Here is a 57,671-nt window from a genome sequence, read left to right on the forward strand (position 1 = left end):
GCCGGGTGTGTAAGCGCAGCGATGCGTTGAGCTAACCGGTACTAATGACCCGTGAGGCTTAACCTTACAACGCCGGAAGCGTTTTGGGAATTGAGAATTTTCAGTGTTGTTGACGGATACGCGTGCGTGGCCCTGCGGGCGGCGTGCGGAAACAGAATTTGCCTGGCGGCGAGAGCGCGGTGGTCCCACCTGACCCCATGCCGAACTCAGAAGTGAAACGCCGCAGCGCCGATGGTAGTGTGGGGCCTCCCCATGCGAGAGTAGGGAACTGCCAGGCATCAGATAACGACGGAGCCTCAGCGAAAGCTGAGGCTTTTTCGCGTCTGGCGATCTCTTATTACCTACTGTTGTACCTCACCCATCCCTTCTGCGTTATAACCATTTTTTCTTTTTCCCTGTGCCTTCATAGCTTTTTTAATTTCCTGAATGAAACATTTTCAATTACTGGCTGAAGTCTCGACATTCTGGCTCTGGCAGGCTATCTTCGGGCATCTGGATGTCTAAACGTATAAACGTATATAGTGAGGAAGAAAGGCTATGCCAATTCGGGTACCTGATGAATTACCAGCCGTAAACTGTTTACGCCAGGAGAATGTCTTTGTTATGACACATTCTCGCGCCAGCGTTCAGGAAATCCGACCGCTTAAAGTGCTGGTACTGAATCTGATGCCAAAAAAGATCGAGACGGAAAATCAGTTTTTACGTCTGCTCTCGAACTCCCCGCTACAAATAGATATTCAGCTGTTACGTATCGATAGTCGTGAATCCCGTAACACGCCGATGGAGCATCTCAATAATTTTTACTGCAATTTTGAAGACATTGAGCATGATAACTACGATGGTTTGATTGTTACCGGTGCGCCGCTGGGGCTGGTCGATTTTCAGGATGTGGCTTACTGGCCGCAAATAGAGCGCGTATTGCACTGGGCGAAAGAGCATGTCACTTCTACCTTGTTTGTCTGTTGGGCGGTACAGGCGGCGCTTAATATTCTGTATGGCCTGCCAAAACAAACCCGCGCTACCAAACTGTCAGGCGTTTATGAACATCAAACGTTGCATCCGCATGCCTTATTAACGCGTGGTTTTGACGATACTTTCCTTGCGCCGCACTCCCGCTATGCGGACTTTCCCGCTCAGCTAATTCGTGACTATACCGATCTGGAGATCTTCGCAGAATCTGAGCAGGCTGGCCCCTATCTGCTGGGCAGTAAAGATAAGCGGCTGGCCTTTGTTACCGGCCACCCTGAATATGATGCGCTAACGCTGGCAGGAGAATTTCAACGCGATAGCGAAGCGGGATTAAACCCGGTGATCCCTTATAACTATTTTCCGCACAACGACCCGACGCAGAAGCCACGCGCCAGCTGGCGCAGCCATGGAAACCTGCTGTTTTCCAACTGGCTCAACTATTACGTTTATCAAATAACACCTTACGACTTACGCCATATGAACCCTACCCTGGAGTAATGGATATCAACTGCCGTTGCATCAATTAAGAACGCGGCTGATCTGAATCCTGCTCCAGAGGCAGCTTTGAGTCGTACAAAAATTATGCCAGACTGTGCCGCAGACGGTACTAAAAATAACCAAAACAGGTGAAGCAAGAGTGACAGACAGAATCGACGCGCTGCATCGGCAGCTGGCACAGCGCATCATGGTGCTGGACGGCGGAATGGGCACCATGATCCAGAGCTACCGTCTGGAAGAGCAGGATTACCGGGGCGAGCGCTTCGCAGAGTGGCGTAGCGACCTGAAAGGCAACAACGATCTGTTGGTGCTGACGCAGCCGGAGATTATCCGCGCCATCCACAATGCCTACCTTGAAGCGGGCGCTGACATTCTGGAAACCAACACCTTTAACGCCACCACTATTGCGATGGCGGATTACCATATGGAAGCGCTCTCGACAGAAATCAACTATAAAGCAGCCAAACTGGCTCGCGCCTGCGCCGATGAATGGAGTGCAAAAACGCCGGAGCGACCACGCTATGTTGCCGGCGTGTTGGGCCCGACCAACCGTACCTGCTCAATCTCTCCTGATGTAAACGATCCTGCGTTCCGTAATGTCACTTTCAATGAACTGGTTATTGCCTACCGCGAATCAACACGCGCGCTGATTGAAGGTGGCGTAGATATCATCATGATCGAAACCATTTTCGACACGTTGAACGCAAAAGCCGCCGTATTTGCTATCCAGAGCGAGTTTGACGCGCTGGGTGTTTCATTGCCGCTGATGATCTCCGGCACCATCACTGATGCCTCAGGCCGTACCCTTTCCGGACAGACAACCGAAGCGTTTTATAACTCGCTGCGCCATGCCGAACCGCTCTCTTTTGGGCTGAACTGCGCGTTGGGGCCGGACGAACTGCGTCAGTACGTAGCCGAAATGTCGCGTCTTGCCGAATGTTACGTCACCGCCCATCCGAATGCCGGTCTGCCTAACGCTTTTGGTGAATACGATCTGGATGCTGCGGTGATGGCGGAGCAGATTGCCGAGTGGGCGCATGCCGGTTTTTTAAATATCGTCGGCGGCTGCTGTGGAACCACGCCAGCGCATATCGCCGCGATGGCACAGGCGATCGAAGGCGTGACGCCGCGCAAGCTGCCGACGTTGCCGGTTGCCTGTCGCCTGTCCGGTCTGGAACCGCTGAACATTGGTGCCGATTCGCTGTTTGTTAACGTGGGTGAACGTACTAACGTTACCGGATCAGCAAAATTCAAGCGGTTAATTAAAGAAGAGAAATACAACGAGGCGCTGGATGTTGCACGTCAGCAGGTAGAGAGCGGTGCGCAAATCATCGATATCAATATGGATGAGGGAATGCTCGACGCTGAAGCGGCGATGGTGCGTTTCCTTAATCTGATTGCCGGTGAACCCGACATTGCGCGCGTGCCGATCATGATCGACTCCTCAAAATGGGATGTGATCGAAAAAGGGCTGCAATGCATCCAGGGCAAAGGCATCGTTAACTCTATTTCGATGAAAGAGGGTGAGGAAGCCTTTATCCATTATGCGCGACTGGTACGCCGTTACGGTGCGGCGGTGGTGGTAATGGCATTTGATGAGGTCGGGCAGGCGGATACGCGGGCGCGTAAGATCGAAATCTGTCGACGCGCTTATCGCATTCTGACGGAAGAGGTTGGCTTCCCGCCGGAAGATATCATCTTCGACCCAAATATTTTTGCCGTTGCGACCGGGATTGATGAACACAATAACTACGCGATGGACTTTATCGGTGCCTGTGAGGATATCAAACGGGAGTTGCCACATGCGCTAATCTCCGGCGGCGTCTCTAACGTTTCCTTCTCGTTTCGCGGCAACGATCCGGTACGTGAGGCGATTCACGCCGTATTCCTTTATTACGCTATCCGCAACGGCATGGATATGGGGATTGTTAACGCCGGCCAGCTGGCGATTTATGACGATCTGCCCGCCGAACTACGCGATGCGGTAGAAGATGTCGTTCTAAACCGCCGCGATGACGGTACCGAACGCCTGCTGGAGCTGGCGGAAAAATATCGCGGCAGCAAAGCGGCAGATGACAGCACCAAACCGCAGGCGGAATGGCGCAGCTGGGATGTGGCGAAGCGGCTGGAATATTCGCTGGTGAAGGGCATCACTGAATTTATCGAAGAGGATACCGAAGAGGCGCGTCTGCAGGCGGATCGTCCCATTGAGGTAATTGAAGGGCCGCTGATGGCCGGTATGAATGTGGTTGGCGATCTGTTTGGCGAAGGGAAGATGTTCCTGCCGCAGGTGGTGAAGTCGGCACGCGTTATGAAGCAGGCGGTGGCCTGGCTGGAACCCTATATTCAGGCCAGTAAGGCGGTCGGCAGCACCAACGGCAAAATTGTGTTGGCCACGGTAAAAGGCGATGTGCATGACATCGGTAAGAATATTGTTGGCGTAGTGCTGCAGTGCAATAACTACGAAATTATCGATCTTGGCGTCATGGTGCCGACGGAGAAAATCCTTAAAACCGCGCGTGAAGAACGGGCGGATATTATTGGCCTGTCAGGGCTGATTACTCCGTCGCTGGATGAGATGGTCAACGTGGCAAAAGAGATGGAGCGTCAGGGCTTTACCCTGCCGCTGTTGATTGGCGGAGCCACCACCTCTAAAGCGCATACCGCAGTAAAAATCGAACAGAACTACAGCGGCCCGACGGTTTACGTGCAGAACGCCTCGCGTACCGTTGGCGTGGTTTCTGCGCTGCTGTCGCCTGAGCAGTACGAGGGTTTTGTGGCCCGTACGCGTAAAGAGTATGAAACGGTGCGTATTCAGCACGGGCGTAAAAAGCCGCGCACGCCGCCGGTTACCTTACAGGCCGCGCGCGAAAATGATTTCGCCTTTGACTGGGAGCAGTACACGCCGCCCGGCGCACACCGGTTGGGCGTCAGCGAGGTGCAAGCGTCAATTGAGACTCTGCGCCACTATATCGACTGGACGCCATTCTTTATGACCTGGTCGCTGGCGGGAAAATACCCGCGCATCCTTGAAGATGAGGTGGTTGGCGAAGAGGCTCAGCGCCTGTTTGCCGATGCGAATGCCATGCTCGATCGGCTGAGTGCTGACGGTAGCCTCACGCCACGGGGCGTGGTGGGGATTTTTCCGGCGAACCGCGTTGGCGACGACATTGAAATTTATCAGGATGAGTCGCGATCGCATGTGATTGCCGTCAGCCACCATTTACGCCAGCAAACGGAGAAGGTGGGTTTCGCGAACTATTGTCTGGCAGATTTTGTTGCGCCGAAGGCGAGCGGAAAAGCGGACTACCTGGGAGCGTTTGCCGTGACCGGTGGGCTGGAAGAGGATGCGCTGGCGGAAGCCTGGGATCGCAAACATGACGACTACAACAAGATAATGGTTAAAGCGCTGTCCGATCGTCTGGCCGAGGCCTTTGCTGAATATCTGCACGAACGGGTACGTAAGGTGATCTGGGGTTATGCCGCCAATGAAAACCTTAGCAATGAAGAGCTGATTCGTGAAAACTATCAGGGGATTCGACCTGCGCCTGGTTATCCGGCCTGCCCCGAGCATACCGAGAAAGCCACCATCTGGCAGCTGCTGGATGTGGAGCGTCATACCGGCATGAAGCTGACCGAGTCCTTCGCCATGTGGCCTGGTGCTTCCGTTTCCGGCTGGTACTTTAGCCATCCTGACAGTCGTTACTTTGCCGTGGCGCAGCTGCAGCGCGATCAGATTGAAGATTACGCTGCACGTAAAGGCATGACAATAAGCGAAGTAGAGCGCTGGCTGGCACCCCATCTTGGTTACGACGCCGACTGATAAACAGATCGCCGGCCCTGCTCTGGGCCGGCAACTTCTGCAACGTTGCCCAGCCAGGGCGTATACCCCTGCATAACGCCCATTAACTTTCCCCCGTGCCAGCCCCGTCTGGTCTACATTTAATAGATTAATCCCCGCGTGTGCCGCCTGAAAAATACCCTAAAAACAGGATCCTGCGGAGCGTGTAAGGAGAATTCTTTCATTTACTGCATTCCCGCCGGGCGGGCTGTAAATGCTGTTGTAGCCCGGCATAAAGGAGTCAGATAGCCGTGTTAACCCTGCTTAATTTACTTTCTGCGGTGGCGCTGCTGGTATGGGGAACCCATATTGTGCGCACCGGCATTATGCGCGTTTACGGTGCCGATCTGCGGCGCGTGCTCAGCCGCAGCGTAGAAAAGAAACCCATGGCCTTTGTTGCCGGGATTGGCGTGACGGCGCTGGTGCAGAGCAGCAATGCCACCACGCTGCTGGTGACATCATTTGTGGCGCAAAACCTGGTCGGCCTGACGCCGGCACTGGTGATTATTCTTGGTGCTGATGTGGGTACGGCGATCATGGCGCGCGTGCTGACCTTTGATCTCTCCTGGCTGTCGCCGCTGTTTATCTTTTTTGGCGTGGTTTTCTTTCTTGGTCGTAAGCAAACGCGCGCAGGCCAACTGGGGCGAGCCAGTATCGGTCTTGGCTTGATTTTGCTGGCGCTGCAACTGGTGGTGGAGGCGGCCCGGCCAATCACGCAGGCTTCCGGCGTTAAGGTACTGTTCTCGTCGCTGACCGGCGATATTATGTTGGATGCGCTGATCGGCGCGGTGTTCGCTATTATCAGCTACTCCAGTCTGGCAGCGGTTCTGCTAACAGCAACGCTAACGGCGACCGGCGTTATCTCATTTCAGGTGGCTCTTTGCCTGGTGATCGGCGCTAACCTCGGCAGCGGGCTGTTGGCGATGCTGAATAACAGCGGCTCCAACGCAGCCGGTAAGCGGGTGGCGCTCGGCAGTCTGCTGTTTAAGGGCATTGGTTGTGTTTTAGTGCTGCCTTTTGTCCATGTGCTGTCGCCGTGGCTGGATAAATTGCCGGTGCCCGATGAAGAGCTGGTGATCTTCTTCCATGTTTTTTACAACCTGATCCGCTGTCTGGTTATGGTGCCTTTTGCCGATCCCATGGCGCGGCTCTGTAAGCGGCTGATCCGCGACGATCAGGAAAACGATGCGCGTCTGAAACCAAAACATCTCGATCGCAGCGCGCTGGATACGCCAGCGCTGGCGCTGGCTAACGCCGCGCGTGAAACCCTGCGCATGGGCGATGTGCTGGAAATGATGATGGATAATTTCTATAAGGTTATGCACGGCGAGCCGCGCCAGGAGCGTGAAATCCGGCGACTCGATGATGATGTGGATGTGCTTTATACCGCCATCAAACTCTATCTGGCACGCATGCCGAAAGAGGATCTGCCAGAGGAAGATTCACGCCGCTGGGCCGAAATTATCGAAACGGCGCTGAACCTGGAGCAGGCGGGCGATATTATCGAACGCATGAGCGGCGACGTGGCTGATAAGTCGCTGGCCGCGCGCCGCGCTTTCTCGCCGGAAGGGTTAAGAGAGCTGGAGCAACTGCATGAACAGCTGCTGAATAATCTGCGGCTGGCGCTCTCGGTATTTCTGTCGCGTGATATCGCCAGCGCGAAGCGTCTGCGCCGGGCTAAACACCGTTTTCGCATTATGAACCGCCGCTTTTCACATGAGCATGTTGATCGCCTGCATCAGAAAAATGTGCAGAGCATTGAAACCAGCTCGCTGCATCTGGGATTGCTGGGTGATATGAAGCGGCTTAACTCGCTGTTTTGCGCGATAGCCTATAGCGTGCTGGAACAGCCGGACGACGAACGGGATAAAGAGTGAAGCTTTGCCAGCCTTTCAGGCTGGCAAATCTCCCGGGCTTATTTTTTATTAACCGGTTTGCCAGACCAGTAACCCGCCAGCAGTGAACCGGAAAGGTTATGCCAGACGGAAAACAGCGCGCCGGGCAGGGCTGCCAGCGGCGAGAAATAAAGTTTGCCCAGTGTGGCCGCCAGTCCGGAGTTTTGCATTCCCACCTCCAGTGCCAGCGTACGGCAGGTTGACTCATCAAAGCCAAACAGCTTGCCGCCCCAGTAGCCGCCTAACAGCCCGATGGCATTGTGCAGAATCACTGCCGCAATCACTACCAGGCCCACCGAACCGATAAAGCCCTGGCTACCGGCCACTACCGCGCTGATGATCAACAAAATGCATACCATGGAAAACGCGGGCAACCAGGGTTCCACGCGCTTTACCACGCGATTCATGGTGTGATGAACCATCAGACCGAGGCCGATAGGGATCACCACGATTTTGATAATGCTCAACAGCATGCCGACCACATCCACTTCAATATGCGTGTCTACATAAAAACGCGTCAGCAAGGGTGTGGCAAACACGCCTACCAGCGCCGAAACGGAAGAGATAGTTACCGATAGCGCTACATCGCCTTTCGCCAGATAGATCATAACGTTAGATGCTGTGCCGCTGGCTACGCTGCCCACCAGAATCATGCCTGCGGCCAGATCGGGCGGCATCTGAAACAGCCTGGCCAGCAGCCAGGCAGCCAGCGGCATCACCAGATAATGCAAAAAGGTACCGGCGATAACCGGAGCCGGGCGCACCAGCACACGCTTAAAATCATCGATATGCAAGGTAACGCCCATCCCGAACATAATCAGCATCAGCAAATAAGAAACCCAGGGGCCGATGCCGGTAAAGGTGCCGGGGGAAAAATAGGCGGCCACTGAAAGCAAAATCGCCCACAGCGGAAACAGCCGGGTTATCCTGGTAAGCATAGCCAGATATCCTTATAAAAATGGCAGGCGTTTGCTGTCAGGTTACGTTTATTTTACATCCGCGCCGCTGACAGCGTTAAACATTAGCTCTTAAATAGATTGCGATGCAGGGTGCGCACTATCTGCTCGGCATCGTTGCCTGGCACCAGGAAACAGAGGTTATAGCTGCTGGCGCCATAGCAGATCATGCGCAGGTTAAAAGGCTCCAGTACGCCGAAGACCTCTTTGCCAACGCCGCATGCCTGCGACAGCTTGTTGCCGATCAGGGCGATCAGCGCCAGATTCTCTTCTACCTCTACGCGACAGAGCGAGGAGAGCTCGGTCAGCAGCGCCTGGGTTAACAGACTGTCGCCGGTAGAGGTTGAGCCAGTGGTATCCAGCGTCAGCGCCACGCTCACTTCGGAGGTGGTAATCAGATCAACAGAAATATGATGGCGCGCCAGAATAGCAAACACCTCCGCCAGGAAGCCGCGCGCATGTAGCATATTCAGGCTATGCAACGTCAGCAGCGTTTGCTTGCGACGCAACGCCAGCGCACGGAATAAAGGCGGGTTTTCGGTCTCATTGCAGACCAGCGTGCCGCCAGCGGCAGGATCTTTACTGGAGCCGACAAAAACCGGGATATCGTTGCGCACTGCAGGCATCAGCGTTGCCGGGTGCAGTACTTTAGCGCCGAAGGTGGCCATTTCGGCCGCCTCTTCAAAGGTGATTTTATCGATGCGCTGCGCCGTCGGAACGATGCGCGGATCGGTGGTATAGATGCCGGGAACATCGGTCCAGATATCGATGCGCTGCGCCTGCAATGCCTCGCCCAGCAGCGCAGCAGTATAATCGCTGCCGCCCCGGCCCAGCGTGGTAGTGCGACCTTTCGCTTCGCTGCCGATAAAGCCCTGGGTAATCACCAGCGCCTGTTCCAGCCTTGGGCGCAACAGCTGGTGGCTTAATTCGGCCAGCATACTGACATCCGGCTCGGCGCGGCCAAAGCGATCGTCGGTGCGCATGATCTTACGCACGTCGAACCATTCGGCATCCACTTCGCGCTCCCGCAGGATTTCCACAAACAGCAGAGTGGAGATCAGCTCGCCGTGGCTCACCAGCTCATCGGTCAGCGCCGCCGAAGAGGCAAGCGCCGCCGCATCGGCCAGCATGGCAATATTCTCCAGCATGCGGTCGATCTCCTCGCGGATCACTTCCGGCTGCTGCAGCCGATCGACAATAGCGTATTGAATACGGCGAAGTTCATCCAGCAGCGCATAGCGCTGTGTGGGTTCATGGCCTTCGGCCAGGGCCACCAGCAGGTTGGTAACGCCGGCGGAAGCGGACAGCACCACCAGGCGCACATTAGCATCGCCCAGCACCACATCGGCGCTGCGGTTCATGGCGGTAAAATCCGCTACGCTGGTGCCGCCAAACTTGGCAACGATTAATTCAGATTGCAACATAGATACCCCGTGTCAGGTTCAATTCCATCAGCCTTGGCACAAGGGAAGAGCAGAAACGGGGCAGACGTAGAGGGGGAACAACTACGATCACCCAGAAGCGCCCCACCTTGCGGCGCGTCCGACTGTCGCACGCGCCTGGTGACAACCCAGAGGATTCAGCCTCTGCAGTCGACAACATCTCTGCCGTGGAGATATTGCCTCGGCGTCGCTCCCCCTGATGTGTCTTCACCGGATACGGCTCCTCTGACACACTGCCTGGGCGACGCGCCTCTTCTGGCTTGCGCATCGCTGCGCAACTAACCGTTTACAAATATCGGGTTCTGTCGCTGCTGTCAATCACTGCCATTTGAAGAATTCTCAACTTGTACCAGCGCAATCAGCGTACAGGGCACTTCCGGCGGCGCAGCGTTGCTCATAATCACCAGCTGTCTGTTCTCTTGTAGCGCAAAGAGTGGGATCGCGCCCCGATGCGTTGCCAGGTAATCCTGCCAGCCGAAATTTTCCGTTAGCTGGGTTGCTTTGATGGTTGCGCCTTTCGCCAACAGTGCGCTGAGATGACTCCAGGTTTGCTCTGCGCCGAAAAGCGTCTCATGCCGACGGAAGCGCGGACTTTCAGTATCACCACGACCTGTCAGCGACGATCCGGAGCGAACCGAAGCCACCTTCGCTGCGCCGAAGATATGGCTAAAATGATAAACCGCCAGCGCGTTTTGATGCCGGTTGGGTGACAGCGCCAGTACCTGAGCAATATCACTAAGATCGAGGTAGTTTTCCGCATGTTCTGACCAGGCATTACCGTAATAGGCAGGGATGCCTTCCATTCTGGCCTGACGATAAGATTCCCAGCTGCTGTCGGTAAGCATCACCGGGATATCCAGCCGCTGAAGCGCCAGCGCTAACGCCCGCGCGACGGCGTTAGCGCCGATAATCAACACGCCGCGCGGACGCTGCTGCTGAACGCGCAGCCAGCGAGCAAGCGGGGCGCTGGTCAGGCTTTGCAAAACGACGGTGCCGATAATCACCGCAAACACCACTGTTACCAGCCGGTCGGCCTGCGCATACCCGCTGCGCGCCAGCGTCAGGGCAAAAAGCGCGCTGACCGCCGCTGCCACAATGCCGCGCGGCGCGATCCAGCTCAGCAGCACGCGATCGCGCCAGTGCAGGGAGGATCCCCAGGTAGAGAGCGCGATACAGAGCGGTCGGGCGATAAACTGCACCACCAGCAGCACCGCTACCAGCGGCCAGCCCAGCGTCAGCAGCGCGCCAATATCCAGCCGGGCGGCAAGAATAATAAACAGGCCGGAAATCAGCAGCGCCGACAGTTCCTCTTTAAAGGCGATGATGTCACGCAGATCCACATCCCGCATATTGGCCAGCCAGATGCCCATTACGGTCACGGTTAGCAGGCCCGACTCATCGGCCAGCGCGTTGGATACGCCGAAGGCGGTTAACACAATCGCCAGTACGCCAAAGTTTTGCAGATAACCGGGTAGCCAGACGCGTTTCAGGGCGATACCCAGTAACCAGCCGGCCAGCGCGCCGATGCTCAGACCCACCGCTGCGGTAACGCCCAGCGTCCAGAACAGATGCGATAACGATTCAGCATGCTGACGCAGCACAATGAATTCAAAGACCAGCAGAGTAAAAATAGCGCCTACCGGATCGATAACGATGCCTTCCCAGCGCAGCACCTGATTGATCGCAGTATTGGGACGCACCACGCGCATCAGCGGCGCAATCACCGTTGGGCCGGTCACCACCGTGACCGCGCCGACCAGCGCCGCCAGTTCAGGTGGGAAGTTCAGCAGCAGCCAGCAGGCGAGGCTAATAACGGTAAACGTAACCGGCATACCGATGACAATCAGGTTACGCACTACGCCGCCGAGGCCGCGAATTTCATCGACGCGCAGCGTAAGCGCGCCTTCAAACAGAATGATGGCGACCGACAGTGAAACCAGCGGAAACAGCAGATCGCCAAACAGCGCATCAGGCTGCAAGACATGCGTTATCGGACCGAGTACGATTCCGAAAACCAACAGCGGTAAAATCGCTGGAAGCCGCAGTAACCAGGCGATCCACTGGGCCATCAGTGAACTGAAGCCAATGATCACCAGCAGTAATGGAGCAGAGAGCGGCATAAAAATTTTTCCTTTCAACGGTAAGAATCGTCATACTGAAATACCTTGCGGCTACGGTCACCGCAGCCTGAATTATAATGAGTCCCGGGCAAAGGGTGAGAAAAAGCTAGCGCGTGCTCACCGCTACAATAGTCGTAACCTGTTGCAGGAAAAGGAAAGTGAGTCACGGTCAACAGGTAAGATGACGTCCGGTCAGAATTACGGTTGTTAAAACATAAGAGTGTTGCCATGAAAAATATCAATCCGACGCAAACCGCTGCCTGGCAGGCCCTGCAGCAGCATTACCAACAGATGAAAGACGTACGTATTGCCGACCTGTTTGCCCAGGACAGCGATCGTTTTGCGAAATTCTCCGCTTCCTTTGATGACCAGATGCTGGTGGATTTCTCAAAAAACCGTATCACTACGGAAACCCTGGAAAAATTACAGGCGCTGGCAAAAGAGACCGATCTGGCAGGTGCAATTAAGTCGATGTTCTCGGGTGAGAAGATCAACCGCACTGAAGATCGCGCTGTGCTGCACGTTGCGCTACGCAACCGCAGCAAGACGCCGATCCTGGTAGATGGCAAAGATGTCATGCCAGAAGTGAATGCGGTGCTGGAGAAGATGAAATCTTTTTCTGAGCGCATCATCAGCGGCGAATGGAAAGGTTATACCGGCAAGCCTATCACCGATGTGGTTAACATCGGTATCGGCGGCTCCGATCTTGGTCCCTATATGGTGACCGAGGCGCTGCGCCCTTATAAAAATCATCTGAACATGCACTTTGTTTCCAACGTGGACGGCACGCACATCGCTGAAACGCTGAAAAAAGTGAGCCCGGAAACCACGCTGTTCCTGGTCGCGTCAAAAACCTTTACCACGCAGGAAACCATGACCAACGCCCACAGTGCGCGTGACTGGTTCCTGAACGCAGCGGGCGACGAGCAGCAGGTAGCGAAACACTTTGCCGCGCTCTCCACCAATGCCAAAGAAGTCGCTAAGTTCGGTATCGATACCGCCAATATGTTTGAGTTCTGGGACTGGGTTGGCGGCCGTTACTCTCTGTGGTCAGCAATTGGTCTCTCTATCATCCTGTCTGTGGGCTTCGATAATTTCGAGCAGCTGCTGAGCGGCGCCCATGCGATGGATAAGCACTTTGCGGAAACCCCGGCGGAGCAGAACCTGCCGGTACTGCTGGCGCTGATCGGCATCTGGTACAACAATTTCTTCGGCGCTGAAACCGAAGCTATCCTGCCGTATGACCAGTATATGCATCGCTTTGCGGCTTACTTCCAGCAGGGCAATATGGAGTCCAACGGTAAGTATGTCGATCGCAACGGTAATCCGGTCTCTTATCAGACAGGCCCAATTATCTGGGGCGAACCGGGCACCAACGGACAGCACGCGTTCTATCAGCTGATCCATCAGGGCACCAAGCTGGTTCCTTGCGACTTTATCGCACCGGCTATTACCCATAATCCGCTGGGCGACCATCACGCAAAACTGCTTTCTAACTTCTTTGCTCAGACCGAAGCGTTAGCCTTTGGTAAGTCACGCGAAGTGGTGGAAAAAGAGTTTGCCGATGCGGGCAAAGATGCGAAATCCGTGGAGCATGTCGCGCCGTTTAAAGTGTTTGAGGGCAACCGTCCGACAAACTCTATTTTGCTGCGTGAGATTACGCCGTACAGCCTGGGCGCGTTGATTGCGCTCTATGAGCATAAAATCTTTACCCAGGGCGTTATCTTGAATATCTTCACTTTCGATCAGTGGGGCGTTGAGCTGGGCAAACAGCTGGCTAACCGTATTCTGCCTGAGCTGGAAAATGGCGAGGAAGTAACCAGCCATGACAGCTCTACCAATGGCCTGATCAATCTGTATAAAGCCTGGCGTTAATCGCTGGCCTGAATCGCAAAGGCGCCCTGTACGGCGCCTTTTTTATTCCTCCGCATGATTTCAGGCGTGAAAAAATGCATTTTTGCGATCGATATTTCATTTCCTGACAGCAAAGATGGCGAAATTGGCTTTTTTGCTCTAAGCATTTTCTTAAAATATCGATTAGAGCCGAAAATTAACGCAGGATTAGTCCTAAACCTCTCTGGTTAAAAGTGGCGCTAAACAGGCGCTGATATTTTTTTAATATTTTGAAATATAAAGATTAATGTATAAAAGTTCATTAAAAAATAAATGATTTTGATTAATTTTTAATCAAAACAAGGCCTTTATTTAAATATTCTGAAATTTTGTTTTTAATTGGTTTTAACTGCTAAGTTTTATTCATTTTACCAATGAAAAATATGAGACATGCCTTTTGTTCTGGATTTTAATGCTATCTCATCTTGCTGTTCTTCTCACCCCGCCACGCCCTAATTTCTGGTAATTTGTTGCCCTATACTGGAGCCGCCTGGAACCATCCAGGCAAATCATCCATTCATTTCATGAAGGGAAATTCAGTATGAAAAAAATAGTATGTGCCACGGCGGTTGCGCTGTATCTGGCATCCGGTTCGGCTGCCTTTGCCGCTCCGGTTGAAGCCGGTGCGGCAGCAGGCGCTGAAGCGGGAGCCATTTCCGCAGGCAGCACCACTGCAGTAGGTATTGGTGCCCTGGGCGCGCTGGTAGGCGTTGGCCTGGCGGCATCCGGCGGTGGGGATGGAACCAATACCGGAACCACCACCACAACCACGACCAGCACGACCCGCTAACGCGGTTTTTAATCATAACCACACGCCCGTGTGGTTATTTTCTGACTTTGCCGAACTCACACAGGGATAGACAGGTGCGCCATATTCCATTGCTGTTTCTTTGTCTGTTGTTACAAGCGTGTACACAAACGCAACAGGGGCTGGTTGATACCGCGAAGCTGGCGGTAATGGGCCCGGACGATGTCACCGTATCGGATGAAAAAATAGAATCACTGCCTTACGCCAGCATGTATTTGCGTATCAACGGCGGTCAGCGCATCTTCCTGGTGCTGGGCTATGCCGAACAAGGCCAACAGAAATGGGTAACGCAGGATCGGGCGATGCTGGTCACGCAGCAGGGCCGTCTGGTAAAAACCCTGGGCCTGAGCGACAACCTGCTGGAAGTGGATAATTTACAGCAGGATCCCTTAGCGCATTCACTGCAGATTCGTGAGGGTGAAAGCTGGACGCGCATCATGAGCTGGACCGAGAACGGCCAGCTGCGCGCGAGTAGCGCGACTTCACGTTTTATCCGCGGTCATGACGAAGTACTGACGCTGGCGGGTCAAAAGATCCCCTGCCGGGTCTGGCATGAAGAGGTGACCATCGCCGCGAACGGTACGGAATGGCAAAACACTTTCTGGATTGATGCCATCAGCGGCGAGGTGCGTCAGAGCGCACAGCAGGTGGGAGCGGATACGCTGCCGGTCGAGATCACCATTCTGAAGCCCGCAAAATCATGAAAAACATTCTTGCCTTAGCCAGCCTGCTTGGCGGCCTCGCATTTAACGCGCTGGCGGATAGCCAGGTGACAATTTATTACCCCAACGCATCGCAAACCGCCGTGGTCAGTGATGCACAAACGCTCTCTCAGCTACTTGCCAGTCCGGCGGTGAAGGATCGAAGCTGGTGGCCCGGTACGGTCATTGCGGAGTCGCTGGCAACGGCAGCGGCGCAGCAGCATTACCACCAGACGCTGGCAAAATTACAACGCTGGGCGGCAAGCGCAGAGGGCGCGCGCGCTGCGGCGATCAATGCTGTGTTGCAACAACTAAAAACGGTGCGGGTAACCGGCAGACAATTCACCTCGCTCGATCCTGACTGGATACGGCTACGTCCGGAGGCCAATCGGCGTCTGGAAGGAGAGTACAGCCTCTACACCCTGCAACGCCCCACCAGCATTACGCTGGCCGGCGCCATTGCCGACAGCGGTAAAGTGGTCTGGCAGCCGGGGCGCGATACGCGTGATTACCTTGTCGGTCATGCGCGCCTGAGTGGCGCAGAGCGCAATGTGGCAACGGTTATTGCGCCAGACGGCGCTATCCGGGAAGTGCCGGTAGCCTACTGGAATCATCGTCATGTGGAAGTCGCGCCGGGCAGCATCATCTATCTCGGCTTCTCTTCCTGGGCGCTGCCGGACGAATACCACGACCTTAACCAGCAAATCATCTCTGTTTTGACGCACCGGATCCCTGACTGATGAAAACAAACATGCTTCTCAGCCTGCTCGCTGTTTGCGTAGCGGCTGCCTGCCAGGCGCAGGCGGCAACGTGGGGCGAACCCATTGGCCCGTCACAGTCAGATTTCGGCGGGGTTGGCCTGATGCAGGTGCCAACGGCGCGAATGGCTAAAGAGGGCGAATTCAGCCTTAACTATCGGAATAACAATCAGTATCGATTCTATTCCGCTTCGCTGATGCTGTTTCCCTGGCTGGAAACCACCGTACGCTACACCGATGTGCGCACGCGGCTTTACAGTCGGGTGGACGGTTTTAGCGGCGATCAAAGTTATAAAGATAAGGCTTTTGATATCAAGCTGCGGCTATGGCAGGAAGGTTACTGGCTGCCTGAAGTGGCGCTGGGCATACGCGATTTAGGCGGCACCGGACTGTTCGACAGCGAATATCTGGTGGCGACCAAAGCCTGGGGACCGCTCGACTTTACTCTGGGCATTGGCTGGGGCTATCTCGGCAACAGCGGCAATATCAAAAACCCCTTCTGTTCCTATGACGATAAATTCTGCCGTCGCCGTGGAGGCTTTGGCTCAGCAGGCTCGGTCAACGGTGACGAACTGTTTAAGGGACCGGCATCGATCTTCGGCGGCATTGAATATCAGACGCCATGGCAGCCGCTGCGTCTGAAGCTGGAGTATGAAGGCAACGACTATCAGGGCGACTACGCCGGTCGGCTGGAGCAGCGCAGCAAAGTCAACGTCGGCGCTGTCTATCGCCTGACGGACTGGGCCGATATCAACGCCAGCTATGAGCGCGGCAACACCTTCACCTTTGGTTTTACCCTGCGCAGCAATTTCAACGCGTTAAGCACGCGCCATCTCGACAGCAGCAAGCCGGGCTATCGTCCGCAACCGCAGCCGGAAATCCTCCAGCATACGGCAGTAGCTAATCAGCTGACGCAGCTGAAATATAACGCCGGACTGGATGCGCCGAATCTGCAGGTGAAAGAGCGTACCCTCTATGTTACAGGCGAGCAGGTAAAATATCGGGATACGCAGCAGGGCGTCGATCGTGCCAACATTATTCTGATGAATAATTTGCCGGAAAATATCGATACGCTGCGCGTAACCCAAACGCGTTATAACCTGCCGCAGGTCACCACGGAAACCAACGTCAGTAGCCTGCGTCAGCAGCTGGAAGGCTACCCGCTGGGGCACGAGCAGCCGCTGGCGCAGCATCGTGTAGATCCGGTCGATCCGGGTAAAACCGAACAAGGGTACTATATTGAGAAAGGGCGTTTGAGCTACGGCCTTTCCCCGGTACTGAATCAGTCGGTTGGCGGCCCCGAGAGCTTTTATATGTATCAGGCGGGCATTAATGCCAACGCCGATTACTGGCTGACGCAGCATCTGCTGGTAGGCGGCGGCCTCTTTGCCAACCTCGCCAACAACTACGACAAGTTCAACTACGATGGTCGGCCGATCGACTCCTCACTGCCGCGCGTGCGTACCCATATTCGCGATTATGTAAAAAATAACGTTTACGTTAACAATTTGCAGGCGAACTGGTTCCAGCACTTTGGCAACGGTTTTTATGGCCAGGTGTACGGCGGCTATCTGGAAACCATGTATGGCGGCGTAGGGGCAGAAGTGCTCTATCGTCCGCTCGATGCCAGCTGGGCTGTTGGCATAGATGCAAACTATGTTAAACAGCGCGACTGGGACAACATGATGAAATTCACTAACTACACGGCGCCGACCGGCCATCTCACCGCCTACTGGCAGCCGTGGTTTATGAATAACGTGCTGGTGAAAATGAGCGTGGGCGAATATCTGGCGAAAGATAAGGGCGGCACGATTGACGTCTCAAAACGCTTCGACAGCGGCGTGACGGTGGGCGCTTACGCTACCTTAACCAACGTCTCCGGTAACGAATATGGCGAGGGCAATTTCACCAAAGGGTTCTATATTTCCGTGCCGATGGATCTGTTTACCGTTACCCACAACCGTGGCCGCGCTCAGGTTAACTGGACGCCGCTGACGCGCGATGGCGGACAGATGCTGGGCCGTAAATATCAGCTGTATGATATGACCAGCGACCGTGATATTCACTTCCGCTGATTAGCACTGCCGTTCAGCAACACTGGAAACGCTCTGCCTTCGGTCAGGGCGTTTTTTTATGCGTAACATAATGTGATGTTGGTCACATTCTGTCATGATGTCAGCTCGGCAGATGCCGGTTACCACGTACGTAAAAGGGCATAACAATGAGTAGTGAAAAAATGATAGCCACCGTCCTGCAATGGATATTAAACATCGGCCTGCTGTTTCTGGGCCTTATTCTGATCGTCTTTCTGGGCAAAGAGACTATCCACCTGGCAAACGTCCTGCTGAATACTGGCGAAGCCGCCTCGGCTTATTTGCTGATCGAAGGCATTGTCATCTGGTTTCTTTATTTCGAGTTTATTGCGCTTATCGTTAAATACTTCCAGTCGGGTTACCATTTCCCGTTGCGCTATTTTATTTATATCGGCATCACGGCCATCATCCGGCTGATTGTGGTCGACCATAAAGATCCTTTCGACACGCTCTGCTATTCTGCCGCTATCTTGATTCTGGTTGTTACGCTGTGGCTGGCCAATAGCAACCGACTCAGGCGCGAATAAAAAAAAGGCGGCCAACAGGCCGCCTGAATATACACAGGACACAACTTAGCAGTGGCAATAACAACAAAGGCAACAATGGCAATAAAAATCATTAACCCTTCACGCCGCCAGCGGTTAAACCGCTAACCAGCCAGCGCTGCGCCAGCAGAAACACCAGCGTAATCGGCAGCGCAGATAACACCGCCGCCGCGGCAAAATCTCCCCACAGATAGTTCTGCGGATTCAGATACTGCTGCATACCCACCGCCAGCGTATAACTGTTAACATCACGCAACAGCAGCGAGGCGACGGGCACTTCCGTCACGGCAGCAATAAAAGACAAAATAAACACCACGGCAAGAATAGGCACAGAAAGCGGCAGTAAAATTAAGCGGAAAGCCTGCCATGGCGTTGCGCCGTCCAGCGCCGCTGCTTCTTCCAGCGAACCATCAATGGTTTCAAAATAGCCTTTAATCGTCCAGACGTGTAAGGCGATACCGCCGAGGTAGGCAAAAATTAGCCCGGCATGGGTATTCAGGCCGATAAAGGGAATGTACTGTCCCAAACGGTCGAACAGAGCATAAAGCGCTACCAGCGAAAGTACAGCGGGAAACATCTGAAATATAAGCATTCCTTTCAGCAGCGTCGTCTTACCGCGGAATCGCATACGGGCAAAAGCATAGGCGCAGGTTGTGGAAAGCGCAACAATCCCAACGGCAGTTATCGCGGCCACTTTTACTGAATTCCACAGCCACAACAGCACCGGAAAAGGGGGCGGGGTAACGCTGCCGTTTTCGTGCGTGACGGTGAAACCCAGCGCCAGCTTCCAGTGGTCCCAGGAGATATGCTCCGGCAGCAGACTGCCGATCGCATAGTTGCCGGGACGCAGAGAAATCGCCAGCACCATCATCAGCGGATACATAATCAGCACAATAAAGCCGAGCAGCAACAGATGCGTCAGCGCCAGCCGCAGCTTCTGTGATTTGGGTTGAACCATCGCCATCTCTCGCTCCTTAATCTGTCTTAATACGGGTGAACCGCAGGTTAAACAGCGCCAGCGCGCCGACCAGCAGGAAAATCAGCGTAGCGATAGCGGCTGCCAGGCCGAAATCCTGACCGCCGCCGCCTTCAAAGGCGATGCGCCAGGTGTAGCTCACCAGCAGGTCGGTATAGCCTGCTGGCGTGGTCGTGCCGAGCCGGTCAGGGCCGCCGTCGGTAAGCAACAAAATCAGCACGAAGTTATTAAAGTTAAAGGCGAAGCTGGCAATCATCAGCGGCGTAAGCGGCTTAACCAGCAGCGGCAGCGTAATGCGGAAAAAGTTTTGCATCGGCGTGGCGCCGTCCAGCGCTGAGGCTTCATACAGGTCGTCGGGAATCGCTTTGAGCAGCCCCATACACAGAATCATCATGTAGGGATAGCCAAGCCAGGTATTCACAATTACCAGCATGGTACGCGCCATAGCCGGATCGCTGAACCAGGCAGGTTTGATGCCGAACAGACCGTCAAGCATCATATTGATCTCGCCAAAGCTCTGGTTAAACAGCCCTTTGAAGATCAGAATAGAGATAAAGGCCGGAACCGCATAGGGCAGGATCAGCAGCAGGCGATACACCGCACGTCCTTTTAGCGCTTCCCACTGCATCAGGCAGGCCAGCACCATGCCTACCGCCACGGTCAGCAATACCGTGAGCGCGGCGAAAATGACCGTCCAGATAAAAATAGCGATAAAAGGCTGCTGAATTCCCTTATCGGTCAATACGCGCAGGAAGTTATCCCAGCCCACCGCCACCGTATAACCAGGGCTGAGTTTTTCACTGGTCCACTGCTGGTTGGCATCTTTGGTCTGCCAGAAGCCGGTTTCGTCATTGGCATACCAGACTTTGCCGGTCTGTTTGTCGGTCAGCGAGTTATCTTCGCCGAGGCGGTAGAGCGGCTGAGTGCCAGAGAACTGACGCAGCGAACTCATGCGCAGTTGCGTACCGTCCGGTAGACGTGCCGTTAGCTGTGAAAGCGCCTGACGATTTTGAGTGATATCACGCAGCATGGCGCGCTCACCTGCCGGTTCTTGCTGGGTTTCTGTAAGAGTAAGTGTTTGCTCACCTTTGCCAGCGAGGGAAAAGGGCGGGGTAATAAACTGTTTGTTTTCCGGGCTTTTCAGCAGCAGGCGCCACTCTTTATCCGCCGTTGACCAGAGGGAAAATGCGTAGCTGTCACCCGCCTGAAATTGACGATCCAGCAGTACCTGACGCGCCCGCTCAAAAGAGAGCTGGTTAGTGCTGCTGTAGTTGGTAAACGCGATAGCGATGGTACAGGCCAGCGGAAACAGCACAAACAGCACCATGCCTGCCAGTCCGGGCCAAACGTAGCGCCACGCCTGAGCCCGGCGGCGGAAGAAAATAATCAGGCCGCTGCTGAGCAGAATCAACGTGACAATAGCGAACAGGTATTCGCCCTGGGCATACATCAGAACAACCAGATAGCCGGTTATCATGACACACAGGGCAAGAACCAGCCACTTCAGGGCGTCACGCTGCCACCACAATGCGGATTTTGCCATTTCAGGTTCCTTCTGCAACTGATGAAAAGAGGGGCGAGCCGCAGCATCGGGCCACCTGACGAACAGAGCCGCAGGTGGCCGGGAGCAAAGCGATAGCAAGCCCTTACTTGGTTAAGCGGTTTTCCGCATCTTTCAGCGCGGCTTCCACCGTCTGACGACCATTGATCGCATTCAGCACCGCGTTACGCTCGGCGTACCAGAAGGCGGACATTTGCGGCACGTTCGGCATGATCTCGCCTTTCTGCGAGTTCTCCATGGTGGCGGCAATCTTTTCATCCTTCGCCAGCTTCTCCTGATACGATTTCAGCGCCACGGCACCCAGCGGCTTGTCCGCATTCATTTTCGCCAGGCCGTCATCGGTCAGCAGATAGTTTTCCAGAAACTCCTTCGCCAGCTCTTTGTTGGGGCTGGCGGCGTTAATGCCCGCGCTCAGGACGCCAACGAATGGCTTCGACGGCTGACCTTTAAAGGTGGGAAGCAGGGTGACGCCATAATTGATTTTGGCGCTTTCGATATTATTCCATGCCCAGGGACCGTTAATGGTCATCGCGGTTTCGCCTTTATTAAAGGCCGCTTCAGCAATGGCGTAGTCGGTATCCGCATTCAGGTGTTTGTTTTTAATCAGGTCGATCAGGAATTGCAGACCCTGCTGTGAGCCCTGATTATTAACGCCAACCTTTTTCACGTTATAGCTGCCGTTCTCTTTCTCAAAGGCGTAACCGCCGTTTGCAGCAATAAGCGGCCAGGTGAAATAGGGTTCCTGCAGGTTAAACATCAGAGCGCTTTTGCCTTTGGGGCGCAGCGCTTTGTCCAGAGCCGGGATCTCTTCCCAGCTTTTAGGCGGGTTGGACAGCAGATCTTTGTTATAAATCAAAGACAGCGACTCCACCGCCACCGGATAACCGATCAGCTTGCCGTTAAAACGCACCGCGTCCCAGGTAAAGGGATAGATTTTGTCCTGCAGCGCTTTGTCTGGTGACACTTCTGCCAGCAGGCCCGATTGCGCATAGCCGCCAAAGCGATCGTGCGCCCAGAAAATAATGTCCGGGCCATCGCCAGTGGCCGCAACCTGCGGATATTTCTCTTCCAGCTTATCAGGATGCTCAACGGTGACTTTAATGCCGGTATCCTGCTCAAACTTTTTGCCGACTTCCGCCAGGCCGTTGTAGCCCTTATCGCCATTAATCCAGATCACCAGCTTGCCTTCTTCGATCTTCGCCAGCGCGGCGCCCGGTAACAGCGCGGCGCTCATGGCGCATAACAACAGCGTTTTGCTATTAAGTTTGAACTTTGACATTTCCCTTACCTCTAAACGTGAGTGGTTGTCGTTAGGCAGGAGTCTGCTGATAAGCGACGGCTGACTCATCCTCCCTGTTTCTACGCCCCACCGGCCAGAAGTGTGATCCCTATAGCTTTTTTGTCCCTTTCTGCGTGCCAGCACACAAAAAACAGCCCCTTTTCCTGCCGTTTCGATCACGAAAAAGCGTGACGGGTCAGTGAGATCCCCCTTTCCGCTACAAACTCATCCTCCTGCCTCCTCCCCCGTAAAAAAGCGGATGGTGGAGGATTTTTCCTCCCCCGCCTTCACGCACACTTCCTGCCATTCAAAGGAAGTCGTGGAGATGGGAGAGGCCAATGACGAATGTGGTGCTGAAAGATGTCACCAAATCCTGGGGCGATGTGGTGGTATCAAAAGATATCAACCTGTGCATTGCCGAGGGGGAGTTCGTGGTGTTTGTCGGGCCATCAGGCTGCGGCAAGTCAACGCTGCTGCGCATGATTGCCGGACTGGAAGAGATCACTTCCGGCGAACTGACTATTGGCGGTAAACGCATGAACGAAGTGCCGCCAGCCGAGCGCGGCGTGGGAATGGTCTTTCAGTCTTATGCGCTTTATCCCCATCTGACGGTGGCGGATAACATGTCATTCGGCCTCAAATTGGCCGGTACCCATAAAAAAGAGATCCAACAGCGCGTTTCGCAGGTAGCGGAAGTGCTGCAGCTGGCGCATCTGCTGGATCGCCAGCCGAAGGCGCTCTCCGGCGGGCAGCGCCAGCGCGTGGCGATTGGCCGTACGCTGGTGGCGGAACCGCAGGTCTTCCTGCTGGATGAACCGCTCTCTAACCTGGATGCCGCACTGCGCGTGCAGATGCGCATTGAGATTTCCCGTCTGCATAAGCGCCTGAAGCGCACCATGATTTACGTCACTCATGACCAGGTTGAAGCGATGACGCTGGCAGACAAGATTGTGGTGCTGGAAGGTGGACGCATCGCCCAGGTCGGTAAACCGCTGGAGCTGTATCACTATCCCGCTAACCGTTTTGTCGCCGGTTTTATCGGCTCGCCCAAAATGAACTTCCTGCCGGTAAAAGTTACCGCGACCGCCATCGATCAGGTGCAGGTAGAGCTGCCTAATCGCCAGCAAATCTGGCTGCCGGTAGACAGCACCGATGTACCGGTCGGCGCCAATATGTCGCTGGGCATTCGCCCCGAACACTTGCTGCCCAGCGAGGTGGCTGACGTCACGCTGCAGGGCACCGTGCAGGTTGTCGAGCAGCTTGGCCAGGAAACGCAAATCCATATCCAAATCCCTGCGCTGCGTCAGAACCTGGTTTACCGCCAGAGCGACGTGGTGCTGGTTGAAGAAGGTGCCCAATACGCCATCGGACTGCCGCCACAGCGTTGCCATCTTTTCCGTGAAGATGGACGCGCCTGCCGTCGGTTACACAGCGAACCCGGCGTAGAAGCACACATAACAGTAAAATCATAACAGGAGAACAGCGATGTTAACGCGCTCTAAGTACCCTCTGGCCGTGGCAGTGGCCCTCGCAGTTGTGGCACCGCACGCCAGCGCGGTGGATTTCAAAGGTTATGCCCGTTCCGGCATCGGCTGGACCGGCAGCGGCGGTGAGCAGCAGTGCTTCCAGGCAACCGGCGCTAACTCTAAGTACCGTCTTGGCAACGAATGTGATACCTATGCGGAAATCCAGCTGGGCCAGGAAGTGTGGAAAGAGGGTGAGAAAAGCTTCTATGTCGATACTATGATCGGCTATGGCGTATCGCAGGAGAATGATGTTGAAACCACGAATCCTGCGGTACGTCAGATGAACGTAGTGGGTAAAAACCTGTTTGATGCGCTGCCGGGTGCCAATATCTGGGCCGGTAAGCGTTACTACAAGCGTCATGATGTACATATGATCGACTTCTACTACTGGGACGTTTCCGGCCCTGGCGGTGGTATTGAAGATATCGATCTTGGCTTCGGTAAGCTGTCGCTGGCTGCCACGCGTAACTCAGAGGCTGGCGGATCGGAAGCCTTTATCAATGGCAATACACGAAGCAAAAACCGTGCAAACGATATTTTTGACGTGCGTTTAGGCGGTATGGAAGTGAACCCTGGCGGTTCGCTGGAGCTGGGCTTTGACTACGGCAGCGCGAACGATACCGACGGCTATGATGCAGCAGACGAAGATGCTTCTGATAATGGCTGGATGGGAACTCTGGAACATACCCAGACCTTCTACGGCACCAGCCTGAATAAATTCGTTGTGCAGTACGCCACTGATGCGATGACGCAATATACGCCTAATGGTCGTCCGGGCACCTCAGCCAATAACAACGGCTCGATGATCCGCGTGATCGACCACGGCGCGATTGACTTCAACGATACCTGGAGCCTGATGTATGTGGGTATGTACCAGGACGTGGATCGCGATAACGATAACGGCACCACCTGGTACACCGTGGGCGTGCGCCCGATGTACAAATGGACGCCGATCATGAGCACCCTGCTGGAAGCAGGCTACGACAACGTGAAGTCCCAGCGCACCGGCGACCGCAACAGCCAGTACAAAATTACCCTGGCTCAGCAGTGGCAGGCAGGCAACAGCATTTGGTCACGTCCGGCGATTCGCGTATTCGCTACCTACGCCAAGTGGGATGAGAAATGGGGCTACGCTTCCTCTGAGACAAATAATCAGAACTACGTTGGCAACCTGCCGGGCACTACCGCTGGCGTTGCCTACAGCGATAACGCTGCGCATACCTTTAGCCGTGGCGACAATGATGAAGTTTCCTTCGGTATTCAGATGGAAGCCTGGTGGTAATAAGACAATCTGACAGGGCATAGTCCGCCCTGAGTCCTGCCTTAGCCCGCCTCCCTATTGCCTGAGAGAGGCGGGTTTCTCTTGAGGATAACAAAATGAAAAAACATCTACTCGCGCTCTGCCTGTTTCCGGCCCTGAGTTTTACCGTGCTGCCAGTTGTCGCCGCCAGCACCAGCCTTAATCCGCAGAATGTGGCTACCGCGCCGTCGATCGCCCCGGAAAAACTACAGCGCCTCTCCTGGCTGCCGTTGGCACCGCCGGTGGGTCAGGACATTGCGCTGAATACCGCCTCGGCCAGCCTGAATGAAGGCGATATCAGCGGGCCGGTTGCCGCCGTTGCGCTGCCCGCCGATCAGGGATCGCTGGAAGTCACACTGGCCAGCATCATGAAAGATCAACGTGTTTATGCGCCGAACGTACTGGTGCTGGATAGCCAGCTGCAGCCTGCGGCCTTTTTCCCCAGCAGCTATTTCACTTACCAGAAGCCAGGCATTGTTGCCACTAACCGGCTGGAAGGCACCATGAAGCTGACGCCGGTGCTGGGACAAAAACAGATTTACCTGTTGATCTACACCACCACGCGCGATCTGGCGCAAACCTCTACTATGATCAACCCGGCAAAACTTTATGCGGAAGGGGCAAGCAATGCCATTCCTGACGTGCCGGATCCGGTGGTACGGCACGTTAATACCGGTACGCTGTCGCTAAAAGTGAAAAGCGAGCAGAACAGCGGCAATATTATGATCGGCAAGCTGTTCGGCTCTGGTGAGTCGAAACCCGTGGTGGTGGGCAGTGCCAATGCCTCTACGGGATCGGCTCAGCCAAACATCAGTACGCCAAACTCGATGCCAACCGCCGCGCCTGCGCCAGCCGCCAAATCTGAGCCGATGCTGAACGATACCGAGAAATATTTTAACGATGGTATTCGCAAAGCCGCGAAAGCGGGTGATATCGATAAAGCGCTGAAGCTGATGAACGAGGCGGAACGTCTTGGCTCCACATCAGCACGCGCAACATTTATCAGTAGTGTGAAAGGCAAGGGATAACATCCCCATATTGCTGATCTTGCTGGATGATTGGTGCGCCGTTGGCGCACCCTTTTTCGGCGGTTCAAAACTTATCGCGGCGCGGCTCCTCTGCGAATAATCAACGTTATTATCTTACTTCTATCTACATCGGTTTTCGCAAAGCGTTAGGAAATCATGCCAGTGACAAAGTCCGCTTCTGGATTATACAGGTTCCATATGCTGCCGCTAAAATTGCCTGTGCTATTTTTTTCTTTCTATAAATTATTCAAATAAACATATTTTATTAATGCCATTACAAGCGTAAAAACTATACAAGCCAGAGTGAATAAAGTTACTCTGTAATAAGTTTTCATCCATCCCAAAAAGCTATCGGGAACCGTATCAAAAAAATTATAAACGTCACGGTTGTTGTAAAACATGAATAGAGGCTTCCTGTTTCTTTTAATGCATATAAAGTAGTAGACCAGTGTGAAAGACCCAAAGAACCCCATCAGTGAATGGAAATGATAAGGCACAGGAAATGTAAAACCTTTTTTATAGTAAATTTCAATGATTTTTTCGTATTTATTTCGGTTTGCACAATAGTAAAAAAACAAAAAGATAAGAGATAAGAAGCCTGCCCATATGCCCGCTATCCCCATGTAAGAAAATAAATTATTCACGCATTAACCCCTGAAAAAATAATCTATAATTGACTCGCCGGCAGTACCGGCGGCATATCCTCCAGCAACCGAACCGATAGCTGCACATGCCAGCCCTCCCGCTCCACCTGCGGGCGCTGTTATAATTCCAAGCTCAACACAGATGGTGCCTCCTGCAGTGGCCCCAATGGCACCGCCAGAGACACCTAATAAAGTACCTGCGGCAAATTTCGTATATTCTTTAAATGCACTTCTTCCGCATTCGTTTTCTCTTCCTGTCGAGCAGGCCTTCATCACATCGTTGGTGGTGCCCGCAAAAGAAAAACCGATGCCAATATATCCACCCAGCTTTAAGAATCTTGCAGCTTTGGCTGCATTACCGACATACGTTGAATATCCTGGGATACCTACCACGCCTGCCGTTGACCATTCATGAACAATTGCGCGACTGGAAAGATTTAACGCCTTGCGCATATCTTCATAGGGACTGAATTTTACGGTATGACGAGCCAGTGACTTAACCAGAGGTTTATTTACCAGCGTTTTTAGCTCATTTAGTAACTGGTTGCGTTCAGCAAAAAATTGCTGCCCAATGGGCGTACCCTGCGTTCGGTACTGGTTTTGATAGGTTTTTTCAATTTTTTTAACGTGCTTTCTATTGCCAGAAAGTACTTTTCTCCTGAGTCACCCGCCGTACTGAATATTTGATCTCCTGCTTTGGTTAGGCCGGCAATCATACCGTAATGCTTATGGAAAAAATCCGCTTCCTCTGCGCTGACGCTGGTAAAGGCTATATTTGTTTGCTGCTTTGCCTGCCTCAGCTTTTGCAGCATCTGTGTTGTTGCAGGTGTATCTGGATCGGCAACAATCAGCATCTGTCCGGATTTTAGCCACTGCGTATCAGCGTTGAGATCCATAAAAAGGCTTACTGCCGGAGAGCGGATATTCCGGAAAAGTTGCCGGGCCTGAAAATCCAGCGTACCGGTTTGTTCAACGACACAATATCCTGGCGCAACATTACGTTTCATGCCTCCATCCTCCGTTGATGTTATGTGGTTTTACCGCGCTAATAATAGGTATGCGGAAAGAATATAAAACAATATCCGGGTAATCATGGCTAGCGTTGCAGACATAGTATCGATTTTGCCATAAAGGCTCACGCCATTAACACCAGACCGGAAGCCAGGCTGAAAGGCACGCAACCCATGCGGTAAAGAGCAGATTGCCCGCTGATTTCCCATGCTATTTTTCTGCTGTGTGGCGTGTTACGCGTAAGGCTCTGCGCTACACTATGGCACCTGTTTTTTACCGGAGATGCCGAATGTCCGATAACGCGCTTTCCCTGCTGCGCGCCATTGCCTGGCTTCCCACCTCATCGCCTGCGCTGTCAGCACCGCTGCTCGACTGGCTGCTGGAAGAAGATTCGATGACGAAGCGCTTTGAACGCCACTGCGGGAAAGTTACCGTAGAGCCGCAGTTTGAAGGCTTCGTCACTGCTGATGATATCGCTGAGGAGCTGCCGTTTCTGCCGCTGGAGCCGCGCTACTGGCTGCGTGAAATCATCTTGTCGGGTGACGGCGTGCCCTGGCTGGCTGGCCGCACGGTGGTGCCGGAATCGACCCTGGACGGACCAGAAATGATGCTCAGCCAGCTGGGCACGCGTCCGCTGGGCCGTTATCTCTTCTCTTCCTCCACGCTAACGCGTGATTTTATCGATCCCGGTATCTCTGCTGCGCTGTGGGGGCGTCGCTCGCGTCTGCGTTTATCGGGCAAGCCGCTGTTATTAACCGAGCTGTTTTTGCCCGCTGCACCGCTTTATCAAAGCCTGTCTGGAGAACCAAGTGAGTAATATAGAAAAAGGGCTGACGCGCAATAAGCTGCAGGCTTACAGCCGACTGATGCGCATTGATAAACCGATTGGTTCGCTGCTGCTGCTGTGGCCGACATTATGGGCGCTGTGGCTGGCGGGCGAAGCCGTGCCGCCGCTGCAGGTGTTGATCGTGTTTGTGCTGGGCGTCTTTTTTATGCGAGCGGCGGGTTGCGTGGTGAATGATTTTGCCGATCGCAAAATTGATGGTCACGTAAAGCGTACTCAGACGAGGCCGCTGGCCAGCGGCATGGTCAGTGAGAAAGAGGCAAAAGTGCTGTTTGTAGCGCTGGCGCTGGTCTCTTTTGCGCTGGTACTGACGATGAACGCCATTACCATCTGGCTGTCGTTCGCCGGGCTGGCGCTGGCCTGGATCTATCCTTTTATGAAGCGTTATACCCATCTGCCGCAGGTGGTATTGGGTGCCGCCTTCGGCTGGGCCATCCCAATGGGCTGGGCGGCAGTCAGCGGCCACGTGCCGCTGAACGGCTGGTTACTGTTTTTCGCCAACATTTGCTGGACGGTGGCCTATGACACACAGTACGCCATGGTAGACAGGGATGATGATGTAAAAATTGGCGTAAAATCAACGGCTATTCTGTTTGGGCGTTTTGATAAGCTGATCATTGGCCTGTTGCAGCTGGCGACCCTGCTGTTGCTGATAATTGTTGGTCAGCGCATGGAGCTGGATGGTGCTTTTTACTGGTCGCTGCTGTTGGCCGCCGCGCTGTTTGCACATCAGCAGAAACTGATTGCCGAACGCCAGCGGGAGCGCTGTTTTCAGGCTTTTTTAAATAATAACTATGTGGGTCTGGTGATATTTATCGGCATTGCGCTGAATATGCCGCCGTTCAGCCAGTGGTAAATGATCAATTAAACAGAAGCGAATAAAAAAGCGGGCGCCACTGGCGCCCGCTCTGTTTTACGCTTTAGTCAGCCTTTAGCTGGGCGTAACGGCATTTTCAATCGTCTGACGTACGTCGCTGGTGATCAGCTCCGCCAGCATATGATAAGTGTTCTGCGTCTGCTCCAGCGCGGCATCGCCGGTATCGCTGATATAGCCTTCGTCGCGTAGCGTCAGCACCAGCGTTGAGAACACCGCCTTATCGAAAAACTCCGGCGCGTTGATGCCATGCAGCACCGACAAACGCTGCGCCAGCGTACGGCTCTCTTTCTCCAGTGAACCGCGGTTAATTGCCGGATTAGCGCTGAGGATAGAGAAGGTGATGGCGTAGCGCTGCAGCGTTTCACGCATACCTGCAGCCAGCAGCTGCAAGGTACGGAAACGCACCGCGTTCAGACGCATCACATCGTTTTCAATGATGATCAACTGCTGACGAGCCAGTTCGGCAACCAGCTGTTGCAGCAGCTGTGGCAGTTCTTCTTTATCCCAACGCAGGAACAGCTCGCTTTTCAACAACGGATAAAGCACCGAGACCTGACGCAGCAACTCGGCGGCGGAGATTTCACGATGCTGCTGCACAATCGCGGCAATCAGCGACGGCATCACCAGCATATGGTGCACATTATTGCGATAGTAGGTCATCAGCACTGCCTGTTCGCGCGGCAGGATAATGATATCGCCAATATTGTCTTTTTCCGTCTCGAACTTATTCATGTTCAGCGCATGTTCCAGCAGCGCTTCCGGCGTCATATCCGGCACGGTGGCATCCGGCGAATAGGGAACATGACGCAGCAGATCGAGGTAGCACTCCAGCTGCTCGATAAGCTGTTCACGGGTGAGCGAGCGCTGACGTGAGGCGAGCAGTGCGGTAACGCACAGGTTCATGGCATTGGCGGCGCTGGCGTTGTTAATACGCACCATAATCTGCTGGGCGATATCGTTTACCGCTGGCGTCAGCCATTGTGGACGCTGCGCGACAATGGGATCGATCGAATCACGCCACTCCGGCACCTGCTTGTTAAGATAATTGACCAGCGGCAGCGGCTCGCCAAAGTTGACATAACCCTGGCCCAGATTACGCAGCTTGCTCAGGCCGCGCAGCATTTGCATAAAGCCTTCTTTCTCTTTAGCCGCGCCGCGCAGTTCCTTAGCGTAAGTGCCTACTTCCATTACATGCTCATAGCCGATATACACCGGCACCACGGTAATAGGTCGGTTGCCGCCACGTAGCATGGCCTGAATCGTCATTGACAGCGTACCGGTTTTCGGATCGAGCAGACGTCCGGTGCGTGAGCGTCCACCTTCAACAAAATATTCAACCGAATAGCCGCGGCTGAACAGCTCGCCCAGATATTCGCGGAACACCGTGGAGTAGAGCTTGTTGCCCTTAAAGGTTCGACGAATAAAGAACGCGCCGAGACGACGGAAAATTGGCCCGGCCGGCCAGAAGTTAAGGTTGATGCCGGCAGCAATGTGCGGCGGCACCAGCCCCTGATGATAAAGCACGTAGGAGAGCAGCAAATAATCCATATGGCTGCGGTGGCAGGGCACATAAACCAGTCCGTGACCATCCAGCGCCAGCTGACGAATACGTTCGCCGCCGCTGACGTTGATGCCCTGGTAGATTTTGCTCCATGTCCAGCCAATCACGCGGTCGCTCAGACGGATCATTTCATAGGAAAAGTCAGCCGCGATCTCTTCCATCAGCTCGATGGCGTTCTGCTGCGCTTTCTCCTGCGAGATTTTTTTGCTGCGCGCTTCGTCCTCTACCGCTTTGGCAATGGCCTTCGACTGCAGCAGCTTATTAAACAGATCGTGGCGTACCGGCAGGCGCGGCCCAACGGCGGCCAGACGCTGACGGGCAAAATGAATGCGCGCCACGCGCGCCAGCTTCTGGGCAATGGTTTTATCGGTGCCGTGTTCTGTCGCCATACGACGCAGAGAAACCATCGGTGAGAAACGCACAAAGCTATCGCGTCCCAGCCACAGCACAGCAATAAATTTCTGTACGCCATTCAGCTCACGCAGGTGAGGGGTTTGCTCGCCCAGCACCTCACGTCCCGGCGCACGGCCAAACATCACCGAAACCGGTACCATCTGCACGTCGAGGTTCGGGTTATTGCGGTGCAAATCAAGATAGTCATGAAACAGTTTCACTGATTCCTGATTCGGCACAAAATAGGGGAACACGCGTGGGCCGTCATGAATAAAGACGTAACGCGGCAACAGCGCGCCGTCTATCTCCAGCGGATCAAGCGGATCGGGCAGATCGTGCAGGCGACACTGGGTGCGCAACGCAAGGAGATCGGCCTTTGAATCATAAGGCAGCACATACATAATGGGGCGCGACGTATCGATTCCCAGTTCTGCTACCGGCTCACCCGGAATTGCCTTACTCTTAACTAAAAATGTTAGTGGTAAATTCAGTAACTTATAATAAAGTTTACGCCAACCTGACATAGACAACATGAAGCCTCTTGTTAGCAAAGCGCCGCAAGCATACCAGAAAGCGCATTGAAGATCTGTGGTGTTGCAATTAGTGCTGCATCCTGACATTGACGTTAAACATTGCAAAGGGTTCCCTGAAGATGGCAAATAACGTAACGGGCCTTACCCGCATCATTAAGGCGGCCGGATATTCCTGGAAAGGCCTGCGGGCAGCCTGGCAGCATGAAGCGGCGTTTCGCCAGGAAACACTGTTGGCGCTGGCGGCGGTGCTCATCGCTTGCTGGCTTGATGTTGATGCCATCACGCGCGTTTTGCTGATTGGCTCTGTGTTTCTCATTATTATCGTCGAAATCCTTAACAGCGCTATCGAAGCGGTGGTGGACCGCATCGGCAGTGAGCTTCATCCGCTGTCCGGACGGGCTAAAGATATGGGCTCAGCGGCGGTACTGCTCAGCATCATACTGGCCCTTTTTGTTTGGGTAACCCTGCTGTGGTCATATATTCGATAGGGTTTCCATAATGGATAAAGAGTTGTTTTTTACACAGCTTTCGGTTTCCATTCCACCAATACCTGTATATACTCACAGCGACTGTATAAACAACCAGGGGGCGGGATGAAAACCTTAACGGCTCGGCAGCAACAGGTTTATGACCTGATTCGCGATCACATTAATCAGACAGGTATGCCGCCAACACGTGCGGAAATCGCCGCCCAGTTAGGCTTTCGCTCCCCTAACGCAGCAGAGGAACATCTCAAAGCGCTGGCGCGTAAAGGCGTGATTGAGATGGTGTCTGGCGCTTCGCGCGGTATCCGTCTGATGGCAGAAGAAGAAAATGGCCTGCCGCTGATTGGCCGCGTTGCCGCCGGCGAACCGCTGCTGGCGCAGGAGCATATCGAAAGCCGCTTCCAGGTTGACCCTAATCTGTTTAAGCCTCACGCAGACTTTCTGCTGCGTGTCAGCGGTATGTCGATGAAAGATATCGGTATCGTGGATGGCGATCTGCTGGCAGTGCATAAAACGCAGGATGTCCGTAACGGCCAGGTGGTCGTGGCGCGCATTGATGATGAAGTCACTGTGAAACGTCTGAAGCGTCAGGGCAATACTGTGCAGCTGCTGCCAGAAAACAATGATTTCCAGCCGATTGTGGTCGATCTGCAACAGCAGACGCTGACGATCGAAGGTCTGGCCGTTGGCGTTATTCGTAACGGCGACTGGCTGTAATGACTCAGTGGCGGCCTGCTGGCTGCCACTTACTTCCCCTGTAGTCCTGATTCCGGCGATAACCGCTGTGGCTTGTCGCCATATTTTTACTGCGGATTGCCATGCACTTCTTTTCTGCGACCGATAAACACCTCTGGCGGCTGGCGCTGCCGATGATCCTCTCAAACATTACCGTACCCCTGCTGGGCCTGGTGGATACCGCCGTTATTGGTCATCTCGACAGCCCCATTTATCTTGGCGGCGTTGCCGTAGGCACTACGGCTACCAGCTTTGTTTTTATGTTGCTGCTTTTCTTACGGATGAGTACCACCGGACTGACCGCACAGGCGTTTGGCGCCGGCGATAAGCAGGCACTGGCTCGCGCCCTGATACAACCCTTATTCATCGCCATTATCGCCGGAATAATATTTATCCTGCTGCGCGGGCCGCTAAGCGCTCTGGCGGCACAGCTGGTTGGCGGCAGTCCGGCGGTGCTGGAGCAGGCGCAGCGCTTTATTCATATTCGCTGGCTCAGCGCCCCTGCAACGCTGGCAAACCTGGTCATACTTGGCTGGCTGCTTGGCGTCCAGTATGCGCGCGCGCCTGTTATTCTGCTGATTGTCGGCAATCTGGTTAATATTTTGCTGGATTTGTGGTTTGTTATCGGCCTTGGCTGGGGCGTGACCGGAGCGGCGGCGGCTACCGCAATTGCAGAAGCGATAACGCTGTTGGTGGGGCTGGGCTTGGTATGGCATGTGCTGCGCCTGCGTCAGATCACCTTTGTGCACCTAAAAAATGCACTGAAAGGCGATGTGCGTCGGTTACTGCGGCTGAACCGCGACATTATGCTGCGTTCGCTATTGCTGCAGCTGTGCTTTGCCTCGGTGACGATTCTGGGTGCGCGCATGGGCAGCGAGGTAGTGGCGGTCAATGCGGTGCTGCTGATGTTTCTCTCCTTTACCGCCTACGCGCTGGATGGCTTTGCCTATGCGGTTGAGGCAGTTTCAGGCGAGGCTTTTGGCGCACGCGATAGCGCTAAGTTACGTCAGGTATGGATTGCAGCCTGTCGTCAGGCGGGGCTGGTAGCGCTGTTATTTGCCGTGGGATATGCCCTTTGGGGCAGGGACATTGTTTCGCTGCTCACCTCTCTGCCACAGCTGCAGGCGCTGGCGGATCGCTATTTACCGTGGCAAATGCTGTTACCCGTTGTGGGCGTCTGGTGCTATCTGCTGGATGGCATGTTTATTGGCGCAACGCGCGGGCGAGAAATGCGCAACAGCATGGCGCTGGCGGCATTGGGGTTTGGTCTGACGCTGTTAACCGTTCCGCAACTGGGCAATCATGGTCTCTGGCTGGCTCTCACGGTTTTCTTACTGCTACGTGGGTTAACGCTGGGGTGGGTATGGCATCGTTACCAGCGACGGGGAGACTGGTTCACCCTTTGAAACATTTCTTACGGTTACGCTTATTAACTGAATTCGCTGGCTTTTCAGCATAATTGATGGCTTTTAAAGCATTTTTAAAGCGCATGTTCCGCTGTTTAACAGCAAAATCGTGAGGTTCTACTATTATTAAAAGTGTCAAACACAGGGAATCAGCGTTTTTACCGAAGATAATTTCGCTGATAGCTAAAAGCTGTTAACACCCAAGGTAGAGGACAAAACGATGAACAGAGACGAAGCCGGCGGTAACTGGAAACAGTTTAAAGGTAAAATGAAGGAAAAATGGGGCAAGCTGACCGATGATGACATGACCGTCATTGAAGGTAAACGCGATCAGCTGGTCGGTAAAATTCAGGAACGCTACGGCTATGCAAAAGACGAAGCGGAAAAAGAAGTAAGCGATTGGGAAACCAATAACCGCGACCATCGCTGGTAAGCGCTTTTTTCAGGATGATGCTCCCACCCGCAGGCACATGGAATGTGCCACCCATTCTACTTTCCCGCCATCAGTTTGTACCGCGTTATCGCCCGCGTTTTTTCTCGGTTACGCTGTGATCGTGCGTACAGTTTTCCGGATGCTGACAGTTTTCCACATCTTTACAGCCAGCGCACAGCCCGTGAGCTTCAATCACGCTATTACGTAATGAAAAGCCGCTCTGCTGAGAGAGCAACTGGAGAACGGTTTCCACTCCCTGCGCATGTTGTTCGCTGACGGTACCGCAACGGTCGCAAATCAACATCGCTGAAGTATGTCGCGGTTCCTCAAAATGATGACAAACCACGTAGCTGTTATTGGATTCAACGCGGTGAATAAACCCCTGCTCCAGTAAAAAGTCGAGCGCACGATAAATAGTAGGCGGTTTGGCCTGTGGCTCAGAGGCACGTAGCAGATCGAGCAGGTCATAGGCGCTGATAGCTGTGTTTTGTTCAGCCATCAGACGCAACACCTCCAGACGCTGCGGCGTCAGGCGCACGTTGCGTTGCAGACAAATTTTTTCAGCCTGCGACAGAATCTGTTGTGAAGGTGTTACGCTCATAATCTTTCTCCGGGCGATTGAAATGTTATTTTATCACACGGGTGTTAACAGACAAAATGATTGCCTAATCGACAACAGCGTCATTCATCGGCTGCTTACCAGGCAAAGGTTAGCTGGATAAAGGGCTACCCTTTTAGGTCGGTATAATGAGGCCGCCGCTTAAAACTTGCTTTAGCCCACTTTATTCTTTCTTTAGCTGTAAACAGATAGCTACCTTTCTGATTTAGCGTTTGAAAAGCATCTAAAAGCGCCAAAAAAAGCATAAACCTCCGCTGCATCAGGCTAACAACAGCCTGATAATCCTGCCGAATTCATTAGCTTTTTTGGTTGCATCTAAAAAATCGCCGTTTCCAGTTTGCAGTAGAAAAAAGATCCAGCTAATGTTCAGTCAGGCTTAATAACTGCAGAAAAGCTAAACTGCTAACAATTCTAAAAGACACGTTAAGCCACCGATTGCTTAAAAAAGCAGCAATCCTCTGATAAGCCGGGGAAAAAGGCCTGAGTTCAGGTTAATAAAACAGGCAATTACTGGTCATCATTCATCCAGTGATTTCCTTCTTACTTTCAGCTTATTTGGGTGGCGTCTGATAATGACAAAGAAAAACATGCATTCCTTGAAGCTTTCTCCTGCGGCGTTATTAATGCCGTTAATCTTTACCTCTTTTTCTTCTCTGGCTGCTGGCAGTTACTTCGATGCCCGTAATGATGCGATGGGCGGCACCGGCGTGGCCTCATCCAACTACACCACTGCACCGCTAACTAACCCGGCGCTGCTGACCAAAGGCCGCGCGGAAGATAACGTAAGCGTTATCCTGCCATCTGTTGGGGTGCAGATCAGCGATAAAGATAAGATGGTCGATAAGATCGATGATGTGACCGATACCGTTGATCGCTACCAAAATGTCTTTGATGATTTTGACCTTGAAGATCTGTTGACCAATCCTGCTGGCGTGCTTGGCAATGTGCGCTCCGCCTCTGGTGATTTGGCCAATCAGCTGCGCGGCCTGCGCGGAAATAAAGCTGACGGCTCAGCCGGCGCCGCCATTGTGGTTGCAGTGCCTAATGAAACGTTGCCGTTTGCCTTTGTGGCGAAAGCTTATGGCTCCGTGCATCTGCATACCGACGTGGCGCAAAGTGATATCGACTACCTTGACGCTGTCGCCAATGGTTCACGCCTTCCTTTGCCAGGCGATCAATATTTACTGCGCTCCAGCGCTACCGGCGTGGCGGCGATTGTCGCGGATTACGGTATTGCGGTCGCGCATGAGTTTAAAATCGGTGAACAGGCCGTTTCGGTAGGTATTACGCCAAAACTGCAACAGACTCGCCTGTATAACTATCGCGCCTCGGTTTACAACTTCGATAAAAATAAAGTTACCAATAGCGAGTATCGCACCAACGATACCGGCTTTAACCTGGATGCCGGTCTCTCTACCGATGTAGGTAAGAACTGGACCTTTGGCCTGAGCGCGCAAAACCTCATTTCACGTGATATTGAAACCAAAGAAGTTAATGGCTATCAAGATACCTACCAGATTCGTCCGCTGGTCACCGTAGGTGCAGCCTGGCACAACGAAAAGCTGACTGCCAGCCTGGACGTGGATGCAACCCGTACCAAGCGTTTTAAATCGCAGGCTGACAGTCAGTACGCCGGAGTTGGTGTGGAATATCGCGTTCTTGACTGGCTGCAACTGCGCGGCGGCTACCATGCGGATATGAAGTCTAACGACGTCAATGTCGTCAGTGCAGGTTTTGGTATTTCGCCGTTTAATAACCGCGTTCACCTCGATCTGGCCGGTTCCGTGGGGGAAGACGATACCTGGGGTGCAATGGCACAGCTGGGCTTCTCTTTCTGATAAACCTGAACAGGTAGCATCAGGGAAGGCAGAGCAGGACCGCGATTGTTTATTGCGGTCCTGTTTTCATTTAAAGGGTGAGAAAAGCAAGATTCCCGGCTTTACAAGGTTCTGTAACTCCCATCATGGCAAAAGGGCTGGATGTGGCGTCAACTGGAGCGATGAGATACCGATGAAAGATGAATCATTTGCCGATCTGCTGGCAAGTGCAGAAGAGATGGTAAAAATTGAAAAGGGTGAACAAACGCCAGAGCCGGAGCATGTTCATACTTTTAGCGAGATTGATGTTGAAGCGATACGTGAAGCAACCGGGCTAAAACAACAAGATTTTGCCGTGGCCGTCGGTGTTAGTTATGACCTTGTAAAAAGCTGGGAAACCAAACGGCGTCAGCCAACCGGAGCCTCAAGAAAACTTCTGCTATTGCTGCAGAGTAACCCTTTTATTATTAACCAGCTTAAAGCCATTTGATTCTTTGATGCGTCTGTTTGGACGCCTCGGTCTTGTTTATCGCCGCCACTCCGCCAGCAAACACCGTAATACACGCTCTACGCGCCAGGCATCACGCTATGTTATAATCGAGCATCTTTTATTCTGCCTTTTCCTTTGTTCCCGTTGCAGAATAACGGTGAACGGAAACATCAAAAAGTTAAAAAATGCCTCAAAACTCAGAGATATCAACGGCACTGCCCGACAGCGTCGCTAAAAACAGCGCTCTTTTCTCCTCCCAGCGTTTTTCCATCGCGCCGATGCTCGACTGGACCGATCGTCACTGCCGTTATTTTCATCGACAGCTGACGCGTAATACGCTGCTCTATACCGAAATGGTTACTACCGGTGCCATTATTCATGGCAAAGGCGACTATCTGGCCTATAACGAGGCGGAACATCCGGTTGCTCTGCAGCTGGGCGGCAGCGATCCGGCGGCGCTGGCGCAGTGCGCGCAGCTGGCGCAGGCGCGCGGCTACGACGAGATCAACCTGAACGTGGGCTGTCCTTCCGATCGCGTGCAGAACGGACGCTTCGGTGCCTGTTTGATGGGTGAGGCGGCGCTGGTTGCAGATTGTATTAAGGCGATGCGTGACGTGGTTTCTATTCCGGTCACGGTTAAAACCCGCATCGGTATTGACGATCGGGATAGCTATGAATTTCTGTGCGATTTTATCGGCACGGTAGCCCAGCAGGGCGGCTGCGATACTTTTATTATCCATGCGCGCAAAGCCTGGCTCTCCGGCCTTAGCCCGAAAGAGAACCGTGAAATTCCTCCGCTTGATTACCCGCGCGTGTACCAGCTCAAGCGTGACTTCCCCGGGCTGACAATGGCGATTAACGGCGGCGTGAAAACGCTGGAGGAAGCGCAGGAGCATTTACGTCATCTGGATGGCGTTATGATGGGGCGCGAAGCCTATCAAAACCCTGGCCTGCTGGCGCAGGTCGATCGCGTACTGTTTGGCAGCACTGCGCCGGATGCCGATCCGGTTGCCGTGGTCCGCGCTATGTATCCTTATATTGAGCGCGAACTGGCGCAGGGAACGTATCTGGGTCATGTTACGCGCCATATGCTGGGTCTGTTTCAGGGAATTCCCGGCGCACGACAGTGGCGTCGTTATTTAAGCGAGAATGCGCATAAGGCCGGAGCAGGGATAGAGGTCGTTGAAAAAGCGCTGTCGCTGGTCGCAGATAAGATGACCACCGAAGTCTGACTTGTTTCGCTTATGTTAAAACCCGTGCGGCTGCCGTACGGTTTTTTTTATTTCCACGCTTATGAGCGCCGGCAAAAACCAGACCTTTAGTTTGCTAATTATCAATAAGTTAGCTATCTGAAAGCGGCCAATATGAGGCGTAGATCACAGAGTGACATTTTGCTTCGTTATTTTTCGCAATTAAACATATTTTTTACTTATGAATTCTGCGAGACTATTTCTCGTTGAGTCGAAACACATTATCGTCGCTGTACCCTACAACAGTGCGAATTAAAAAAAGCAAAAGGGCTTCCTTCGGGAAGCCCTTATTGTTTGTACATCCGGCGGCTCAGGGGATCAGCAGGCTGGAACCCTGCGTTGCGCGATTTTCCAGCTGCGTATGCGCGCGCTGCGCCTCGTGCAAGGGGAAGCGCTGGCTTTCCGGAACTTCTACTTTAATCGCGCCGCTGGCAAGCATCGAAAACAGATCGTTACTGGCGCGCTGCAGCTCGTCCCGCGTGGTGATATAACCGTTAAGTGAAGGGCGCGTCAGGTAAAGCGAGCCTTTCTGGTTCAGAATCGCCAGGTTAACGCCGGTCACCGGACCGGAGGCGTTACCGAAACTCACCATCAGGCCACGTCGCTGCAGGCAGTTAAGCGAGGCTTCCCAGGTTGCCTTGCCTACCGAATCGTAAACCACGCGTACCTTTTTACCGTCGGTCAGCTCGCTGACGCGCTGTGCGATATCTTCTTCACGATAGTTGATTGTGGCCCAGGCCCCGCGATCTTTAGCCAGCCGCGCTTTTTCCTCTGAGCCAACCGTCCCAATCAAATGCGCACCCAGCGCCTTTGCCCACTGACAGGCGATCAGTCCTACGCCGCCAGCCGCTGCGTGAAACAGAAAGATCTCATCTGCCTGCACTTCATACGTTTGCCGTAGCAGATAGTGTACGGTAAGCCCCTTCAGAAACGAGGCCGCCGCCTGTTCAAAAGAGAGGGCATCAGGCAGCAGCGCAATCTTATCCTGATGCACATTATGGATTTCACTGTAGGCGCCCAGCGCAGACTGCGCGTAAACCACGCGATCGCCGGGCTTGATCGCTGTAACCCGGTTGCCAACTTTTGTTACCACGCCTGCGGCTTCGGTGCCGATACCGGAAGGCAGCTCAGGCACAGGATAAAGCCCGGAGCGTACGTAGGTATCGATATAATTGATGCCGATAGCTTTGTTCTCTACCTGCACTTCATCGTCAGCGGGGTCGGAAGGATTGAAGTCGATCCATTGCAGCGTTTCCGGGCCGCCATACTGGGCGATTTGAATACGTTTTGCCATTGTCCCTCCTGCTGGTTTCCAGTTACGACATGACGTCAAGCTGGCGAAAAACGGGTATACTTGCGCGTCACTCACACATTCGGTATTGCATTCACTATGGCAGGAAATAAACCCACCAACAAATCCAACGAGGTTCGCGATCGCCAGGTAGAAGGGCTGAAATTGCCGCCCCATTCGCTGGAAGCGGAGCAGTCGGTGCTGGGCGGGTTGATGCTGGACAACGAGCGCTGGGATAACGTCTCAGAGCGCGTGGTGGCCGAAGACTTCTACAGTCGCCCTCATCGTCTGATATTCAGTGAAATGCAGCGGCTGCTGGAAGCCAGCCAGCCCATCGACCTGATTACGCTTTCTGATTCACTGGAGCAGCGCGGCGAGCTGGATATGGTCGGCGGCTTCGCCTATCTGGCGGAGCTGTCAAAAAATACCCCCAGCGCGGCAAACATCAACGCCTACGCCGATATCGTTCGCGAGCGAGCGGTGGTGCGCGAAATGATCGCGGTAGCGAACCAGATCGCCGATGCCGGTTATGATCCGCAGGGGCGCAGCAGCGAGGATCTGCTGGATTTCGCTGAGTCGAACGTCTTTAAAATCGCTGAACAGCGCGCGAATAAAGATGAAGGCCCGAAAAACATTGAGCAGATTCTTGAAGCGACCGTTTCGCGCATCGAGTCGCTGTATCAGAAGCCGCATGACGGCGTAACCGGCGTAGATACCGGTTATCAGGATCTCAATAAAAAAACCGCCGGTTTGCAGGGTTCTGACCTGATTATCGTGGCGGCGCGTCCGTCAATGGGTAAAACCACCTTCGCCATGAACCTGTGCGAAAACGCCGCGATGCTGCATGAAAAACCGGTGTTGATCTTCAGCCTGGAGATGCCCAGCGAGCAGATTATGATGCGTATGCTGGCGTCGCTGTCACGCGTTGACCAGACACGCATACGTACTGGCCAGCTGGATGATGAGGACTGGGCGCGTATTTCCGGCACCATGGGCATCCTGCTGGAGAAAAAGAACATCTATATTGATGACTCCTCTGGCCTGACGCCAACGGAAGTACGCTCGCGTGCACGCCGCATATTCCGTGAGAATAACGGCTTAAGCCTGATTATGATCGACTACCTGCAGCTGATGCGCGTACCGTCGCTTTCTGACAACCGTACGTTGGAGATCGCTGAGATTTCCCGCTCGCTAAAGGCGCTGGCAAAGGAGCTGAACGTGCCGGTGGTGGCGCTGTCGCAGCTTAACCGCTCGCTGGAACAGCGCGCCGATAAACGTCCGGTAAACTCCGATCTGCGTGAATCTGGCTCGATCGAGCAGGATGCCGACCTGATCATGTTTATCTATCGTGATGAGGTTTACCACGAGAACAGCGATCTGAAAGGGATCGCCGAGATCATTATCGGTAAACAGCGTAACGGTCCGATCGGGACAATACGTCTGACCTTTAATGGGCAATGGTCGCGTTTTGACAACTATGCCGGGCCGCAATACGACGACGAATAGCATGCACGCTTTGTGCATCTCTTTGGGTCATCAAAAAATTGTGTTGGACATTTGCCGCTTAATTGCGCTTATCTGTAACGATTTAAGCGCTAAGAGCGGCAAATCAAGATGGCACAGCTTGACGATTACGATCTGAAAATTCTGACCTTACTCCAGGCCAATGGGCGCTTAACCAATCAGGAACTGAGCGACCTGGTCGGCCTGTCCGCCTCGCAGTGTTCCCGCCGCCGCATCACCCTTGAGCAGGGAAATCTTATACTGGGCTACCATGCGCGCGTCTCACCTGACGCCGTTGGGCTGGGTATGATTGGCCTGATTGAGGTGCGCCTGATTAATCACACCTCCGATTATGTAGAGAGCTTTCACCACATGGTGGCAGAGCAGAGCGCTATTGTGGACGCTTATAAAACCACCGGTGATGCGGATTATCTCCTGAAGGTAGCCGTTAACAGCCTGGCTGAGCTAAGCGCATTAATCAGCGAGCTGGTGGCGGGGCATCGCAGCGTATCGCACGTTAAAACCTCTGTGGTGCTAAACCGGCTGAAAGAGAACGGTCTGACCATCGCCGCGCCCGCGCCGCTGCACCAAAAAAGTGCCTGACGCACAGTTAGAGTGCATTCAGCGGAGTTAAGCGCACAGTTTGTGCATAAATAGCGCTCAGGGTGCGCAGCTTAAGCGTCATCAGGCTAAACAGAGCAGGTAACGTGCGGTTAAATTATTTATTTAATCAGGCGGTTACTGGCAAAGCAGCAATTTATGCCGCTAAAGCCTGCCGTTATGGTGCGATTCTTGCTGGCCGTTATCTTTTTCTTCGGTAAACAGCCCTATGGATAATATCGTTCAACCCGCCCGCGTTCCGCACACGCTGCTGGAAGATGCGCTGGCGCTGCTGTTTGGCACGCTGATGGTATCGTTCGGTGTGGTCATGTTAAAGCAGGCTGGCGCACTGACCGGCAGCACGGCAGGCATCGCTTTCCTGATCAGCTATCTGACCTCTTTTTCCTTTGGCACGCTGTTTTTTGTTATTAACCTGCCGTTCTACTGGCTGGCGGTAAAGCGCATGGGGTGGGCATTTACCACCAAAACTTTCTGCGCCGTCGCGCTGGTTTCACTCTTTACCCGGCTGCATCCACTTTTCATTCATTTTGACGCGCTTAACCCGTTTTATGCGACAGTGTTCGGTAACATTATTATGGGCGTTGGGTTTATTGTGTTGTTTCGTCATAAGGCCAGCCTGGGCGGCATCAATATTCTTGCCCTGTGGTTGCAGGATCGGTTTGGCATTCGTGCCGGCAAGCTGCAAATGGCGGTAGACAGCTGCGTGGTTTTGGCCTCATTGTTTGTGGTTTCGCTGCCAATGCTGGCGGCGTCAATCGCTGGCGCGCTGATGCTGAATTTGATTATCGCGATGAACCATCGGCCCGGGCGTTATGAAGTTTGAGCTGATAAAAGAGACTATCACTAGGGAGATTTACCGTGTTTCAAAAAGTTGATGCCTACGCTGGCGATCCGATTCTTACGTTAATGGAGACCTTCAGGCAGGATCTGCGCCCGCATAAGGTTAACCTGAGTATTGGCCTCTTTTACAACGAGCAGGGCATTGTTCCGCAACTGCAGGCGGTAGCCGAAGCGGAAGCGCGTCTGAATGCTCAGCCGCAACAGGCATCACTCTACCTGCCGATGGATGGGCTGGCCAGCTATCGCCAGGCGATTGCACCGTTGCTGTTTGGCGCGCAGCACGCGGCGCTACAGGAAAAACGCATTGCAACGATTCAAACCGTGGGCGGTTCCGGCGCGCTGAAAGTGGGTGCGGATTTTCTGAAGCGCTATTTCCCGCAGTCGCAGGTTTGGGTCAGCGATCCGACATGGGAAAACCATGTGGCGATCTTCGCGGGTGCTGGTTTTGATGTGCATACCTATCCCTGGTATGACGCACAAACCAATGGCGTTAAGTTTGATGATTTTCTTGCCACGCTGAAGTCGCTTCCCGCTCAGAGCGTGGTGCTGCTGCATCCCTGCTGCCATAACCCGACCGGTGCCGATCTGACCAATGCGCAGTGGGATCGCGTCGTTGAAGTGCTACAGGCGCAGCAGCTGATCCCTTTCCTGGATATTGCCTATCAGGGCTTTGGGGCCGGTATGGAAGAGGATGCCTATGCTATTCGCGCCATCGCCGCTGCGGGGATTTCGGCGCTGGTCAGCAACTCCTTCTCAAAAATCTTCTCGCTATACGGTGAACGCGTCGGCGGCCTGTCGGTGGTCTGTGCGGATACGGAAGAGGCGACGCGGGTTCAGGGACAGCTGAAGGCCACGGTGCGCCGCAACTACTCTTCACCACCAAACTTTGGCGCTCAGGTCGTGGCCTGTGTGTTGAATGACGAAGCGCTGAAGACCCACTGGCTGGCGGAAGTAGAAGCGATGCGTCTGCGTATTCTGGATATGCGCCAGGCGCTGGTAACGGCACTGAGCGCCGCGCTGCCCGGCAAAAACTTCGATTATCTGCTGAAGCAGCGCGGCATGTTCAGCTATACCGGACTGAGCGCTCAGCAGGTCGATCGTCTGCGTGAAGAATTTGGCATTTACCTGATCCACAGCGGACGCATGTGCGTAGCGGGCCTGAATCGTAACAATGTTCATCAGGTCGCAGAAGCTTTCGCGGCAGTGATGTAAGCGCAGTCGTTAAAGGCGGTGCCAGCCGCCTTTTACCATTATTCCATTGCCAGACTCCCCGTTTGCCCGGCCACCGGGAAATGTAGCCTCTTCAGTACAGCATCTTCCTCTTAAACGCGCGCAATAACGAAGCGGCCAAAGCGAACCGCAACGTCCAGGCCGTTAATAATTTTTATCTTTTGCAGGTTTACCTTTGCGCCACATGCTGCACACTTAACGGAGTCTTTTAAAAAGGAGTATGGCGTAATGTGGCACCAACAGACCCTGTCGCTGAGCGCGAAAGCGCGCGGCTTTCACCTGATTACCGATGAGATTATCGAACAATTGCCGGTAATGCGTGAAATCAATACTGGGCTATTGCATCTGCTGCTACAGCATACTTCCGCCTCACTAACGTTAAATGAGAATTGCGACCCCACAGTACGCAGCGATATGGAGCAGCATTTTATGCGGCAGGTGCCGGAAAATGCGCCTTACCAGCATGATTATGAGGGCGTGGATGATATGCCTGCGCACATTAAATCATCGCTGCTTGGCGTTTCGCTATTGCTGCCGGTTAACCGTGGGCGCCTGGTGTTAGGTACGTGGCAGGGCATCTGGCTGGGGGAACATCGCATACAGGGCGGTTCACGCCGCATTATCGCCACGCTGCAAGGAGAGTAAAAATGAATACGTCAGATCTGCTGTCATATTGTATGAGTAAAGCGGGCGCGGAACAGCGCGTCCACAGCGACTGGAAGGCAACGCAAATCCTGGCGGACGGCGTGTTATTTGCCATGGTGCATGAGCCAGAAGGGCGGCCGGCCGTCTCGCTAAAAACCTCTCCGGCGCTGGCCGATCTGCTGCGGCAGCAGCATGCCGACGTTTTTCCCAGTGCGCATTTGAACAAATCTCACTGGAGCACGCTTTATCTGGATGGCGGTTTAAAAGATTCGCAGATTTACTATCTGGTGGATGCGTCGCTACAGCAGGCGCTGGCGACGAAAGCGGCGGGCAATCATTAAACTGTCGCTGCGGACTGGCCGCAGCGACAAGATTTTTAGGCGGCAGATTCCTGACGCAGCGTATCAATATCGATAACAAAGCGGTATTTCACATCGCTTTTCAGCATACGCTCATAGGCTTCGTTAATCTGGTTCATGGCGATCAGCTCAATATCGGAGGTGATATTGTGCTTGCCGCAGAAATCGAGCATCTCCTGCGTTTCAGCGATGCCGCCAATCAGCGAACCCGCCACGCTGCGACGTTTGAGAATCAGATCGAACACGTGCGGGGCCGGATGATCGTTTTCCGGTGCGCCAACCAGCGTCATATTACCATCGCGCTTCAGCAGGTTGATAAACGGATTAAGGTCGTGCTGCGCCGCAACGGTATTCAGAATAAAGTCGAAGCTGTTAGCGTGCTGCGCCATCTGCTGGGGATCTTTAGAAATCACTACCTCATCAGCGCCCAGACGCTTGCCGTCTTCGATTTTAGACGGTGAAGTGGTAAACAGCACCACATGCGCGCCCAGGGCATGTGCCAGCTTCACGCCCATATGACCCAGACCGCCCAGGCCAACGATACCGACTTTTTTGCCCGGACCCACGTTCCAGTGGCGCAGCGGGGACCAGGTGGTAATGCCAGCGCACAGCAGCGGCGCTACGCCTGCCGGATCGAGGTTTTCCGGTACGCGCAGCACGAAATCTTCATGCACAACGAGGCTGGTGGAATAACCGCCGTAGGTGACTTCCTGCGTTTCGCGGTCCTGGCCGTTGTAGGTAGGCACCATACCGTTTTCGCAATACTGTTCCAGACCTTCCTGGCAGCTGGGACAGGTACGGCAGGAGTCAACCATGCAGCCCACGCCAACCAGATCGCCTACGCGATATTTTTGCGTATGAGCGCCTGTTGCGGTAACGCGGCCGACAATTTCATGACCCGGCACGACGGGGAAAATGGTGTTATGCCATTCATCGCGCGCCTGATGCAGGTCTGAATGGCAAACGCCGCAAAATAACACTTCAATTTGTACATCATGCGCGCGCAGTTCACGCGGCTTATAGTCAAAAGGCGCGAGTCTGGATTTCGCATCCTGGGCAGCATAAGCGTGCGTAATATTCATGGTGTCTCCTGTTATTGAAGCCGTTGTAAAGCTAAGGAAAAGCATTGCGCTCCGGTTAAACCGGGCGTTTCGCAGCACGTGCGATAAGAGCTAATAAGGATAACAGCGTGGAGAAGAGCAGCCAGACCTGAAAGTGTCTAAATCTTGCCTGATTCTGCATGAATGCCCAGGAAAGAGGCAAGGCGGGTGAAAAGCCCCTGAGGCAGAGCGCATCAGGGGCGGAGAACAGCCGTTTAGCGCTGTTCCAACAGCGGCTTCAGGAAGCGGGCGGTATGTGATTCTTCACATTTGGCGACGGTTTCCGGCGTACCGGCTATCAGAATCTGCCCGCCTCCGCTGCCGCCTTCCGGGCCAAGATCCACAATCCAGTCGGCGGTTTTCACCACGTCAAGGTTATGTTCAATCACCACGATGGTATTGCCCTGATCGCGCAACTGATGCAGCACCGTCAGCAACAGCTGAATATCAGCAAAGTGCAGGCCGGTAGTCGGCTCATCAAGAATATAGAGCGTCTGGCCGGTGCCGCGTTTCGACAGCTCGCGCGCCAGCTTCACGCGTTGCGCCTCGCCGCCTGACAGCGTTGTCGCAGACTGACCCAGACGAATATAGGAGAGGCCCACATCCATCAGCGTTTGCAGCTTACGCGCCAGCGCAGGCACGGCATCAAAAAATTCACGTGCCTCTTCGATGGTCATATCCAGCACTTCGTGAATGTTTTTGCCTTTGTATTTAATCTCCAGCGTCTCGCGGTTATAGCGCTTGCCTTTACACTGATCGCACGGCACATAAATATCGGGCAGGAAGTGCATCTCTACGCGCAGCACGCCGTCGCCCTGACAGGCTTCGCAGCGTCCACCACGCACGTTGAAGCTGAAGCGGCCTGGATTATATCCGCGTGAACGCGACTCCGGCACGCCAGCAAACAGCTCACGAATCGGCGTAAAAATGCCGGTGTAGGTGGCCGGGTTAGAGCGCGGCGTACGACCAATTGGACTTTGATCGATATCGATAACCTTATCGAAGTTCTCCATGCCGGTAACTTCACGATAGGGCGCAGGCTCGGCAATGGTCGCTCCGTTCAGCTGACGCTGAGCGATAGGAAACAGCGTATCGTTGATCAGCGTGGATTTACCGGAGCCGGACACGCCAGTGATGCAGGTAAACAGCCCGACCGGCAACGTTAACGTCACATCTTTCAGGTTATTGCCACGCGCGCCGCTCAGCTTCAGCACTTTAGTGGGATCGGCCGGTACGCGCTGCTCCGGCACGGCAATCTTTCGCTTGCCGCTCAGATACTGACCGGTCAGCGAGGCTTCTACCTGCATAATCTCTTCGGCGGTGCCTTCCGCCACTATCTGACCACCATGCACGCCTGCGCCTGGACCGATATCGATGATATGGTCAGCGGCGCGGATGGCATCCTCATCGTGCTCGACCACAATCACCGTATTGCCAAGGTCGCGCAGATGAATCAGCGTGTCCAGCAGGCGTTCGTTATCACGCTGATGCAGACCGATAGAAGGCTCATCCAGCACATACATCACGCCAACCAGCCCTGCACCGATCTGACTGGCCAGACGAATACGCTGCGCCTCGCCGCCGGAGAGGGTCTCCGCCGAGCGCGACATAGAAAGATAGTTCAGGCCGACGTTAACCAGAAAGCTCAGGCGATCGCCAATCTCTTTCAGCACTTTTTCAGCAATTTTTGCCCGCTGACCGCTTAACTTCAGGTTGCGGAAGAAATCCATCGCATGGCCGATGCTCATATCAGAAATGGTCGGCAGCGTGGTGTTTTCTACATAAACGTGGCGCGCTTCGCGACGCAGACGCGTGCCTTCACAGGTGGCGCAGGCGCGGTTACTGATAAATTTCGCCAAATCTTCACGTACCGCGCTCGACTCCGTCTCTTTATAGCGACGCTCCATATTGTGCAGCACGCCTTCAAACGGATGACGGCGCACCGAAGTATCGCCACGATCGTTAATATATTTAAATTCGATGCTTTCTTTGCCGGAGCCATACAGGATCACCTGCTGCGCTTTCTCGTTCAGGGTATTGAACGGCGCTTCGACATCGAACTTCAGGTGTTCCGCCAGCGACCGGAGCATCTGGAAATAATAAAAATTACGGCGATCCCAGCCGCGGATCGCACCGCCAGCCAGCGACAGCTCCGCATTTTGCACCACGCGATCCGGATCGAAATATTGCTGTACGCCGAGGCCGTCGCAGGTAGGGCATGCGCCCGCCGGATTGTTAAATGAGAACAGGCGCGGCTCCAGCTCGCTCATGCTGTAGCCGCAAACCGGACAGGCGAAGTTGGCAGAGAACAGCAGCTCTTCTGCATCGGGATCATCCATATCGGCCACGATTGCCGTACCGCCGGAAAGCTCCAGCGCGGTCTCAAACGATTCCGCCAGCCGCGTCGCCAGATCTTCACGTACCTTAAAGCGATCGATAACCACTTCAATGGTATGTTTCTTTTGCAGTTCCAGCTTTGGCGGATCGGAGAGATCGCACACTTCGCCGTCGATACGGGCGCGGATATAACCCTGCGTCGCCAGATTCTCCAGCGTTTTAGTGTGCTCGCCTTTACGATCTTTCACCACCGGCGCCAGCAGCATCAGGCGCGTGCCTTCCGGCTGCGCCAGCACGTTATCGACCATCTGGCTAACGGTTTGCGCCGCCAGCGTAACGTCATGATCGGGACAGCGCGGCTCGCCAACGCGTGCAAACAGCAGGCGCAGGTAGTCATGAATTTCGGTGATGGTGCCCACGGTGGATCGCGGGTTATGGGAGGTTGATTTCTGCTCGATCGAAATCGCTGGCGACAGCCCTTCGATATGATCGACATCCGGTTTTTCCATCAGCGAAAGAAACTGACGTGCGTAAGCGGAAAGCGATTCCACATAGCGGCGTTGACCCTCAGCATAGAGCGTATCGAACGCCAGTGAGGATTTACCGGAACCTGACAGGCCGGTGACAACGATCAGTTTGTCGCGAGGGATGATCAGGTTGATGTTTTTCAGGTTGTGGGTGCGAGCACCCCGGACTTCAATCTTATCCATTCACATTTCCCGGATTAGCGCAGACTCACCATGCCCGTAACGATACGGCAGGACTAAACAGGTCATTATGGCACAAAAAATAACTGAATGTATATCCAGTAGTCAGTTGCAACCCTGCAAAAAGATCTTCATTATTGGAAGCTTGCTCGGAAGTATGATCGGGCAGCCTGGCGTGATAGAATTTACCGTTTAGACTTAATGAATACTCATCGGGAGACGCGAACATGGCCAGCAGAGGCGTTAACAAAGTGATTCTTGTCGGGAATCTGGGTCAGGATCCGGAAGTGCGTTATATGCCTAATGGTGGAGCCGTAGCGAATATTACGCTGGCTACCTCCGAAAGCTGGCGTGACAAGCAGACCGGAGAGACCAAAGAGAAAACGGAATGGCACCGTGTCGTGCTGTTCGGCAAACTGGCGGAAGTGGCGGGCGAATACCTGCGTAAAGGTTCTCAGGTTTATATCGAAGGTTCTCTGCAAACGCGTAAATGGCAGGACCAGGGCGGCCAGGAACGTTATACCACGGAAGTGGTGGTTAACGTTGGTGGCACCATGCAGATGCTGGGCGGCCGTCAGGGCGGCGGTGCAGGCGCGCCGGCAGGCGGCGCTATGGGCGGCGGCGGCAGCAACAACAATAGTGGTTGGGGCCAGCCTCAGCAGCCGCAGGGCGGCAGCCAGTTCAGCGGCGGCGGTCAGGCACCTGCTCGTCCGCAGCAGCAGAGCGCACCGGCTAACAATGAACCGCCGATGGATTTCGACGACGACATTCCGTTCTGATCGGCTTGTTTCTGTGAAAATTCGGTGTTTGAAAGCCCTGCTACGGCAGGGTTTTTTTTGAGCTAATTTAGCAGGCGATTAATTTACATTCAGGTCAAGAACACCTCTGACAAGGATATGAGCGATCTTCCCGAGCTGCTGGCGCAGGACCTGCGTGCTAAAGGTTATAACGTAGTGAATTCTCCGGATAATGCTTATTACTGGATTCAGGCTAACGTCCTGAAAGCCGATAAGATGGATCTGCGTGAAGCACAGGGTCTGTTAGGCAGCGGCTATGAAGGCGCGGTTGCAGGCGCGGCGCTGGGCAGCGGTATTACTGCTTATAACAGTAATTCAGGCGGTGCGGTGTTGGGTGCGGGTCTGGCGCTGGGCCTGGCCGGTATGGCAGCGGATGCGCTGGTGGAGGATATTAACTACACCATGGTTACCGATCTGCAGATTTCCGAGCGCAGTAAAGAGAATGTCACCACCGATAATATTGCCGCGCTGCGTCAGGGAACCTCTGGCGTTAAGCTGCAGTCCAGCAAAGCTGATGGCAATCGCATGAAATACTAAACCCGCGTGGTTTCCAACGCCAACAAGGTCAACCTTAAGTTTGAAGAGGCGAAACCGGTGCTGGAAGCGCAGCTGGCGAAGTCCGTTGCGGCAATTCTGTAATACAGCAGGGCGGCCACTGGCCGCCCTGTTTTGCTCTGTCAGCGGTTAACAATTTTCCTGATAATGTTGCTCGCAGCGCTCTTTTGCCTCCTGGCGTAAATCACGCAGGTCCGGCATGCTGTCGCCAGACCCATAACCCATCGTGCCGCTTGTGGCTTCCTGTTTTTCTTCCGCTACCGCAAACTCAAGTTTGCCATCCTGTTGCCAGTCATCGCTATCGCTCTGACGGATAAAGATAAGCGCATATTCCGGCGTCGATTCATCAGCGCCATAAATTTCATATTTATAGGCCGCAGCATCTTCATCGCCCAGTTCCAGCGTATCAATCAGTTGTAAGTCCGCCATCGGTGCCTCCTGTTAACTAAAAGCAAAGTATAGATAATTTATCGTTATCTGAAGGCAAGGAACCGGACTGACGATCCATTGACCTGCCGGGACCGTACGCTAAAGGCGTATAAACAGCATAAACAACAGGGCGGAAATCATAATCGAGACCGGCAGCGTCAGCACCCAGGCGATCAGCAGATTGCGTAACGTCGCCATTTGCAGACCGGAGCGGTTAGCCGCCATGGTGCCTGCCACGCCGGACGACAGAACATGCGTGGTAGAGACCGGCAGACCAAAGGCGTCAGCGGCACCAATGGTAGCGACCGTGACCAGCTCTGCGCTGGCGCCCTGTGCATAGCTTAAATGCGTTTTGCCGATCCGCTCGCCGACGGTAATCACAATGCGTCGCCAGCCCACCATAGTGCCCAGGCCAAGCGCCAGCGCCACCACGATTTTTACCCAAAGTGGAATAAAGCGGGTTGCATTATCCAGCTCGCTTTTCATCGCGTTAAGGTTGTTCTGCATCTCTGCCGGGAACGGCGCTTTTGCCGCCTTTAGCTGCTTAATGCTTTCCGCTGCCAGATACATATCATTACGGGTATTGGCCACCAGCTGTGCCGGAATATTCTCCATCGAACCATACTGCTTGATCTGTCGGCCAATTTTATCCAGCAGCGCGCCCAGCGCTGGCGCAACCTGCGGATTGTTTTCGCCGCTGCGCATAAACTCCATCAGCACGTCACGCGGCACATACTGTGGCGGCAGCGTGTGCTCTGCTGTCAGCTGCTGACTGGTAATCTGCGCCAGTGCCGCCACGCGCGGGATCTGATCGGGCGGGACAGAGCGGTTAAGAGCATAGGCAATCGGCATTGCGCCCACCAGAATCAACATAATCAGTCCCATGCCTTTTTGTCCGTCGTTAGATCCATGGGCAAAGGAGACGCCGGTGCAGGTGAGGATCAACAACGCACGGATCCAGCCCGGCGGCGGCTGTGGTCCTTCTGGCGCGCTATAGAGCTGGCGATTGCGCAGCCATTTTTTCATCACCAGCAACAGCAGCGCAGCGCTGGCAAAGCCAACAAGCGGCGAAAACAGCAGCGCGTAAGCAACATTAAGCGCCTGATCCCAGTTAACGCCTTCCATGCCGCTACGCCCGTTATTGATAGCGTTCGCCACCCCGACGCCAATAATTGAGCCAATCAGCGTATGGGAAGAAGAGGAGGGCAAACCCAGATACCAGGTGCCGAGATTCCAGGTTATCGCAGAAAAGAGCAGGGCATAGATCATGGCGAAGCCATTACCGCTGCTGGCCTGTAGCATTAACTCCATGGGTAGCAATGAAATAATGCCGAAGGCCACCGCGCCGCTGGAAAGCAGCACGCCGCTGAAGTTACATAAGCCGGACCAGAGGATAGCCGCACCGGGCGGCAGTGAATGGGTATAAATCACCGTGGCTACCGCATTGGCGGTATCATGAAAGCCGTTAACAAACTCGAACGCCAGCGCAATCACCAGCGCCAGGCCTAACAGCACAAAAGGAAAGTAGCTGGTAACGACTTGCCCGGACTCTTCCACATCGGCAAACAGGTTCACCCCGGCAAAAACGAGTCCGGCGACGATCAGCACGATCACGGCCAGTGCGGTTTTTTTACTGTGTTTACTGCTCAGATCGGGACGCGCCGACGCAGGCGATGACGCGGCGTGCCAGGTTTGATTCTCGCTCATGACGGGCCTCGCTAAAGAAGTAATATCGCAGCTCTGGAGTGTTACTTGCGCGATATGACAGTGCGATGACCCTAACGGTAAAAAAGCCTCAATTACAGATAATGCCTGGCGACGCGCGATCAGGCGCTGCGCCATTTCAGCCGTGCCGGCAAGTAACGCTGCAGATTTTCCGGCGTTTCGCCTTCCATTAAGGCTGTGACGATTTCGAAGCAGTTCCACGCCAGCATTCGCTCATCCTGTACCACCGTATCGATTTTCACCGACAACGCATCATACAGATAGTGATCGTCAAAGCTGCACAGGCGGATCGGCTGATCCAGCAGGCCATGTTGGCTAAGATAGCGCAGCACGCCCTCTTGCAGACCGCAGGCGGCACAGAACAGCGCCTGCGGTACGCGGCCCAGACGCATATAAAGCTCGGCGAACATCTCATAACCGGAGCTGGCATGGTAATGACCGTGAATAACCCACTCCGGCTTTAACGCCATGCCAGCCCGCGCCAGCCCCTGACGGAAACCTTCCAGCCGATCGCGGGTTGGTGAAATGCGCGGCTGACCACCGAAGAAATAGAATTCGTCAAAGCCTTCCCGGGCAACGCTTTCAACCAGGCTGGCAGCGGGTTCCACCGCCTCGGTGATCACCAGCGGCAGCGAAGATTCGCCCAGATGACGATCGAACAGCACCACCGGGATCTGCTGATTAATCTTCTGGTATTCCGCATCGTTCAGCATGCTGGATGCCACGATTAACCCATCGACCTGGCGCTGGATCAGGTTATTCACCGCCAGCGTTTCCTGACTGGCGTTCTCATCCGTACAGGCGATCAGCAGCTGTAGTCCGGCATCGCGGCACAGGGTTTCCAGCGCATGGGAAAAGGTGGCAAAGCCCTGATTGGTCATTTCCGGCACTACCAGACCCACGGTATGGCTGCGGGAAGAGTTTAATGCGCGGGCATGAATGCTGGGCTGATAATGTGCCTGGCGAGCAATATCCATTACCCGCTCGCGCGTCGCTTCCGACACGCGCAGTTCCTTGCCTCTTCCGCTGAGAACCAGGCTGGCGGTAGACTTGGAGACGCCCGCCAGCTGGGCGATATCTTTAATCGTGACGCGTTTTGGTTTATTCACTGTCGGCTACATCAGGGTGATTTGATGGCGGTTATACTATCACGCCCGCTTCCAGTCGCCAGTAATGCAGCCTGACATTCGTCTCGCCTTCCAGCCGCAACTGCGGCGTCACCGTGGGAAAATAGCGGCTGGACATCACCGCCTCACCATCGTTGATAAAAATCTCAATGCTGGAACGGTCGCAAAAAATATGCAGACGGGCAGGGCTGCCGTGCCAGTAACGATGCTCTTCAACGCCGCTACGCGGGTTGCGCCGCGACAGTTGTAGTTCTTCTCCATTCCAGCTCAAGCGGAGCGCATCAGCGAAATGCAGCGTTAGCGCGCCCTCTGGCTGCATCAGCAATTCGGCGCTGCTGATATCAAGCAGCTCCAGCTGTTGCGCTGCGCCCTGTAATGTCAGCGGTGAATGGCGCAGCTGCTGCAGCTCACGCGCCGGGCGTTGCCGCAGGCTGCCCTGTTCCAGCGTCAGCTCGCGTGGGCAGGTCATTTGATGGATCCAGCCGTAAGCGATGGTGGGCTGATAAAACTCATCGCCATCGGGAATGCCCATCCAGCCAAACAGCAGCCTTCTTCCGTCGCTGCTGGCGGTGGTTTGCGGAGCATAAAACTCAAAGCCAAGGTCGAGTTCATGGAAGTCGCCATGCGGGAAACGGGCGTGCTGATAATCCAGTTCACCAATAAAATAGCCGCTCTGAAAGGTATTGAGCCAGCGTTTCTGCTGAGGTGCCAGTCCCTGCGGGCAGGTAATCAGGATATCGCGCTCGCCCAGACGGAAGAGATCCGGGCACTCCCACATATAGCCAAAATCGCCCAGCCCATTAAGCTGGCTGCCGGCGATTTCGCCCAGCAGTTGCCAGCTATGCAGATCTTCACTGCGCAGCAGCAGCACTTTGCCTTCGCTTGCCAGGTTTTGCGCGCCCAGTACCATGTACCACTGCCCGTCGTCATGCCGCCACACTTTCGGGTCACGCACATGGCCGCTGTAACCCTCAGGCAGAGCCAGAACCGGGCCCAGCTTACGACAACTGCCGTCTTCTTCCAGCGTGGCCAGGCACTGCCAGGCGGTGCGGCCTTCCGCAAACTTGACGTTGCCGGTATAGATCAGCGTCAGCACGCCATCATTATCTACCGCAGAACCCGAGTAACAGCCGTGGCTTTCATACTCTTCTGACGGCACCAGCGCGATCGGCTCATGCTGCCAGTGGACCAAATCGGCGGAACGCCAGTGGCCCCAAAATTTTGCGCCGTGTGCGCAGGCCAGCGGATTCCATTGATAAAAAAGATGAAAATCGCCATCAAACTGAATAAAGCCGTTTGGGTCATTCAGCAGGCCCACCGATGGCGCCAGATGCCAGGCCGGGCGATGAGGATCCTGAGCGGCGCGGAGCTGTCCCTGCATCAGCGCCTTTACGGTTTGTTTCAGAAGTGCCGCCTCTTTCATGCGTTGGCCTCAACTTTATATTTCAGCATCAGGGAGAGCAGGAAGCCGATGCCAAAGGCGATCGCCATACCGATAATGTAGTTCACCAGCGAGCTGGCCTGCACAATGGCCATGCCCGGCAGCGCCGTCAGCCCAACCGCCGTCATATTAACGTGACTAATTACCACCCAGGCTCCTGCCGCCGCACCGCCAACGATACCGGCAATAAAGGGTTTCATATAACGCAGATTCACGCCGAAAATGGCCGCTTCAGTAATGCCAAGCATGCCGGAAAAAGCGGAAGGCAGCACAATACTGCGCACCTTAACATCGCGGGTTTTAAACCAGACTGCCAGACAGGCGCCCGCCTGTGCCACATTGGCCATCGACCAGATCGGCAAAAGGAAGTTAACGCCGATTGAGGGATTGCCCAACAGGCCCGCTTCAATGGCATGGAAGCTGTGATGAATACCGGTGACCACAATCACGGAATAGAGACCGCCGAACAGCAACCCTGCCAGCCAGCCCGCATGAGCGATCAGCGTACTCAGCACCAGAGATATGCCATCGCCCAGCGCCCGTCCCGCCGGACCAATGATCAGCATGGCGACAAAACCGGAAATGATTACCGTCAGGAACGGCGTCAGAATAATATCCAGCGCGTCCGGAATAACCCGACGCAGACGCTTCTCCAGCAGGCTCATAAACCAGACGGCCAGCAGCACCGGGAATACCGTGCCCTGATAGCCGATCATTGCCACATCCAGACCGAAAAAATCCATGGTTTTAAAACCGCCCGCCACGCCCCAGGCGTTGGTCAGCGCCGGATGGGTAAGAATCCCGCCCAGCGTTGCGCCAAGATAAGGGTTGCCGCCAAATTCGCGTGCGGCGGTAAAGCCAATCAGGATCGGTAGAATGATAAAGGCCGCCGAACTGAACATATCCAGCATGACAAACAGTGCGCTGTCAGGATTGACCCAGCCGTAGGTCTTCATCATGCCGAGCAGGCCCATCAGCACGCCCGATGCGACAATCGCCGGGATAATCGGCACAAAAATGTTCGACAGCAGTCGGGCGACGCGCTGCGCCGGATTGAGTTTTTGCGTTGCTGCCTGCGCCGTTTCGCCTTTGCTGGCTTCGCTGATGCCTGCCGCCTGAATAAAGGCGGCATAAACCTTATTCACCACGCCGGTGCCGAAAATAATCTGCATTTGTCCGGCATTACGAAAGCAGCCCTTTACGCCATCCAGTTTATCGATAGCATCTTTATCTGCCTTAGCGTCATCCACCAGTACCAGACGCAGACGCGTAGCGCAGTGCGCGGCCGATGCAATATTTTCCCTGCCGCCCAATAGCGGTAAAAGCTGCTGCGCAACCTTATTAAAATCCATACTGCCCCCTGTCAGGTTATTTTTGTCTGGTGTCAGAACCAGGTTTCCATCTGCACGCCAATATTCCACTCGCCGCCGGAAGAGAAGCCGCTGCTGCCAAAGGCGTCGTCGCTGGCATAGTTATCCAGCGAGCTATCCCAGTTCATCCAGCTGGCGAAAAAACGAATTTCCGGTCGGGTAAAGAAGTCGCCGATATCGCCGACCTTGAACGTTGGTGCCAGCGTCAGCTTGTAAAAGCTACCGCTAACGCTCTGACGGTTTTTAAAGCCCTGCGGATCAAGATCCATATATTGATAGCTGCCCTCCCAGGCCAACGCGAAGTTCT

The 57,671-nt window shown here is 54.2% G+C and carries 45 protein-coding genes, 1 rRNA gene, 2 pseudogenes and 1 riboswitch (1 of these 49 running past the window's edge); of the genes and pseudogenes, 30 read left to right on the top strand and 18 right to left on the bottom strand.

Annotated features, from left to right (window positions below):
- Window positions 1-161 precede the first annotated feature (161 nt).
- The 4 genes from rrf (at window position 162) to ACQE32_RS12990 (ending at window position 7,185) form a co-directional block, all read left to right on the top strand.
- Window positions 162-277 (top strand): 5S ribosomal RNA (gene rrf / locus ACQE32_RS12975).
- Between the two features lie 260 nt (window positions 278-537).
- On the top strand, window positions 538-1,467 hold the full coding sequence (gene metA, locus ACQE32_RS12980) for a homoserine O-succinyltransferase MetA (protein WP_426973099.1): 930 nt from the start codon (window positions 538-540) through the stop codon (window positions 1,465-1,467).
- A gap of 139 nt (window positions 1,468-1,606) precedes the next feature.
- The gene (metH, locus tag ACQE32_RS12985; protein WP_427021896.1) at window positions 1,607-5,290 is read left to right on the top strand and encodes a methionine synthase; all 3,684 of its coding nucleotides are present in this window, start codon (window positions 1,607-1,609) and stop codon (window positions 5,288-5,290) included.
- Between the two features lie 269 nt (window positions 5,291-5,559).
- On the top strand, window positions 5,560-7,185 hold the full coding sequence (locus ACQE32_RS12990) for a Na/Pi cotransporter family protein (protein ID WP_426973102.1): 1,626 nt from the start codon (window positions 5,560-5,562) through the stop codon (window positions 7,183-7,185).
- Window positions 7,186-7,223: 38 nt separating this feature from the next.
- Here the strand turns inward: ACQE32_RS12990 and panS are convergent, their stop codons facing one another.
- The 3 genes from panS to ACQE32_RS13005 form a co-directional block, all read right to left on the bottom strand.
- On the bottom strand, window positions 7,224-8,141 hold the full coding sequence (gene panS, locus ACQE32_RS12995) for a ketopantoate/pantoate/pantothenate transporter PanS (RefSeq protein ID WP_427021897.1): 918 nt from the start codon (window positions 8,139-8,141) through the stop codon (window positions 7,224-7,226).
- Window positions 8,142-8,224: 83 nt separating this feature from the next.
- Window positions 8,225-9,583: a lysine-sensitive aspartokinase 3 gene (lysC, locus tag ACQE32_RS13000; RefSeq protein WP_426973104.1), complete on the bottom strand. Its 1,359-nt coding sequence runs from the start codon at window positions 9,581-9,583 to the stop codon at window positions 8,225-8,227.
- Window positions 9,584-9,670: 87 nt separating this feature from the next.
- Window positions 9,671-9,864, bottom strand: a riboswitch (Lysine riboswitch).
- A 51-nt stretch (window positions 9,865-9,915) separates the two neighbouring features.
- Window positions 9,916-11,721 carry a cation:proton antiporter gene (locus ACQE32_RS13005; protein WP_427021898.1) on the bottom strand — a complete coding sequence of 602 codons (1,806 nt, stop codon included), beginning with the start codon at window positions 11,719-11,721 and terminating at the stop codon, window positions 9,916-9,918.
- A 228-nt stretch (window positions 11,722-11,949) separates the two neighbouring features.
- Between ACQE32_RS13005 and pgi the strand changes: the two genes are divergently transcribed.
- From pgi to psiE, 6 genes are all read left to right on the top strand, one after another.
- Window positions 11,950-13,596, top strand: a complete 1,647-nt coding sequence (gene pgi, locus ACQE32_RS13010; protein WP_426973108.1) for a glucose-6-phosphate isomerase — start codon at window positions 11,950-11,952, stop codon at window positions 13,594-13,596.
- Between the two features lie 559 nt (window positions 13,597-14,155).
- The gene (gene yjbE / locus ACQE32_RS13015; RefSeq protein ID WP_085069605.1) at window positions 14,156-14,404 is read left to right on the top strand and encodes an exopolysaccharide production protein YjbE; all 249 of its coding nucleotides are present in this window, start codon (window positions 14,156-14,158) and stop codon (window positions 14,402-14,404) included.
- A 74-nt stretch (window positions 14,405-14,478) separates the two neighbouring features.
- On the top strand, window positions 14,479-15,126 hold the full coding sequence (locus ACQE32_RS13020; protein ID WP_426973110.1) for a YjbF family lipoprotein: 648 nt from the start codon (window positions 14,479-14,481) through the stop codon (window positions 15,124-15,126).
- Window positions 15,123-15,863, top strand: a complete 741-nt coding sequence (locus ACQE32_RS13025) for a capsule biosynthesis GfcC D2 domain-containing protein (protein ID WP_427021899.1) — start codon at window positions 15,123-15,125, stop codon at window positions 15,861-15,863. Before ACQE32_RS13020 ends, ACQE32_RS13025 begins: the two co-directional genes overlap by 4 nt.
- Window positions 15,863-17,956 carry a YjbH domain-containing protein gene (locus ACQE32_RS13030; RefSeq protein WP_427021900.1) on the top strand — a complete coding sequence of 698 codons (2,094 nt, stop codon included), beginning with the start codon at window positions 15,863-15,865 and terminating at the stop codon, window positions 17,954-17,956. Before ACQE32_RS13025 ends, ACQE32_RS13030 begins: the two co-directional genes overlap by 1 nt.
- A gap of 146 nt (window positions 17,957-18,102) precedes the next feature.
- Complete coding sequence (psiE, locus tag ACQE32_RS13035; RefSeq protein ID WP_426973115.1) at window positions 18,103-18,501, top strand: phosphate-starvation-inducible protein PsiE; 399 nt, start codon at window positions 18,103-18,105, stop codon at window positions 18,499-18,501.
- A 91-nt stretch (window positions 18,502-18,592) separates the two neighbouring features.
- On the opposite strand, the gene malG is transcribed toward psiE, so the two are convergent.
- The 3 genes from malG to malE form a co-directional block, all read right to left on the bottom strand.
- Complete coding sequence (gene malG, locus ACQE32_RS13040; protein WP_085069615.1) at window positions 18,593-19,483, bottom strand: maltose ABC transporter permease MalG; 891 nt, start codon at window positions 19,481-19,483, stop codon at window positions 18,593-18,595.
- 10 nt (window positions 19,484-19,493) lie between these two features.
- Complete coding sequence (gene malF / locus ACQE32_RS13045) at window positions 19,494-21,038, bottom strand: maltose ABC transporter permease MalF (RefSeq protein ID WP_426973116.1); 1,545 nt, start codon at window positions 21,036-21,038, stop codon at window positions 19,494-19,496.
- A gap of 103 nt (window positions 21,039-21,141) precedes the next feature.
- On the bottom strand, window positions 21,142-22,335 hold the full coding sequence (gene malE, locus ACQE32_RS13050; protein ID WP_427021901.1) for a maltose/maltodextrin ABC transporter substrate-binding protein MalE: 1,194 nt from the start codon (window positions 22,333-22,335) through the stop codon (window positions 21,142-21,144).
- 338 nt (window positions 22,336-22,673) lie between these two features.
- Here malE and malK point away from each other — a divergent pair, with 338 nt between their 5' ends.
- From malK to malM, 3 genes are all read left to right on the top strand, one after another.
- Window positions 22,674-23,807, top strand: a complete 1,134-nt coding sequence (gene malK / locus ACQE32_RS13055) for a maltose/maltodextrin ABC transporter ATP-binding protein MalK (protein ID WP_427021902.1) — start codon at window positions 22,674-22,676, stop codon at window positions 23,805-23,807.
- Window positions 23,808-23,820: 13 nt separating this feature from the next.
- Entirely contained in the window at window positions 23,821-25,143 is a 1,323-nt protein-coding gene (locus ACQE32_RS13060; RefSeq protein WP_427021903.1) for a maltoporin, read from the top strand.
- A gap of 95 nt (window positions 25,144-25,238) precedes the next feature.
- A complete protein-coding gene (malM, locus tag ACQE32_RS13065) occupies window positions 25,239-26,189 on the top strand; it encodes a maltose operon protein MalM (protein WP_426973122.1) in 951 nt (316 codons plus the stop codon).
- Between the two features lie 647 nt (window positions 26,190-26,836).
- Here malM and ACQE32_RS13070 read toward each other — a convergent pair.
- Window positions 26,837-27,840: pseudogene (locus tag ACQE32_RS13070) on the bottom strand (hypothetical protein).
- A 293-nt stretch (window positions 27,841-28,133) separates the two neighbouring features.
- On the opposite strand from ACQE32_RS13070, the gene ubiC reads away from it, so the two are divergent.
- Both ubiC and ubiA read left to right on the top strand, forming a co-directional pair.
- Window positions 28,134-28,661 (top strand): chorismate lyase, encoded by a 528-nt coding sequence (gene ubiC / locus ACQE32_RS13075; protein ID WP_250651063.1) that lies wholly within the window; start codon window positions 28,134-28,136, stop codon window positions 28,659-28,661.
- Window position 28,662: 1 nt separating this feature from the next.
- Entirely contained in the window at window positions 28,663-29,544 is an 882-nt protein-coding gene (ubiA, locus tag ACQE32_RS13080) for a 4-hydroxybenzoate octaprenyltransferase (protein ID WP_426973735.1), read from the top strand.
- Between the two features lie 75 nt (window positions 29,545-29,619).
- Here the strand turns inward: ubiA and plsB are convergent, their stop codons facing one another.
- Complete coding sequence (plsB, locus tag ACQE32_RS13085; protein WP_426973736.1) at window positions 29,620-32,043, bottom strand: glycerol-3-phosphate 1-O-acyltransferase PlsB; 2,424 nt, start codon at window positions 32,041-32,043, stop codon at window positions 29,620-29,622.
- A gap of 128 nt (window positions 32,044-32,171) precedes the next feature.
- Between plsB and ACQE32_RS13090 the strand changes: the two genes are divergently transcribed.
- The 4 genes from ACQE32_RS13090 to ACQE32_RS13105 all read left to right on the top strand — a co-directional run bounded on the left by ACQE32_RS13090 (window position 32,172) and on the right by ACQE32_RS13105 (window position 35,111).
- A complete protein-coding gene (locus tag ACQE32_RS13090) occupies window positions 32,172-32,540 on the top strand; it encodes a diacylglycerol kinase (RefSeq protein ID WP_250651062.1) in 369 nt (122 codons plus the stop codon).
- Window positions 32,541-32,645: 105 nt separating this feature from the next.
- Complete coding sequence (gene lexA, locus ACQE32_RS13095) at window positions 32,646-33,254, top strand: transcriptional repressor LexA (RefSeq protein WP_085069641.1); 609 nt, start codon at window positions 32,646-32,648, stop codon at window positions 33,252-33,254.
- 101 nt (window positions 33,255-33,355) lie between these two features.
- Entirely contained in the window at window positions 33,356-34,678 is a 1,323-nt protein-coding gene (gene dinF / locus ACQE32_RS13100; RefSeq protein WP_426981933.1) for an MATE family efflux transporter DinF, read from the top strand.
- 220 nt (window positions 34,679-34,898) lie between these two features.
- Window positions 34,899-35,111 carry a CsbD family protein gene (locus ACQE32_RS13105; RefSeq protein WP_085069645.1) on the top strand — a complete coding sequence of 71 codons (213 nt, stop codon included), beginning with the start codon at window positions 34,899-34,901 and terminating at the stop codon, window positions 35,109-35,111.
- A gap of 85 nt (window positions 35,112-35,196) precedes the next feature.
- Here ACQE32_RS13105 and zur read toward each other — a convergent pair whose 3' ends face one another.
- The gene (zur, locus tag ACQE32_RS13110; protein ID WP_250651060.1) at window positions 35,197-35,712 is read right to left on the bottom strand and encodes a zinc uptake transcriptional repressor Zur; all 516 of its coding nucleotides are present in this window, start codon (window positions 35,710-35,712) and stop codon (window positions 35,197-35,199) included.
- 590 nt (window positions 35,713-36,302) lie between these two features.
- Here zur and ACQE32_RS13115 point away from each other — a divergent pair.
- The 3 genes from ACQE32_RS13115 (at window position 36,303) to dusA (ending at window position 39,269) form a co-directional block, all read left to right on the top strand.
- Window positions 36,303-37,568: a conjugal transfer protein TraF gene (locus tag ACQE32_RS13115; RefSeq protein WP_427021904.1), complete on the top strand. Its 1,266-nt coding sequence runs from the start codon at window positions 36,303-36,305 to the stop codon at window positions 37,566-37,568.
- A gap of 172 nt (window positions 37,569-37,740) precedes the next feature.
- Window positions 37,741-38,037, top strand: a complete 297-nt coding sequence (gene nadS / locus ACQE32_RS13120) for a NadS family protein (protein WP_426973125.1) — start codon at window positions 37,741-37,743, stop codon at window positions 38,035-38,037.
- A 185-nt stretch (window positions 38,038-38,222) separates the two neighbouring features.
- Window positions 38,223-39,269 carry a tRNA dihydrouridine(20/20a) synthase DusA gene (gene dusA / locus ACQE32_RS13125; RefSeq protein WP_427021905.1) on the top strand — a complete coding sequence of 349 codons (1,047 nt, stop codon included), beginning with the start codon at window positions 38,223-38,225 and terminating at the stop codon, window positions 39,267-39,269.
- A gap of 328 nt (window positions 39,270-39,597) precedes the next feature.
- Here the strand turns inward: dusA and ACQE32_RS13130 are convergent, their stop codons facing one another.
- Entirely contained in the window at window positions 39,598-40,581 is a 984-nt protein-coding gene (locus ACQE32_RS13130; protein WP_427021906.1) for a quinone oxidoreductase, read from the bottom strand.
- A gap of 96 nt (window positions 40,582-40,677) precedes the next feature.
- Here ACQE32_RS13130 and dnaB point away from each other — a divergent pair, with 96 nt between their 5' ends.
- The 6 genes from dnaB to ACQE32_RS13160 all read left to right on the top strand — a co-directional run bounded on the left by dnaB (window position 40,678) and on the right by ACQE32_RS13160 (window position 45,758).
- A complete protein-coding gene (dnaB, locus tag ACQE32_RS13135) occupies window positions 40,678-42,084 on the top strand; it encodes a replicative DNA helicase (RefSeq protein ID WP_250651058.1) in 1,407 nt (468 codons plus the stop codon).
- Between the two features lie 108 nt (window positions 42,085-42,192).
- Window positions 42,193-42,684 carry an Lrp/AsnC family transcriptional regulator gene (locus tag ACQE32_RS13140; RefSeq protein ID WP_426973129.1) on the top strand — a complete coding sequence of 164 codons (492 nt, stop codon included), beginning with the start codon at window positions 42,193-42,195 and terminating at the stop codon, window positions 42,682-42,684.
- Between the two features lie 226 nt (window positions 42,685-42,910).
- Entirely contained in the window at window positions 42,911-43,525 is a 615-nt protein-coding gene (locus ACQE32_RS13145; RefSeq protein ID WP_085069661.1) for a YitT family protein, read from the top strand.
- A 35-nt stretch (window positions 43,526-43,560) separates the two neighbouring features.
- The gene (locus tag ACQE32_RS13150; RefSeq protein ID WP_427021907.1) at window positions 43,561-44,754 is read left to right on the top strand and encodes an amino acid aminotransferase; all 1,194 of its coding nucleotides are present in this window, start codon (window positions 43,561-43,563) and stop codon (window positions 44,752-44,754) included.
- A gap of 246 nt (window positions 44,755-45,000) precedes the next feature.
- Entirely contained in the window at window positions 45,001-45,417 is a 417-nt protein-coding gene (locus tag ACQE32_RS13155; protein ID WP_085069665.1) for a secondary thiamine-phosphate synthase enzyme YjbQ, read from the top strand.
- A 2-nt stretch (window positions 45,418-45,419) separates the two neighbouring features.
- Window positions 45,420-45,758, top strand: coding sequence for an MmcQ/YjbR family DNA-binding protein (locus tag ACQE32_RS13160; protein ID WP_085069667.1), 339 nt, complete (start codon window positions 45,420-45,422; stop codon window positions 45,756-45,758).
- A gap of 35 nt (window positions 45,759-45,793) precedes the next feature.
- Here the strand turns inward: ACQE32_RS13160 and ACQE32_RS13165 are convergent, their stop codons facing one another.
- Both ACQE32_RS13165 and uvrA read right to left on the bottom strand, forming a co-directional pair.
- The gene (locus ACQE32_RS13165; protein ID WP_426973134.1) at window positions 45,794-46,858 is read right to left on the bottom strand and encodes an NAD(P)-dependent alcohol dehydrogenase; all 1,065 of its coding nucleotides are present in this window, start codon (window positions 46,856-46,858) and stop codon (window positions 45,794-45,796) included.
- A gap of 233 nt (window positions 46,859-47,091) precedes the next feature.
- The gene (gene uvrA, locus ACQE32_RS13170; protein ID WP_427021908.1) at window positions 47,092-49,923 is read right to left on the bottom strand and encodes an excinuclease ABC subunit UvrA; all 2,832 of its coding nucleotides are present in this window, start codon (window positions 49,921-49,923) and stop codon (window positions 47,092-47,094) included.
- Between the two features lie 224 nt (window positions 49,924-50,147).
- Here uvrA and ACQE32_RS13175 point away from each other — a divergent pair, with 224 nt between their 5' ends.
- A complete protein-coding gene (locus ACQE32_RS13175; protein WP_427021909.1) occupies window positions 50,148-50,699 on the top strand; it encodes a single-stranded DNA-binding protein in 552 nt (183 codons plus the stop codon).
- Window positions 50,700-50,768: 69 nt separating this feature from the next.
- Window positions 50,769-51,356, top strand: a pseudogene (gene traT / locus ACQE32_RS13180) (complement resistance protein TraT); the annotation flags it as partial.
- Between the two features lie 45 nt (window positions 51,357-51,401).
- Here the strand turns inward: traT and ACQE32_RS13185 are convergent.
- The 6 genes from ACQE32_RS13185 to ACQE32_RS13210 form a co-directional block, all read right to left on the bottom strand.
- Window positions 51,402-51,701, bottom strand: coding sequence for a hypothetical protein (locus ACQE32_RS13185; protein ID WP_085069679.1), 300 nt, complete (start codon window positions 51,699-51,701; stop codon window positions 51,402-51,404).
- Window positions 51,702-51,800: 99 nt separating this feature from the next.
- Complete coding sequence (locus ACQE32_RS13190; protein ID WP_427021910.1) at window positions 51,801-53,408, bottom strand: inorganic phosphate transporter; 1,608 nt, start codon at window positions 53,406-53,408, stop codon at window positions 51,801-51,803.
- A gap of 119 nt (window positions 53,409-53,527) precedes the next feature.
- Window positions 53,528-54,535 (bottom strand): substrate-binding domain-containing protein, encoded by a 1,008-nt coding sequence (locus ACQE32_RS13195; protein ID WP_427021911.1) that lies wholly within the window; start codon window positions 54,533-54,535, stop codon window positions 53,528-53,530.
- Window positions 54,536-54,566: 31 nt separating this feature from the next.
- A complete protein-coding gene (locus tag ACQE32_RS13200; protein WP_427021912.1) occupies window positions 54,567-55,976 on the bottom strand; it encodes a sucrose-6-phosphate hydrolase in 1,410 nt (469 codons plus the stop codon).
- Window positions 55,973-57,346 (bottom strand): sucrose-specific PTS transporter subunit IIBC, encoded by a 1,374-nt coding sequence (locus ACQE32_RS13205; protein ID WP_250651048.1) that lies wholly within the window; start codon window positions 57,344-57,346, stop codon window positions 55,973-55,975. The genes ACQE32_RS13200 and ACQE32_RS13205 overlap by 4 nt, the downstream gene beginning before the upstream one ends.
- Before the next feature lie 32 nt (window positions 57,347-57,378).
- Window positions 57,379-57,671: the 3' end of a carbohydrate porin gene (locus ACQE32_RS13210; RefSeq protein WP_427022039.1), read on the bottom strand. 1,204 nt of this gene lie beyond the right edge of the window; the window shows 293 of its 1,497 coding nt (coding positions 1,205-1,497); the start codon falls outside the window, past its right edge; it ends in the stop codon at window positions 57,379-57,381.

It is taken from the genome of Pantoea sp. FN0302 (assembly GCF_050113775.1).
GTDB classification, from domain to species: domain Bacteria; phylum Pseudomonadota; class Gammaproteobacteria; order Enterobacterales; family Enterobacteriaceae; genus Mixta; species Mixta alhagi.

Coding starts and splice junctions, on each gene's coding strand:
- malG (WP_085069615.1), bottom strand. CDS start 19,483: ATGGCGATGGTTCAACCCAAATCACAGAAGCTGCGGCTGGCGCTGACG.
- pgi (WP_426973108.1), top strand. CDS start 11,950: ATGAAAAATATCAATCCGACGCAAACCGCTGCCTGGCAGGCCCTGCAG.
- malM (WP_426973122.1), top strand. CDS start 25,239: ATGAAAAAACATCTACTCGCGCTCTGCCTGTTTCCGGCCCTGAGTTTT.
- ACQE32_RS13190 (WP_427021910.1), bottom strand. CDS start 53,408: ATGAGCGAGAATCAAACCTGGCACGCCGCGTCATCGCCTGCGTCGGCG.
- malF (WP_426973116.1), bottom strand. CDS start 21,038: ATGGCAAAATCCGCATTGTGGTGGCAGCGTGACGCCCTGAAGTGGCTG.
- plsB (WP_426973736.1), bottom strand. CDS start 32,043: ATGTCAGGTTGGCGTAAACTTTATTATAAGTTACTGAATTTACCACTA.
- psiE (WP_426973115.1), top strand. CDS start 18,103: ATGAGTAGTGAAAAAATGATAGCCACCGTCCTGCAATGGATATTAAAC.
- ACQE32_RS13175 (WP_427021909.1), top strand. CDS start 50,148: ATGGCCAGCAGAGGCGTTAACAAAGTGATTCTTGTCGGGAATCTGGGT.
- ACQE32_RS13140 (WP_426973129.1), top strand. CDS start 42,193: ATGGCACAGCTTGACGATTACGATCTGAAAATTCTGACCTTACTCCAG.
- panS (WP_427021897.1), bottom strand. CDS start 8,141: ATGCTTACCAGGATAACCCGGCTGTTTCCGCTGTGGGCGATTTTGCTT.
- metA (WP_426973099.1), top strand. CDS start 538: ATGCCAATTCGGGTACCTGATGAATTACCAGCCGTAAACTGTTTACGC.
- lysC (WP_426973104.1), bottom strand. CDS start 9,583: ATGTTGCAATCTGAATTAATCGTTGCCAAGTTTGGCGGCACCAGCGTA.
- ACQE32_RS13145 (WP_085069661.1), top strand. CDS start 42,911: ATGGATAATATCGTTCAACCCGCCCGCGTTCCGCACACGCTGCTGGAA.
- ACQE32_RS13165 (WP_426973134.1), bottom strand. CDS start 46,858: ATGAATATTACGCACGCTTATGCTGCCCAGGATGCGAAATCCAGACTC.
- ACQE32_RS13105 (WP_085069645.1), top strand. CDS start 34,899: ATGAACAGAGACGAAGCCGGCGGTAACTGGAAACAGTTTAAAGGTAAA.
- dusA (WP_427021905.1), top strand. CDS start 38,223: ATGCCTCAAAACTCAGAGATATCAACGGCACTGCCCGACAGCGTCGCT.
- ACQE32_RS13205 (WP_250651048.1), bottom strand. CDS start 57,346: ATGGATTTTAATAAGGTTGCGCAGCAGCTTTTACCGCTATTGGGCGGC.
- ACQE32_RS13030 (WP_427021900.1), top strand. CDS start 15,863: ATGAAAACAAACATGCTTCTCAGCCTGCTCGCTGTTTGCGTAGCGGCT.
- ACQE32_RS13155 (WP_085069665.1), top strand. CDS start 45,001: ATGTGGCACCAACAGACCCTGTCGCTGAGCGCGAAAGCGCGCGGCTTT.
- ACQE32_RS13090 (WP_250651062.1), top strand. CDS start 32,172: ATGGCAAATAACGTAACGGGCCTTACCCGCATCATTAAGGCGGCCGGA.
- ACQE32_RS13200 (WP_427021912.1), bottom strand. CDS start 55,976: ATGAAAGAGGCGGCACTTCTGAAACAAACCGTAAAGGCGCTGATGCAG.
- ACQE32_RS13185 (WP_085069679.1), bottom strand. CDS start 51,701: ATGGCGGACTTACAACTGATTGATACGCTGGAACTGGGCGATGAAGAT.
- ACQE32_RS13025 (WP_427021899.1), top strand. CDS start 15,123: ATGAAAAACATTCTTGCCTTAGCCAGCCTGCTTGGCGGCCTCGCATTT.
- nadS (WP_426973125.1), top strand. CDS start 37,741: ATGAAAGATGAATCATTTGCCGATCTGCTGGCAAGTGCAGAAGAGATG.
- ACQE32_RS13115 (WP_427021904.1), top strand. CDS start 36,303: ATGACAAAGAAAAACATGCATTCCTTGAAGCTTTCTCCTGCGGCGTTA.
- yjbE (WP_085069605.1), top strand. CDS start 14,156: ATGAAAAAAATAGTATGTGCCACGGCGGTTGCGCTGTATCTGGCATCC.
- dnaB (WP_250651058.1), top strand. CDS start 40,678: ATGGCAGGAAATAAACCCACCAACAAATCCAACGAGGTTCGCGATCGC.
- ACQE32_RS13005 (WP_427021898.1), bottom strand. CDS start 11,721: ATGCCGCTCTCTGCTCCATTACTGCTGGTGATCATTGGCTTCAGTTCA.
- zur (WP_250651060.1), bottom strand. CDS start 35,712: ATGAGCGTAACACCTTCACAACAGATTCTGTCGCAGGCTGAAAAAATT.
- lexA (WP_085069641.1), top strand. CDS start 32,646: ATGAAAACCTTAACGGCTCGGCAGCAACAGGTTTATGACCTGATTCGC.
- malK (WP_427021902.1), top strand. CDS start 22,674: ATGACGAATGTGGTGCTGAAAGATGTCACCAAATCCTGGGGCGATGTG.
- ubiC (WP_250651063.1), top strand. CDS start 28,134: ATGTCCGATAACGCGCTTTCCCTGCTGCGCGCCATTGCCTGGCTTCCC.
- ACQE32_RS13160 (WP_085069667.1), top strand. CDS start 45,420: ATGAATACGTCAGATCTGCTGTCATATTGTATGAGTAAAGCGGGCGCG.
- uvrA (WP_427021908.1), bottom strand. CDS start 49,923: ATGGATAAGATTGAAGTCCGGGGTGCTCGCACCCACAACCTGAAAAAC.
- ACQE32_RS13130 (WP_427021906.1), bottom strand. CDS start 40,581: ATGGCAAAACGTATTCAAATCGCCCAGTATGGCGGCCCGGAAACGCTG.
- dinF (WP_426981933.1), top strand. CDS start 33,356: ATGCACTTCTTTTCTGCGACCGATAAACACCTCTGGCGGCTGGCGCTG.
- malE (WP_427021901.1), bottom strand. CDS start 22,335: ATGTCAAAGTTCAAACTTAATAGCAAAACGCTGTTGTTATGCGCCATG.
- ACQE32_RS13060 (WP_427021903.1), top strand. CDS start 23,821: ATGTTAACGCGCTCTAAGTACCCTCTGGCCGTGGCAGTGGCCCTCGCA.